Genomic DNA, 54241 nt, shown 5'->3' with positions numbered 1-54241 from the left:
ATACGGCTGGAGCGCGGTCGCGATCAGCTCGTTCGCCGAACGCCTGGGCGTGAAGTAGAACGAAGCCGTGTCGATGTGGTTGACGCCGAGCTCGATCGCGCGGCGCAGGACCGTGATCGCGTCCTCGCGGCTCTTGGGTCGCTCGTCCCAGGGCATCCCGGTCAGCCGCATCGCGCCGAGCCCGAGGCGGTTGACGGTGAGGTCGCCGAGCCGCCAGGTGTCGTGAAAGTTCGTCATGACCACCAGAGTCGTGAGGAGGCCGTCCGTAGTCAGAAAATGGCAACAAGCTGCCACGTGGTCGCGCGGCTGGGGCAGTATCGGTGTCATGCGGACGAGTGATGCGGTCACGGTCGTGCGCGGCGAGGAGGAGCTGTTCCGCCGCGTCGGGCATCTGTTCTCGACCGTGACCGACCTGGCGTGCGCGGCCAACGACCTCGCGACCTGGGTCGCCGCCCACGGAGCCGGCGAGCTCGCCGAGCGCCGGGCCGGCCAGGTCCGGATCCGCAAGATCTACCGCGCCGGGCTGCTGCTCGACGAGGGCGCCGCGCAGGAGCTCGCGAGGGTCCGCGACCGGCACGGAGCCCAGGTCCGGATCTCCACCGAGGACCTCAACGAGACGATCGTCCTGGACGGCAGGCTCGTCATCCTCGCCGGTGACCTCAGCGCCGGGCATCGCGGCTACAGCGTCATCACCCAGCCCGAAACCGTGCAGGGCGTGATGTCGCTGTTCGAGGCGGCCTGGCGATCGGCGACCGAACTCGCCGTCTTCGACGCGCAGGTGTCCGAGATCCGGCGGCTCGCGCCCGCGGTGCTGGACCTGCTCGGCAGCGGCGTCAAGGACGAAGCCGCCGCCCGGACCCTCGGCCTCGGCGTGCGGACCTACCGGCGCCGGGTGGCCGAACTGATGGCCGCCCTCGGCGCCGAGTCCCGCTTTCAGGCCGGAGTCCGGGCGCGCGAACTCGGCCTGGTCTAGGCCGTGTCCTGCAAGTCTTGTTCGCGGTCTTCGCGCCCAGGCGGTCCCTGACGGCACGGGCGGGCTCGGCCGAGTACGACCCGGTACGAGGCCGACCCGCCCGCACCGCCAGGAACCACCTGGATCACGAATCCCATCGAACAGACTTACAGGACACGGCCTAGGCCGCCCAATCCGGCAGCGGTTCGCAGGTGTCCCGCCAGGACGGCGGCAGGCCGTCGGCACCGACACGCGTCGCGACGATGCCGCCGACGATGGCGCAGGTGGTGTCCACGTCGCCACCGGCGGCCGCCGTGGTCCAGAAGGCCTTCTCGTAGTCGTCGAGGTGGCGGGCCGCCACCCACAGGGTGAAGGGCACCGTGTCGTGGGCGCCCGTGTGGCTGCCGTTGCCCAGTTCGTGGGCGGCGGTCGCGGCCGAGGGCTCGTCGGCCAGGCGGATGGCGGCTCGGACACCGTCGTGCACGCGGCCCGGCGGCACCCGCCGCAGCACCTGGTCGAGGAAGTCCTTCGGTGACGGCGGGTCCGGGGTGGCGGCCAGCGAGGCGGCGACCGCGATAGCGATCGCGCCCGCCACCCCGTCCGGATGGGTGTGGGTCACCTCGGCCGAAAGCGCGGCCTGGTGCGCTGCCTCGTCGGGCTCGCCGCCGAACCAGGCGCCGAGCGGCGCGACGCGCATCGCCGCGCCGTTGCCCCAGGAACCCTGCCCGTCGAACAGATCCGTGACGAGTTCACGCCACGAGCCGCCCTGGCGGACGAGACGCAGCAAGCGGTTCATGGACGGGCCGTAGCCGCGGTCGAAGTCGTGGTGCGTCGCGAAGCTCGCGGCGAGCAGGTCTTGGTCGATGTGGCCGGCCCGGTCGAGGACGGCGAAAACGGAACACGCCATCTCGGCGTCGTCGGTCCATTGCCACGGGCCGGGCGGCGGCTGCCGCCGTGCCCAGTGGTCGCGATTGGCGGGGACGAAGAACTGGGAACCCAGCGCGTCGCCGAGGGTCAAGCCGTACAGGGAGGTCAATGCGCGAGTGCGCCGATCGATGGTCATCGCGGCCCATTCTGGCAAAGCCCCGACCGGGTGAGCTTCGGCTGCTCCCGGCCGGTGCAGGGAGGGTAAGATCTCCCCTCCGGGGACGCCGTGGAAATCTTCCGGGAACCAACGCGCGGCCGGATGCGTCGGTGTACACGAACGGCGTCATCGCGTTTACGGAAACGGTGCGCACGCGTGGGTGGGAACTCATAGGGTGCGCGGTAGAGCAATATGGGTCAGGCAAGCACGGGCTGGAGGATCATTCATGACTCGCCGATTCGATCCAGAGCAGATCGCCGCGCTGGCCAAGAAGGTCGGCGGGCTCAAAGAGGGCTACACCGGCACGGGCAAGGACCTGGGCGACGGTGATCCCGGAGCGGCGTTCGGCGACCTGAAGAACGCGGCCAGCACGGGGACCACGATGAAGGGTTTCCACCGCGGTGTGAACGCCGAGCTGGCGGCCGCCGCGAAGCTCGTCGACGCCGCGTCGAACGCGCTGGCCAACGCCGCGCAGCGGATGCGCAACGACGAGGCCGCGGGTGTCGACACCCTCCGCGGCCACGCTCGCGAGCGGGACTGATCGGACTGAAGACGGGAACCAGGGGGATTTACCGATGACCACCGCGGAGCGGAATCCGAGCACGCTCGACGACCCGTCGCACGACCGCCCGAAGTCGCTGGACGCCATCGACAAGCACGCCCAGCAGACGCAGAAGCTCAACTCGGGCGCGGTCAACGACCAGGCCAGGAAGGTCGGCGGAGCCGCCACCCGGGCCAACGACCTCGGCGACGACCTCAAGGTCTTCCGTGACGACGTCCTGCGCCACTGGGAGGGCAAGGACGCCGACGCCGTCGCCGACCATCTCGAAAAGCTCGGCAAGGCCAGCTACAAGGTGAGTGACAAGGCCGAGGCGGCCAAGAACATCCTCCAGCGGGTCTCCGAGATCATGGACGAGGTCAAGAAGAAGGTCGCACAACTCGCCCAGGAAGCCAACGACAAGGACGCGGACAACCGCAAGCTGATCGATTCGGCCCGCCGCCGGAAGAACAGCTCCGAGGACGACAACGAGATCGCTGCGGCCGCGTCGGACATCGAGCGGCTCCGGACGCTCAACGAAAAAGACTCGAACGGCAAGAAGGACGAGATCGAGAAGGCGCTCGACGACGCCGAGAAGCAGATCGACGATCTCCTCAAGCCGCTCGGCCTGGAGATCGAAGGCGGTTTCCTCGAGCTGATCCCCGCCGACGACGGCCAGACCACGGCGTCGAGCGTCCACGCCAAGCCGGTCAACCAGCAGCTGAGCGGCACACCCAGCTACGGCGGTGGAGACGGCGGCGGTGGCGGAGGCGGCGGTGGTGGCGGCGGAGGAGGCGGAGGCGTGCCGGGCGACGGCAGGCCCGCCAAGCCGATCGACGCCCGAGGCGACAACCCGGCGAAGATCGCGGAGAAGTTCCTCGGCCGCAACGCCGGCGACCTCAAGGGCAGCGGTGAGCTCCCCGCCATGCAGTCGTGGGTGCCCAACAACGTCAACTGCGCGAACTTCGTCTCCGGCTGTCTCGAGGCGGCGGGCCTGATCGACAAGGGGCAGGCCAGTGCCTCGGTCGCGGGTCTGTCGGCCAACCTCGAAGCGGACGGCTGGCGGTCGGTGCCGCTCTCCGAGGCGAAGCCCGGCGACGTGGTGATCTCGAACAACGGCGGGCACGTCGTGCTGTACGCGGGCGATGGCCAGTTCATCGGCTCGAACAACGTCAACCCCGACGGTTCGCAGAAGATCAGCATGGGCGGCGGTGGCGGCCTCGTGAAGATCCTCACCCCGCCGACCTGATCCGACAGAACGCCGTAGCAGCACCGGGCAGGCGGACGCGATCGCTCGCGTCGCCGCCCGCCAGTGGGAGGTAGCTTGATGTACACCCCGTCCGCACGACCGTTTCCGGTGGCGCTGAATCCCGGCGACCCGGTCCGGGAAGCGGTGCTCCAGGCCGCCACCGCCCGGCTCGACGAGGAGTTCGGCGATCAGGTCCGGGTGGCCGTGGAACAGCTCGACCGGCTCGGTCCCTGGGTTTTCCTGCAGGGCACGATGCGTCCCGCCGAAGCCGGCCGTCCGTACTACGCCGGCACCATCTACGAGAACCGCCGGGCCGACGGCGTCATGTCCGACGTCTACGTCGCCCTGCTCAAGAAGAAGAGCGAAACGGGCGTCGACGACGACGCGCGGTCCTGGCGGGTGGCCAACTGCGCCATCGGCCCGACCGACGTCGCGTGGCTGACCTGGCCGGACGACTACGAAATCCCGCAGGAGCTGTTCGGGTTCTGACCACTCACGAGGCCTGTGTCCATTCCGGCAGGGTGCGGGCGACCTCGTCGGGCGAGGGCATCCGGGCGATCTCCTCGGCGATCGCCCGGGCGGCCTCGCGATGGGCGTTCCGCCCCAGCAGGGTCCGTGTGTGCGCGGCGACGGCTTCCGCGCTCAGCTCGCCGGGCTGAAGGCTCAGTGCGGCCCCCGCGGTGCACAGCGCTTCGGCGTTGGCGAAGTGGTCGGCTCCCTGGGGGAGGACCAGCTGCGGGACACCGGAGGCGAGCGCGCCGAGCGTCGTGCCGCTTCCGCCGTGGTGCACCACCGCGTCGACGTGCGACATCAAATCCGTTTGCGATATCCAGGCCCGCAGCGTGACGTTGCCCGGGACGGCGCCGAGTTCCTCCGGGCGGATCCGTCCCGAGGCGACGACCACGTGCGCGCCGAGCGTGGCCAGCCCCCGGATGGCCGTGGTGAGCACTTCCGGCGTGCCGAACGCGGTGCCGAGCGTCAGGTAGATCAACGGTCGCGCGGTCGTTTCGAGCCGCGCCGCCGGTTCGGAGAACGGAACGGGACGCAGTTCGACGCGTTCGGCCGTCGCGAGGAAGTCCTTGTCCTGCAAGGAAGGCGGGCAGATGTCGAGATGCGGCCGCTCGGGTCGCGTCGGCGGCTGAAGCCCGATCCCGTCGGGGAACATGCGGCCGAAACCGTGCCAGAGTCCCGGTATTCCGGCGCGTTCCGCGGCGACGGCCACCCCTGGTTGTCCCCATTCGTGCACGACGAGGTCGGGCCGTAGCCGTGCCAGCTCCGGTTCGAGGTCCTCGGCGTAGATCTCGTAGAACGCGTCCGCCGGCCGAAACGGTCGGAGGCCGTTCCTGAGCAGTGGCGGATGGACGTTCTCGCCGGCGGCGAAGAACACCTCGTGCCCGGCGTCCCTGGCGGCGATCGCGAGCGGGATCAGCGGATAGGTGTGGCCGACCGACGCAAGGCTGGCGAAGAGGACGCGCATAGTCGAGATGTTAACACCAGATGTTCTGAACATTTGAAAGCAGGCGACCGGGTGGCCCGGCCGCCTGCTGGTGGGTTCCCCTGGTCAGGAGCGGTAGATCTCCTTGACCGTGGCGATCTGGTCGGCGCCGTTCACGCTGATCAGCGCGAGCACCGGATTGCCTTCTCGCAGCTGCTCGATCAGCTGGTCCTGGCCGCACGGCAGGCTGCCGTAGCCCTCGTCGTCGATGGTGACCGACTCGGCGGGGCACAGGGTGGCCGCGCTGAGCACCTCGCCGCCCTTCTGCAGCGGGAGCCGGTAGGTCTTGCCGTCGACCGGGTCGTCCTGGCCGGTGATCAGCTGGAAGCGGACCATCCGCAGGTTGGCGTCGTATCCGGTGAACTGCACCCGCTGGGTGGAATTCGGGAACTTGCGGTTCTGCTCGACGGGCGCCTTCCCCGAGCCCGCGGGCCTGGTCTCCAGCTGCAGGGAGCTGTTCGGCACGCCGCAGACCACCTCGGTCCCGGATTCCGTCAGGCGGGCGCAGGTCCACTTGCCCTGGACGTCGAGCACCCGCTCGCCGGGGCCTTCGGCCTGCGGCAGTTTCTCGTAGTACTCGGTGATCACGTTGTACGCCTCGGTGCAGCCCGGGGTGGTGCCGTCCGTGGCGGCCACCGCGATCAGGTCCATCTTCGGCCGCCCGGGGGCGCCGACCTGGCCGCCGTGCTTGCTGCAGTTGACGTCCCCATTCGACGACTCTCCGGCGGCCGCCCCTTGGCCACCGCCCGGCTGAGCCTGTTCGACGGCAGCGTTCTTCACCGGAGAACCATTTCCAGTGACATTGTTCCCGGTGCACGCGGAAAGAAGTGCGGTGGCGGCGAGTGCGCCGCCCACAATGGCGGTCTTGACGGTCTTCTTCGCGGTGAATTTCATTTCAGCGCCCCTCTCGCATCCATTGTTGAAGCTTTGTCTCCGAAGACGCCGGAAGCGGAATGGGGTTGCGTCGAAATAGGGTCGCGGCGCAGGGCTGCCCGAAGGTCCGGACCGTCGTGTCCGCACGGGCACGACCGCGGCCGGCCACGCAACCCTTCCCGGCGGACCGGCCGGGAAGGGTCGCAGAGCGGGTTACGGGATGACGCGGTTGCGCAGGTTGTTCGGGTACGGGCCTTCGCCGTGGATGTTCAGCTCGTTGGCCACTTCGAAGCTGTAGTACGGGTGCGAGCTGAAGTAGCTGTCCAGATTGGTGCCGCCGAAGCAGATCAGATCCGCGCCGCCCGCCGCGTTGGGGCCGTTGCAGAGGCTCAAGGTCGGATAGCGGAAGGAATCGACCGGCCGGAAACCGGCGCCACCGGGACCGGGAACGGGCAGATGCCCGATCAGCCCGCCGGGGTCCCCCGGCCAGTTCGACTCGACGGGTTGCCGCCGCCCGTCGGCGAACAGCACGCCCTGGATGTTCCGTCCGGGCGGCTCGGTCTCCAGCACCGTGCCCGCGACGAGCGCGCCGAGGCTGAACCCGACGATGTACACCTTCGTTTCGAGGTCGCAGCCATAGGTGACATAGAGGTTGTAGAGCGCGGTCCGGAGATTGGCGACACCGGCGTCGACGTCGGCGTACAGATTGACGTCCCCCGCGCTGTTCGGATACGGAATGCGCACCGGGTCGGCGCCGCCCGGCGCGAGTTCCCGGTCGAGAAGCTTTTGCGCGCCGCCGTCCTGATATCCCGGGACGACGAACATGACGGGCCCGCACGGACCGTCCGGGCGGGCGGGTGCCGCCTGCGCCGCTCCCGCGCCGGCGATCGCGCCGGCCAGGGTGACGACGGACAGGACGGCGGTCGCGAGCAAACGCGCTCCGGTTCTTTTCATCGGTTTCTCCCCACTGTCGTATTGCCGCGCCGAACGTTAATGAGCGCGGATGAAATACCGATGAAATGCGGAGCCGTACCCACTGTCGGGTGAAGTTTCGGTGAGGGGTAGTTTTCCGTCATGACGAAAAAGCGTGGGATTTCGATGCCGGTACTGGCCGTACTGTTCGCGTGCTCGGCCATAGCCGGTTGTGGTGGTGATCCGCAGCCGGCCGCTCCCGCGGCAGGTCCGGGATCGAGCCAAGCGTCGGCCACGGGGTCGGCGTATCCGATGCCCGCGGGCTGGCCGTTGACCGAGTTCCCGCTGCCGCCGGGCGGTACGGCGCCCTCCCCGCGCGCGAATGACACCGTCGTGTCGTTCCGGATCGACGGCGTGGACACCGAGAGTGCGAAGAGTTTCTACGCGGAGACGTTGCCGAATCTCGGCTACGCCGACACCCACAACGCGAACCTCGCCATCGCCCGCTACGAAGGCAACGGGCTGAAGATCCTGGTGCAGGACGAACAGACCGGCTCGGCGCGCGTCACCATCACGAAATCGGACGGCTGACGGGGGAGCACCCGCGGCGCCACGGGTGTCCTGCCGGATCCGCGGGCTCAGGCCCTGGTGTTGACGCTGACCGGTCGCGAACCGGTCGGCGGGGTCCAGCCCTGCAGGGTGGAGCGGATGCTCACGCGGTTGGAGCAGTTGATCACCTGGTAGTGCAGGTGATAGTCGGTGGCCGCCCCGGTCTTGCCCGACCAGCCGATGATCCGGCCCTGCGGGACCCAGGTGCCCGCGTTGTAGATGGCCCGGTTCAGGTGGATGTATTGCGTGCAGGTGCCGTTGGAGTGCCGGATGATCACCTCGATGCCGTTCGACGAGTACGGCGACCAGCCCGAGACGAGGATCTGGCCGCCCTGTGCGGCGGACACCTCGTAGTTGGCCGGGAGTGCGATGTCCCAGGCGTACTCGTTGTAGGGGCCGGTGTGGGAGAAGGTGCCTTCCGGTCCCTGCGAGATGGTGTAGGCCTCACCCGCCGGGTACGGCATTTCGTAGTAGTAGTCCACGGCCGAAGCCGTGGCCGAGCCGGTGATCGTGAGGCCTGCCGCCGTCAGTACGGCGGCCGCCATCGTGATCAGCCTGCGCGGTAACGCTTTTCCGCTCATGGTGTCCCTCGCTTCCGTGCGTTCGACGCCCTGCCATCGGCCGGGCGTCCCTGACTAAACAGGCAGGCCGCGGCTCGGACAATGGTTTGTTCAGGGCTTGCGCGAAGGCGAGGAACGGGTTATCCGGTCAGCGACGGCCCGCGGCCAGGATGACGAGGAACTGGCCGCCGCCCGGCTCGACGGCGGCGGTCACCGGCAATCCCGGCACCAGCCGGGAGAAGCGGTCCACCAGCCAGTCGGCGGCCTCCTGCGCGTCCTGTTTCGTCGGGCAACGGGCCACCATTTCGCGGCCTCCCTTGCGTTCCAGCCGCCCGGCGACGGTGATCAGCGGCGCGGGCTCGACCACGTGCAGCCGGTCCGGCCAGGCGATGACCACCTTGACCGCGCCCTTGCGGGTGTTGCAGCCGCGGTGCGCGAGCCGCTCGGCGATCTTGGCCTTCCGGTCCGCGGTCCGGCTGTCGACGCTCGGGCCCCGCGGGTCGTTCACCGACATGTCCGGGTCGACCGGTTCGTCGCACACCCAGCATCGCCAGCCGTCGCGTTCGGCCACGTCGTCGAGAAGACTCACCCGGCCAACCTAGCCTGCTACACGGACGTGACGCCCGTGTAGGCCTCCTTGCGGGGACGTGAGCGATTGGGTTCAGTGTCCCCAATGTGGCATTGGGGACACTGAGCGTCTCCAATGCCACATTGGGGACACCTGGCACGGCTCCCATGGGCGACCCGATGTCCCAGGCGCCGGATGGAGCGGCGACCCTGGGGAGTGCCTTCCAAACCGGGCTTGAGACTCGACCGGACGCCGTTGATGAGGGATTTGGGACGTTCAACGTCCCAAATCCCTCATCAACGAGACCGAGTGTGGAGGGTTCCTGACCTTCACCGTCCCGATCCGCCATACTCGACCGCCGGTCACACCGTGGGTGAGTCCCTCAAGGAGGCCCTCACGGACCCGCCTACTTCGTGCAGTGGATCCCGGCTTCACCCCGGTACATCACGAAGCTGATCTTCACCGAGTACAGGTGGATGATCACGCACTGGTCCTGCGTGTACCCGTAGGCGGAAGCGTGGTCGTAGGCCTGCTGCAACGCCGTCCGCTTGGCCGAGGCCGACGTCTTCTCCACCGTGGTCCCGAGGAACGCCCGGGTCTCCTCGGCGCTCGCCGTCGACGGCGCGAGTGTCATGAGTCCCGCGAGGACCACGGCGGCCCCCGTGGCGCGGGCGATCGTTCTGTTCATGTTTTCCCCTCCTGGTTTCAGCGCTGGCAGTAGAGCCAGACGCGCGCGCTGTAGTAGTCGAAGTGCGACCGGATGTCGGAGCCTCGGACGTAACACTGCGAGTCCTGCCAGCCCGTGTTGCGCGCGTACAAGCGCGCGACCTTTTCCGCCGACGCGACGGCGGCCGACGGTCCCGGGCCGATGCCGGTGGCGTAGAAATCCCCGGTCTCCACGGCGAGCGCGGGCTGCGCCGACATGGTCACCGCGGCCACCACCAGAGCGGCCGCGGTCAGCATCTTCTTCATGGGAGATCCCCCTTCTGGTTGTCAGCCAGGATCGACCGACTCCCCTTGGTCATTCATCTCAGCTAACGTGGAAACCGTAGAGCGACGGCCTTCGGGCTGTCAACCCAGATGAACGAAGCGCCACAACTCATTCATTTCAGCTAACGGAGGTGAAGATGGCCGAACCACGGGCGACCACGCTCACCGACCGGATCGACCGCCTCTTCCAGGTGGTCCGGCGGGCAGGCGGCGAGCAGCACAGCCACGAGGAGGTGGCGCGGGCTTGCCGGGAGAGCACCGGCGAGTCGTTTTCCGCCGCCTACCTGTGGCAACTGCGGACCGGCCGCCGGGACAACCCGACCAAACGGCACCTCGAAGCGCTCGCGGCGTTCTTCCAGGTCCCGCCCGCGTACTTCTTCGACGACGAACAGGGGAGGGCCCTTGCCGAGGAGGTCGAATTGCTGGGAGCGTTGCGCAACAGCGCGGTGCGCGACCTGGCGTTGCGTGCGGTGACGCTGTCCGAGGAGGGGCTCGGCACCGTGACCGACATCGTCGAGGCGATCAAGCGGCGCGAGTCCAAGCGTGACCAGGGGGAGTAGCCATGCTGGGCAGGAAGAGTGCGCTCTGGCGCAGATGTGAGCGCATCGCCGGCGGTGTGCGGCTGCCGGAGCCGTTCGACGTCACCACGTTGTTCGGCGAGGTCGCGGCGATGCGGGGGCGGCCCATCGAACTGGTGCCGCTCGAGGCGCGGCCGGGGGCGCCGTGCGGGGTGCTCGCGGCCACCGATCGGGCGGACTACGTGTTCTACACGCGGGACACGTCCCCGTTGCACCAGCGGCACATCCTGCTGCACGAACTCGGTCACCTGCTCTGCGGGCACGTCGAAGGCGAGGTGCGGCCGGAGGCGATCGCGGAGATCGTCGCGCCCAGCCTGTCGGTGGACCTGGTCCGCCGCGTCCTCGGCCGCACCACCTACGCGCGGGAACAGGAGAAGGAAGCCGAACTCGTCGCTTCGCTGCTCATGCGCCGCGCCGCGCGTACCGGGCCGGAGAACGATCGGCTGCGCCACGCCCTCGGTTCATGATCAGCTACCTGTCCGCCGCGCTGCTGGCGCTGATCGGCCTCACCCGGCTGATGACGGTCCGCACCGGGCCGAGGTATCTGGCCACGTTCTTCCTCAGCATGGCGGTGGCCCTCGCCGTCTCGGCCGAGGGCACGGTCCGGCTGCTCGGCGACGAACTGCTCCCGCGGCTGGTCACCAACGCGCTGCAACTGCTCGCGATGCGCGCGTTGCTGCAACTGGTCCGCAGCACCCGGTCGCCGGAGAAGCCGACGCCGTTCTGGCCGATCGCGGTCTGCTGGACCCTGATGGTGGTGTGCTACCTGGACTTCGCGCCGCATCGGTCCGAGGCCGGCACATCTGAGTTCCAATGGCGCTTCAGCATCGTGGCGTATCAGGTGATCCTCACGACGTACGCGGTCACGTGCCTGGTGCTGTTCATCCGCACGCTCGTCCGCAGCGCCGCGGGCCGTCCACGAGGGGCGTTCCGGACGGGCTTGCGGATCCTGATCTGCGCCGCGGTGGTCACCATCGGCTGGGCGCTGTTCTCCGGGCTTCCCTCGCTGTGGCTGGAGATCACCGACCTCGCGGACCTCGACTTCCTGCCCCGCGCCCGCCTGGTCGGGCTCTGCGCGATGGTGTTGTGGGTCCTCGGCGGACTGTGCACCACCTGGGACGGCGCGCTCCGGCTGGCGCGCGCGTGGCGCAGGATCCGGGCCGTGACACCGTTGTGGAAGGAACTCGTCGCCGCCCACCCGCAGATCGCGCTGCCCGTGCGGCACGACCTCGAATTCACCTTGTACCGCAGGGTGATCGAGATCCGTGACGGCCTGCTCGCCTTGCGGGCACACGTCCCGCCTCAGCTCGGGGACTGGCTGCGCACCCCCGTCGACGAACCCACGCGCGCCGCCGCCGAACTCGCGGCGGCGCTGGTGATGCGGGAGGCCGGCCGGAGCTGGCCGAACCACCCGGCGGGGCCGCATCCCAGCGCACGGGACGAAAGTGCCTGGCTGAGCGCCGTTTCGTCCGCGTTCACGCGGTCCGGGGTCGTGCGGGAGGTACGCGAACGCGCGCTGGCGGAGGTCAAGGCCTCTTGAGCTCCAGCGTGGCGTTGTGCAGCGACGAGTACAGCGGGTCGGAAGTGAAGTCCGGCCCGGTTTCTTCGCCGAGGTAGACGTCGATGTGCCGGTCTCCGCCGAGCCCCGGGGTGAACTCGTCCATGATCCGCCAGGAGGCGGACCGCAGCCGGTCGCAGACACCCCGGTCGATCGCCGTGCCGTCCTCCGCGGTGCCGCAGCCGGTGATCCGCAGTTCGCGGCCCGCGGCGAGGACGGCCGGATCCGCGGCGGCGGAGACGAAGGGTTCCAGCGGACGGCCGTGGCTGTCGCGGGGCGCGTCGTCCAGCCAGAAACCGGTGTCGTGCGACCAGTTCAGGTACCGGCCGGCGTGGCGGCCGCTGACGATCCGGCCGGTGCCTTCGTCCTCGACGGCCTGCACGAAGTCTTCGGGATAGCTGCCCAGCGGGTCTTCGCCGCGTTCGCAGTCGAGCACCAGGCAGCCGGTGACCGGCACCGGGTCGTCGTGGTGATGCGACTCGACGGCGGTGTAGTACACGGTCACGTACCACCCGGCGGACGACTCCTTCCCGGCACCGTCGCGGTCGATGGTGGAGGCCGCGGCGAGGGCCAGCCCGGCGGCCGCCAGGACGAGAACGATCCTGTTCCGTTTCCGGCGGCGCCGGTGCCGGCCTTCCATCACACCCGCTCCAGTCGTTGGGTCGGTTCGGTTTCGGCCGGCGGATGCGGGACCGGCCGGGTCGGCTCGGCGGCGGCCAGCGCCGCCGCGGGAATCGGCTGGGTGACGCTCGGGTCGACCGTCACCGGCGGCGCGGTGGGCCGCGGCAGCGGGAGCCGCACGGGGGCCGCCATCGGAACCGGCATCGGCGGCGTCGGCGGCATCGGTGGCGTGGCTTGGCCGTCTTCGGCCAGCCGTTCGGTCTTCGCCCAGCCGTTGCGGCCGGACATCAGCCGGAACAGCGCGCGCCACGTCGCGATGATGCCCAGCGCCAGGAACCATGGATAGAGCAACCCGGCGAACAGGCACCGCAGGATGTTCTCGTCGCGGAGCCGGACCCAGTAGACCAAGCCCCAGAGCAGGCTCGGCAGCATGGCCAGCCCGACCAGCATCGCGGCCGACGTCGGCAGAGTGTCCACAGTGGCCACCAGGCCGCCGAGCGTGCTCCCGGTGACCAGCGCGATCGCGGACGCCGCGACCAGGCCGACCAGCAGCAGCGACATGGGCACGGTCAGCCACGGCGAGAGCAGGTAGATCAGGAAGTCGGTCAGGCCGAGACCGCTGACGAACCGCGACGTGGTCAGCTTGCGCAGGTGCCGGAAACATTGCAGGTTGCCCTGCGCCCACCGGGTTCGCTGACGCAGCAACCGTTTCACGTCGGTCAGGCCCTGCTGGGTGACCCACGCGGATTTCGTGTAGCGCACGCGGATCCCGGCAAGATGCAGGCGCAGACCGAGTTCCAGGTCTTCGACGAGACAGGCCGACCACGGTCCGGGATGGAACCGGGCGAGGACGGACAGCCGGGTGAACTGGCCGTTGCCGCCCAGGCCGACGCTGCCGACCAGATCGCGCAAGGATTGCGCGGAGTCCGCGATGGCGCCGAATTCCAGATCCTGCAATAGTGCCAACGTCTTGTGCCGGTTGTGGATGCGCACCCGGCACTGCACGGCGCCGACGTTCTTCTCCGCCATCAATTCGGCGATCTCGTCGAGCATCCCCTCACTGCACCGGCCGTCGCCGTCCACGATGCCGACGATCGTCTGCTCGACCGTGCCTTCCCGGCGAGCGATTTCGAGGATGTAGCGGTACGCCGTGTTGAGGCCTTCGCCCTTGCCTTGCCGGGCGATGGGCAGTTCGCGGCGCAGCACGTGCAGTCGCGGATCCCTGATACCGGCGAGGATATGCGGCGTCGCGTCGTCCGAGGCGTCGTCCACGACCACGACGCGGACCGGTGTGTACCGGGTCCCGGTGGCCAGCGCGTTGCGCACCGTGTTCGCGATGACGCGTTCCTCGTTCAGCGCCGGGATGACGATCCAGAACGGCACGGGATCCGGCGTCCGGCGTACACTGCGCGGCCGTTGCGGGGACCGCCAGGCGAACACCGCGAGGACGAGGTTCTGCAACGGCCACCAGATCAGCACGCCGACCATGATGGTGGCGATGACGGACAGGCTGGTTTCCATTTCGCTAATTCCCCCTTTCCGGCGCGGGTGCGATGCGCACGAGAATCGAGCGAATCGCGAAAAGCAACAGAATGAACGCGGCGAGTGACAAGAGCGGCCAGGCGCCCGCCCCTGCGGCGACCCCCAAGGTCGCGGTGGCGCCGACTGCCGGTCCGATTCGGATGACAGACATTTCTCCCCCAAAATGAGCGTGCTCAAACCCTTGTGTGTAAAGGATTGTGCGTGATGCGTCGGGCCCCCCGGCCGATCCCGCATCCTCGACTACGACGTGAAGAGTCACCTCGCGGTTCCCTCGATCGGGTGAGGAAATTCGACGGGAACCGGACAGAACCACTCTGCGTCGCATCGGGCACAGCGCACCGCACAAATGATCATGAGAAGTGCGCGGAATCGCGAAAAAATCATTCGAACCTTGGGGGAGTCATGGTTTGGAATCAACGCGAAAACGAAGCGACACGGCCGCGGGTGTGGCTCGTGATGGGTACCCGGCCGGAAGCGATCAAACTGGCGCCGGTCGCCGAAGCGATCGCCGAGGCAGGGCGGATGGAGCCCTGCCTGGTCGCCACCGGGCAGCATCCGACGATGGTCGACCAGGCGCTGGAGACGTTCGGCGTCCGCGCGGACGTCACGTTGCCGCTGCACCGCCGCGACGGCGGCCAGCCCGAACTGCTCGGCCAGATGCTGACCGGCCTGGACGCGCTGGCCGAACGTGAACCGCCCGCGGCGGTGGTGGTCCAGGGCGACACCACGACCACACTGGCCGGCACGCTCGCCGCGTTCTGGCGGCGGGTTCCGGTGGTGCACCTGGAAGCGGGCCTGCGTTCGTTCGATCTGGCCGCGCCCTTCCCGGAAGAGCTGAACCGGCGGCTGGTCACCCAGGCCGCCTCCTTGCATCTTCCGCCGACCTCGGCCGCGGCGGACAACCTGCTTCGTGAGCAGGTCCCCGCCGAGCGGATCTTGGTCACCGGCAACACATCGGTGGACGCGATCCGCGCGATCGCCGACCGCGGCGCGGTGGACTTCCAGGACGAGCGGGTCGCCGCGGCGGTGGAAGCGGCCGCCCGCGGCGAGCGGCTGGTGCTGGTCACCGCGCACCGCCGCGAGTCCTGGGGCGAACCCCTGCGCCAGGTGCTGCGCGCGGTCACCGAACTGGTCGCCCGCCATTCCGACGTGTCCGTGGTCCTGCCCGCGCATCCGAACCCGGCCGTACGCGAGCTGGTCGACGAGGAACTGGGCGGCCTGCCTCGCGTGGTGGTCACCGAGCCGCTGAGGTACGAGGAACTGGCCGGTGTGCTCGCGGCCGCCACGCTGGTGCTGTCCGACTCCGGCGGGATCCAGGAGGAGGCGCCCACGTTCGGGGTGCCGGTGCTGGTGTTGCGCGAGGTCACCGAACGGATGGAAGCGGTCCACGCGGGTTGTGCGCGGCTGGTCGGTACCGATCGCGAGCTGATCGTGCGGGCGGCGTCGGAACTGCTCACCGACCCGCGGGCGAGGGCGGCGATGATGGGCGAGGGCAATCCCTTCGGCGACGGAAGGGCCTCGTCACGCACCGAGCGCGCGCTGGCCAGGCTGCTCGGGCTGAGCGCCGAGCCGGTGGACGAGTTCGCCGCGGTGTCCGGGGGTGTGCTGGTATGACCCGGAAGCGCAAGGCGGACAGGCGACGGCGTACCCCGGCCGGGCTGCGGTTCGCGGTGCTGGCGGTCGTCGTCGCGACCGGTTTGGTACTGCTGGTCGTGTACACGCGCCCGGCGAGCGCGATCCTCGCTTCGCCCGCGGCGGCGCCGGTTTCGCTCGGCGACCGGCTGGCGATGAGCAGCGAAGCCGGCAGCCCCGGCCCCGGCGGGAACCGCGCCCACCGGACGCTGGTGGTCTACGACGCGGGTGAACGGGACGCGCCGAATCCGCCCGCCGACGCGGACGAAGCCGGTATGGCCGAAGCGTTCGCGATGCAGACCGCGAACCTGGTCTCGCGGGCGGGCGGCTGGACGATGCGTGCCGCGGCGGACTACCGGGCGGGCGAGATCGGCGGATACCAGGCGCTGGTCTACGTCGGTTCGATCAGCGACGCCGTGCTGCCCGCCGCACTGCTCGCGGACGTGGTGACCGCGAAGGTGCCGGTCGTCTGGCTGGGGGAGAACGTCGACCGCCTGGTGGCGCACGACCCGGGTGTCACGGCGCGCTGGGGCTGGACGCCGTCGGGGCGGACGCCGACCTCGCCCACCGAGGTCCGCTACAAGAACGTGTCGCTCGAACGCAATCCCGAGATCGGCTCGGTTCCTTTGGTGCGGCGGGAAAACCCGGCGGTCAACGAGGTGCTCGCGGACAGCGTCACGGCCGGCGAGCACACGCCGTGGGCGGTGCGCTCAGGGAACTTCACCTACGTCGCGGAGGCGCCGTTCTCCTACGTCAACGAGGGTGACCGGTACCTCGCCGCCGCCGACATCCTGCTCGGCACGCTCGCGCCGAAGACCGCGGAACGGCACCGTGCGCTCGTGCGGATCGAGGACATCGGCCCGCGCACCGACGCGGGCCAGATCCACCGGATCGCCGATCTCCTTGGAGGGCAAGGGATCCCGTTCTCGCTCGCGGTCTACCCGTATTACGCGGATCCGCACGGTGTGGCCAACGGCGGCAGGCCGACGTTCGCGCGGCTCGTGGACAGCCCGGCCTTGGTGGACGCGCTGCACCACGCGATCCGGCGCGGCGCGACGTTGATCATGCACGGCTACAGCCATCAGTTCGAGGAACTGGCGAACCCCTATGGCGGAGCGAGCGCGGCGGACTACGAGTTCTACACGGCGATCGTCGACAAGAACAACCACGTCGTGGAGACCGGCCCGGTCCCCGGCGATTCCGCGGAATGGTTCCGCGGGCGGATCGCCACCGGGCTCGGCGAGTTCCGCCGGGTCGGGCTGCCCGAGCCGGAAGTGTTCGAGTTCCCGCATTACGGTGGTTCCGCGGTGGACTACAAGGAGGTCGGCTCGCACTTCGCGGCGCGCTACGACCAGGGCAGCTATTTCGCGGGATACTGCCCGCGTGGTGCCTGCGGCTCGACCTCGACGGTGTCCTATCAGAACAAGTACGGTCAGTACTTTCCTTACCCGGTAAGGGATGTCTATGGCGCCGTGGTGATCCCCGAGAATCTGGACCACGTCGCTCCGGAGCCGTTCAACCAGCATCCGGCCCGGCTGCCCGCCGACCTGCTCGCCGACGGCGCGAAGTCCAAGGTGGTCCGCGACAACGTGGCCAGCTTCTTCTTCCACCCGTTCCTGCCGCTGGAACACCTGAACACGGTGGTGCTCGGGCTGCGGGCGCAAGGATACGAGTTCACCACGGCGAGCGAGGTCGCTCGCGGCTGATCACTCTGCGGCCGATCGCCCGGCAGTTTCGCCATCTCGGCGGGGACGGCGTCCTCATTGCCGGAATTGGTTTCACGTTATTTGCCGGTGATACAGACCTTGTCGTGGCGCAGAGGCATTGCCGAAAATCGGCAATGCCTCTGTCTCTCGTGGGGCCGGGAATTGTCGGTGGTGGGTCGTATGTTCGTGGGGTGGATACTCATTCCGCGCCTGTGGCGCTTTTGGAAGGCCTCACCGATCCCGAGGTGCTGGCTGCGGTGAACGATGCCGCGATTGTGTTGGACGACAAGGATTCCGTGGCGTTGGCGCAGGCCGCGTCGGCCGGGATCGCGCGCTTGGAGGCGGTGCGGTTCCGGGCGTTGGCGCAGTTGAACCGGCATCGTGAGGGCGTGCGGAGTGTGGCGCAGGAGGTCGCGCTTGAGTTGTCCCTTGTGGACAATCATGCGGGTGCGCTGGTCGCCGCCGCGGACGCGCTGACCACCCGGCTGCCCCGGACGTTGAATCTGATGGATGAGGGGAAGCTCGCCGGGTTCAGCGCGATGAAGGTCGCGACGGCCACCGCGTGGCTGTCCGACGAGGATGCTCAAGCGGTGGACGCGTTGTTGGAGGATCGGATCGGGGACAAGAACCCGGATCAGGTCCGGAAGGCAGCCAACCATGCGGCGAACACCATCGATCCCGAGGGCGCGGGTAAACGGGCTGAGCGGCATCGTGAGGGGCGGCGTCTGTCGTTGCGGCATGGTGAGACCGGGGTGGCGTCGATCGAGGTCGAGGATGGGCCGGTGGAGAAGGTCGCTGCTGCTTATCAGCGGATCGATCGTGAAGCGCGGGCTCTCAGGGCTGGTGGTGAGACTCGTACTCTTGACCAGTTGCGGGCGGATGTCGCGCTCGATCTGCTGCTCGGTGGCCAGGGCGGGGCGAGTGAACGCAGCGAAGTGTTCCTGTACACGGATCTGTTCACCTATCTCGGCCTGAATGACGATCCGGCGGAACTGGCCGGGCACGGCACGATCCCCGCCGCACTGGCCAGGCATATCGCCGCCGGTCAGAACACTGTGTTACGGCGGATCATCACCGACCCGCTCTCCGGGCAGGTTCTGGATCTGGGTCGGGACCGGTACCGGCCGACAGTGGGTTTGGCCGAGTTCGTGCGGGTGCGGGACCGTGAATGTCGAAGACCCGGCTGTCACCGCCCGGCGCAGGCGTGCGACCTCGATCATGCGGTGCCGTGGCAACACGGCGGGCACACCGCCGACACCGACCTCATCGACCTCTGCCGCCGAGATCACCGGTTGAAAGACGAACCCGGCTGGACCTACCACCTCGCATCCGATGGCACTCTGACGATCACCACGCCCACCGGGCAGCGCTACGACAGCACACCACCACCGCTTCACGGACCTCGCCCGGCAGTCGACGAGCCACCGCCGTTCTGAGTCCGTCGCCGGAAACGGCAACGGGGGGCTTCAGCGTTCCGACCCGTCGCCGGAAAGCGGCGGCAGGTGAGTTGTGCGTAACGGGGCTGGACCCAGTCGGAGCCGAGAAGTCCCGCTGTTCCGGCCTTCCGAACCCCGCCCGGCAGCCGACGAACCGCCACCGTTCTGAGTCCGTCGTCGAAAAGCGACGATGGGCTGGGCTTCAGCGTTCCGGCCCGTCGCCGGAAACGGCGGCAGGCGAGTTGTGCGTGACGGAGGCTGGACCTAGTCGGAGCCGACAAGTCCCGCTGTTCCGGTGCGTTGCCGAAATGCGGCGACGGGCGGTCATGCCCGGAGGGCTGTGCTTCCGCCTGAAACCGTCGATAAGGCTCACTGTTCCGACCCGTCGCCGGAAAACGGCGAGCTCCAGAACGGCACCCGCCGCCGCTCAGGCACCGGTGACGTAGATCCGGGCGATACTCCCGTCCGCCCAGGTCAAGCCGAGCCGATTCCCGGCGAAGTCGTAGACGACCGTGGCTTCGCCATTGGCACGGTTCACCCAGCTGTTGTGCGGAACGGCTCCATGCTCCCGCACGTAAGCATCGACGGACCCACGATGCCCGGCGAGGTCGAGCCCGGAGATCAGCCGGCCCGCGTCCGGGCAGACCCCGACATCGACACTGACCCTCGTCACCAGCCCGTCGAGCGCCTCGATGTAGACGCCGTCGGCGCTCGGCTCGTCGGGGACCAGCTCACTCCGCCGGACGGTCGAGCCGGGGAAGAGCCGCCGCAGTTCCGCGTAGGCCGGGGAGTCCTCAGGCTCGCCCAGTGTGGCGCACATCGTGACGATGACGCCGGTCAGCGGCGTCCCGGGCGCCGGAAGCGGATCGGTCTTCAGCGGTGCCGGGCGCGGATCGCGCCCGCCGAACCCGGCCACCCGGTCCCAGATCCAGTCGGCCATCGACTCGGCGACCGGCTCGTCGGGAACTCCGGGACGGCGTTTGACCAGCGCCCCGAACGCGACGGCGACCAGGTACGCGCCGTCGTCGTCGGTCATCACCTGTTCCCAGAGCTCGTTCTCCGGCCACTCCGGATGGCCCGCCTGGTCGGCGTCGATCGCGGCGTCCATGGCGATGATCTCCGCGGCCGACATCAGGCGGAACGGCTCGTCCAGGCCCCACAGCGCACCGGAGCCGGGCTGCTGGCCGTCGTGCCAGCTCACCATGTCCTCCGCGACCATGGAGCCGACCTTGTCGCCCTCGGCCAGGTCGCCGACCGAGATTCCCGGCCGCAGCGCGGCACTCAGGTCGGCGGGCAGCACGGCGTCCAAGGCCGCCAGCGCGGAAGCCAGGTCGATGCCGAGTTTCTGGTCGCGGAGCTGCCGCCACGCCAGCTCGATCGTCCCGGTGCCGCGGATGTCGTCCAGCGAAATGTCCTGGGCTTGGGCCTTGTCGACGATCCGCAGCATCTCCCGGGCGGACCCGACCAGGCTCTGCGCCAGGTCATCGGTCGGATCCTCGCGCAGCAGCCGCAGGCCGAGCTGTTCGGCGTCGTCGAACCGGTACTGCACCAGGTAGGACCAGCCGAGCATCATCGCGATCCAGGAGTCCGCCGCGTCGACACGGATGGCCTCCTCGGCAGCAGCGATGAACCGCTCGGGTGGGGCGAGGCTCTCCAGCAGGTACTCCGCACGCCTCCCCAGCGCCTTGGGGAGGGCGCCCGGAGCCGTCCGCGCGCACAATGCGACCGCCTCGTCGAGCTGGCGCCACCCGTCCTCGTGCTCACCGGAGAGTGCCTGGGCGGAGCCCAGCTTCATCCAGTCGTCCCAGTCCTCCTGGGTCTCGGCGAGCACGATATGCGCCCACCGCAGGGCCTCGGCGTGATCGTGCTCGGCAAACGCCAGACGCCGCAGCGAACGAGCCGCCCAGATGAACTGGCTGTCGCGGCGGGCGGTGATCCCGACGTACAGACGCCGGGCCTCGTCCGGGTCACCGCAGGACTCGCGGTGATAGGCGAGCACCATCGTCGCGCTGCTCCGCTCCGGCTGGGCCACGAGCACCTGCAGCGCCAGTTCGGGGATCTTGGGATGCGTCGGCTGGGCTTCGAGGAGTTCCCAGGCCAGGTCCAGGGTCCGTTCCACGGAATCGGTGTCGCTCATCGCATGCCTCGCTTGACCCGGTACGCCCGGAGCTGGTCGAAGGTGCCGTCGTCGACGCCGAACTCCAGCACCGGCGCCACCTGGTCGAACCAGGATGTCGTGGACGGGGTGATGCCGCGGACGGCGGCGAGCAGCGCGCCGGTCGTGACCGGTACCAGCTCGCCCTTGCTCATCGACTCGACCATCGCCTGCTGCAGCACGGTGGTCGTCAGGTGGCTGAGATCGGCACCGGAGAACCCCTCGGTCGCCGCCGCGACGGCCACGACGTCGACATCGTCGGCGGGCTTGCCGTCCAGCGTGCCCTGGACGATCGCCGCCCTGGCGACCGCGTCCGGTGGCAGCACCAGCACCGTCTTGTCGATCCGGCCCGGACGGCGCAGCGCGGAGTCGATGTCCCACGGCCGGTTGGTCGCGGCGAGGAAATAGACCCCGTCGTTCGCGCCCGCCACGCCGTCGAGCTCCTCCAGGAGCTGGGTGACGAGCATCCGCATCGCCTGCGAACCGCCGCCACCGGAGGTGCGCCGTCCGCCGAGCGCGTCGAACTCGTCGAAGAAGATCACGCACGGTGCCGCCGCGCGAGCGTGGCGGAACACGCTCTGGATCGCTTTCTCGCTCTCACCGATCCATTTGCTGAGCAGGTCCGCGAGGGTCACGTGGATGAAGGACGCGCCGAGATCGCCGGCGATCGCCCTGGCGATGAACGTCTTGCCGCAGCCGGGCGGGCCGTACATCAGCAGCGATCCGCCCGGTTTCTGCCCGAACGCCGCCGCCAATTCGGGATTGCGCAGCGGAGTCAGGAACGCGGTGTTCAGATGCTGCTTGACCTCGGCGAGCCCCACGACGTCGGCCAGCGTCACCGCCGGACGCTCGGTGTCCCACAGCGACTCCGAAGCGGTGGCGCTCACGGCGTGACGGTCCTCATCGGACGGGGCCGCCACGGCCTCGGCGGGCGGTGGGGCCGAGGTCCGCAACCGTGCCGCCATCAGCCGGGCGCGCAGCAGGCGGATCCGCGCCTGATCACCGCCGTGGGCCTCGAACGCCGTCAGTTCGGTGGCGGCGCGGTCCGGGTCCTGTTCCAGCAGCAGCGTGATGAAGTCCTCACGCAGCGCCAGATTACCGGGGTCGGCCTCCACTTCGCGGGCGATCACCTCGATGAAGCCGTCATCGCTCACCGCGCACCTCCTTCCGCGAATGGTCCAATGTCAGCTCAGAGACAATCATCCCGGCGATCGTGGCGGACAGGCGGTCCGGCGAAGATCCCTGTCAGGGGTGAATCGGGGACGGTCCCTGATGTGCGCCGGCCTCGCGCGATGGACCGTGATGGGGTGACAGCAAGGACAACGGAGTTACCCCGGTCTCTTGATCGTGGAATGTTCTTCGGTGGCAACGTTCCGATGGAAGGCGTGCTGAACGCGCTGGCCATGGAACCGTTCATCACCGGGGCGAAGCCGCATGCACGGGCCGCCGAAATCACCGAGGTCTCACCGGACGCGACACTGCTGCCCCCGGGCGTCACCGCGGATCTGACGTACGAACTGGACGGTCGGCACTCGCATCTCGCCTACGGTCCCGAGTGGACACTCGTCGCGATGCGCCGCCGCGCCGGTGCCGCGACCGTGTGCGTATGCGCCACTTCCGGAGACCTGGCGGAAGAGGTGCTCGCGGCCGCGGTCGGAACCGCGCGGACGGGGGTGCCCGGGGAATCGGCCGTACCGGTCGGATTCTGGCACGTGCAGGGGTGCGGTGGCGCCGGCGTGCGCGCGCCCAGGACGATGGACTTGCCGCCGTGGCAGGCGATCCGCGGCAACTACCCGCGCTCGGCGGTGACCGCGCTCGACACGCTCATGGCGGCGCGCCCGGAGCACATCACCGGCAGGCTGATCCTTCTCCACGGCCCCGCGGGCACCGGCAAGACGACCGCCGTGCGCGCGCTCGCGCACGAATGGCGGGATTGGTGCCAGGTCGACAACGTCCTCGACCCCGAGGTCCTGTTCGCCGATCCGGGCTACCTGACCTCGGTGGTGCTCGGTGAGGAGCGAGCGGACAAGCGGAAATGGCGTCTGCTGATCCTCGAAGACTGCGACGAACTCGTCGGCGCGGACGCGAAGCGCGACTCCGGGCAGGCCCTGTCCCGCCTGCTCAACCTGACCGACGGACTGCTCGGCCAGGGCCTGGACATCCTGGTGTGCCTGACCACGAACGAGAACGTCGCGCGGCTGCATCCGGCGGTGGTCCGGCCAGGCCGCTGCCTCGCGGAGATCGAGGTCTGCCCGCTGCCGCGAGACGAGGCGGCCACGTGGCTGGGCACGGAGAACGGCGCGGACATCGGCGCCGAGGGCGCCACGCTGGCCGAGCTGTATCGCCTGCGAGCCGCGGTCTAGCCGAGGGGTGGGTGGGATTCGGTCGTTCGGCCGGATCCCCGGGCGGCGGACTGTTAAGGTCCGCGCCATGCGGGTGTGGCTATGTGGGCTGGTCGTGGGCGTGGTTGCGCTGCTCGGCGCGTGTTCCGGGGGCGGGCAGGGGCGAGGCCAGGTGGTGCCCCCGGCGACGACTTCGCTGACGACCCCGACGACGGCTCCGGCGACGACCGGTCCGGTCACGACGGCCTCGCCGCAGACCCCGGCGACCACCACGACCCGGATCACCCCCGAGACCACACGGACCACCACTTACCGCGCCCCGACGACCGCGAAGCGCCCGACGACCCCGCGCCGCTCCACTCCTACCCGCAGACGCTGACGACCCCAGGCGCTTTCACGCGGATGAAAGCCGCGTGAAAGCCGCGTTCCTAACCTCTTCGAAGGGGCAGGGACGAGAGGGGATCGCGTGGGGTACGAAGTCGATCCAGCGAAGTTGCTGGACGTGAGTGACGAGCTCGGGACCATCGGTACGGGGCTTCGGTCGGTGAGCGGGCAGGTGGCGCACACCGTGGTGGCGCAGCCGGACTTCGGCGGCGACCGCTACCGGGAACACGGTGCCGCGTACGTCGCCGCGAACGGGGAACTGGCGAGTGCCGCCGTCCGGCTGGTCGGCGACATCGACGAGATCGCCAGCTTGCTGCGGGAGTCCGCCGGTGTCTACGGGGACACCGAGTCGGACTTCGCGTCACGGCTCGACGCCCTGCGTGACAGGGGCGAGTGATGGCCTGGTGGGACGAGGCCAAGGCGAGGTACCGGCCGGCGGGGGAGAACGGCCAGGTCAGCCCGACCGACGAGGAGATCAGGGCGATCCTCGACGACCCCGACGTCTCCGACGAGACGAAACGGGAGCTCATCGCCGCGTGGAGCTACGACTACGCGACGGGGTACATCTGGGGTGACGTCCTCATCCAGGAACGGACCGGGTACGACCCGGACACCGTGCCGGAAGAGGTCAAGGAGTACATCGAGGAGTACGACGCCCAAGAGTACGTGGACAACTACGCCGCGAACGCCATCAACAACGGCGCCTTGAGTCAGGCGGTCAACGACGCCGCGACCATCGCGACGTACGGCGAGGAGCATCCCGGTGGCCCGGGCGCGCTGCCCGGATCCGGCAACCCGAGCGCGGACATGCAGGCCGCGATCGACCAGGCGGAGCACGAGCGCAGGTACGCGGACGATCTGGACGAGCAGCGAGAGAACGCCCATCGGCTCCAGTCCTATGCGGACAACCTGAAGGCGACCGGCGGTTCCGGCGCCGCGAGCTCGAAGGAGATCTTCGACTCCGGCGAGGTCGGCCTGGACTTCTTCAAGCTGTTCTGGGGGAAGTACTGCCGATACCGAAGCGGGGGAGGCGGATCCAGGGCGGCCTCTCGTGGTTCGGGCGATGGCGGCACGTCCTTGACCGGAAACCCGTTCGCGGACAAGTGGGTCTTCAAGGCCCGGTACGGCGAGCAGCGTGAAGTGGAGTTCAAACGCATCCGCCTCCAGGCCGACCAGTACGTACAGGCGGCCGGCCGCCTCCAGCACCATGTCGACGAGCTGATCACGGCCCAGGGCGACTTGTTCGCCGAATGGGAGGGGGAGGCCGCGGACACCGCGTCGTCGCGCTACGACGACGCGGTGGACCGGGCCAGGGCCTTGATGAAGGAGCTCGACAACGCCGGCAAGGTGCTGACCGAGGTCCGCGGCGCATTGGAGCAGTTGTGCGTGACCAAGGCACAGACGGTGAACGGCCTGTTCTCGCCGGCCATCAACGGGATCGTGCCGGACATCGTCGACCGGCTGGTCACGGTCGCCAAGGGAGGGGCGAGCGACGAGGACATCCTTTATGTGGCCTCGCAGTTCGGCATTCCGGCCGACCAGGAGTGCCTGAACATCAGCGACGACGTCAAGGCCGAAGTCCGGCAGTCGGCGTCCGAGTGGTGCGACGGCAACCTGGTGCCGGTGGTGGAGACGAAGGTCGAGGCGTTCTGGGACGTCTGCGACGCCACCGATGAGGGGTTCGAGGAGATCCTCGGCGTGATGCGGGAAATGCTCGAACAGGGCGCGCGGGAAAGTGCCGGCGGGCGGCGGGAGGTGATGCCGCGATGACGGGGGAGGAGCGCATCGAGCGGATGCGCGCGCGGTTCGCCGACCGGATCGAGGGCAACCGGCACCGGATCGCGGCCAGGGCCGAGCGGTGCTACGCGGCGGAGAAGGCCGGCGCGGAGCGGTCCGCGGCCCTGACACAACGCTGGCACAAACGCGTCGCCGCGATCCGGCGCAGGGCGGAAGACCGTCGCAACGCCTTCGCGCCGCCGAGTTCACGGAGGCCCCGGCAGTTCGATTTCGAGCCGGACTGGGACGACGATCCGGGCCCTCGGCGGTCTGGGATGTCCCGATAGTGGCTTCGCGACCCGCGGAACCCGTTCAGCCGTGGCCCGAACGGCTGAGCTTCGCCCGGATTTCGGCGGCCTGAAGGACGTCGAGGTCGCGGTAGAAGTCGAGTACTCGCAGCCAGTGCCGGCGTGCCTCGTCGTGCTCGCCCCGTTCGGCGTGGACGTCGCCGATACCGGCGTGGGCGTGCGCCAGTTGCTCGCGGTGGCCCGCCTCGGCGGCCACGGCCAGCGCGTCGCCGTAACTGTGGAGGGCTTCGGCATGCCGTCCCGCGGCCGCGTGGGTGGCGCCGAGCGCGTTGAGCGTCTCGGTGATCACTTCCGTGTCACCGAGGGCGCGAGCGAGCATCGCCGCTTCCTCGTGGTGGCGCAAGGCCTGTTCGCCGTCGCCCCGGCGCCGGTGCACCACTCCCAGAACCCTCAGGCAGTCGGCTTCCTGCGTGCGGAAACTCGCGGCCCTGGCGAGGGCCAAACCGCGCTGAGCGTGGTCGAAGGCATCGTCGTCGTGTCCTCTGTGGAGATACATCTTGGCCAGGAGGTTGACCGCGTTGCATTCGATGTGTTCGTCGTGATTTTCCTGGCACAGGGCGAAAGCCACGTCGAGATGCCGCTTGGCTTCTTCGGGAAGGCCTAGGCTCAGCAGGTTCTGGGAATGGTTGATCCTGACCGCGCAGTGCAGATACCAGCTTTCGTCCGGGTCGGTCAGCGCGAGTGCTCGCTCGAATCTGCGACGGGCCTCCTCCAGCTCGCCCCTCTTCCCGTACACACAGCCGAGAAAGCTCAGCGTCGCGGCCTCGAACCCCTCGTCCCCGGTGCGCTGGAACGCGGCCATCGCCCACTCGAGATGGTCGATCGCTTCGCGGTCCCGGCCCCTGCGGGACATCGTGACACCGAGCGCGCGTCGCGCCTTCGCTTCCGCGCGTTCGTCTTCCAGCTCGCGGGCGGCGTCGACCGTACGAGTGTGCAGGGAATCGGCATCGTCGTAGAAGCCGCCGGTGTCGAGGTAACGCCACACGGTCTCCGACAGGTGGATCACGGACGCCGGTCCGCCGTGCCCGCAGACCTCCAGCAGGTTGGCCCGCTCGGCGTCGAGCCAGCGCCACGCGTGGTCGTAGGTCGAGAACACCGGTGCTTCCCCGTGGGGTGCGGGCGCTTTCGGCCTCGGGGCGTAATCGTCTCGCGCGATGACGTCCATCGCGGCCGAGGCCGTGAACAGGTAGTGGTCGAGCAGCCTGCTCGACGCCGCTTGGCGTTCGTCCGCGCTGTCGGTGGATTCGGCGAGTTCGGCGGCGTACGCCCGCAGCAGGTCGTGGGAACGGTAGCGGCCGTCGGGAGACTGATCGACGAGATGGGCCCGTCGCAGTACGTCCAACGCGCGGCGCGTCTCGCGCGGCCCGGTACCGGCGAGGGCCGCCGCGGCGTGGTCGTCCGTGTCGTGCCCGGGGTGCAGGCCGAGCAGCCGGAACATCCTGGCCGCCACCGCGTCCAGCTTCCGGTACGACCACGAGAACACGGCGCGCACGGCGGTCTGCGGATCGCCGTCGACGTCCAGCAGATCGAGAGCGTCCTGCTGACGGGAAAGCTCGTCGACGAATTCACCGAGACCGCGCGCGGGCCGTGACCGGATCAGCTCGGCGGCGATCCGCAGGGCCAGGGGCAGCCGGGCGCACCGTTCCACCAGCGCGGCGGCCGCTTCGGATTCGGCGTCCACCCGGTCGGTGAGCAGTTCGCGGAGCAGGACGCGGGCGTCCTCGCCCGGCAGCCGATCGAGATCGAGCCGGTGGGCGCCCTCGCGCGCGACGAGACCGGCCAGCGCGTCGCGGCTGGTCGCCACCACGAAACAGGACGGGCTACCGGGCAACAAGGGGCGCACCTGCTCGACCGTGCGGGCGTTGTCCAGCACGATCAACATCCGGCGCCGGGCGACGAGGGTGCGGAACCGCGCGGCGCGCTCGGCGAGGTCCTGCGGAATCGCCGCACCGTCCAAATCCAGCGCGCGCAGGAAGCCCGCCAGCGCGTCTTCCGGCGAGACCGGCTGGTCGGGGCCGTAGCCACGCAGATCGACGTACAGCTGGCCGTCGGGGAACCGGTCCCGCACCCGGTGTGCCCAGCGCACGGCCAGCGCCGTCTTGCCCACTCCGGCGGTTCCGGCGACAGCCGAGACCACCGCGGTCTCCCCGGTGGCGAGGAGGCCGTCGAGTTCCGCGAGTTCGGCGTCCCTGCCCACGAAACCGCGCACATCCACCGGCAGCTGAGCGGGAACGCTCGCGAGCGGGGCCTTCTCGTCCGGCCCCAGCGACTCGCCCGCGAGCATGCGCTGATGCAGTTCACGCAACTCGGGCCCCGGGTCCACGCCGAGTTCTTCGACGAGCGTGTCCCGTGCCGTGCGATACGCCTGCAACGCTTCGGCCTGTTGCCCGGCGCGGTAGAGGGCGGTCATGAGCAGGCCGTGCAGCCGCTCGCGAACCGGATACCGGCGCACCAGCTCCGTCAGTTCGCCGATGATCGCCGCGTTCAGCCCGCAGGCGAGTTCGGCCTGGTAGAGCGTCTCCAGCGCGACCGACCTGAGCTCGGCGAGCCGCTGCGCCCAGTCGGCGAGCAGCGGGACGTCCACGTCGCGGAACGGGTCGCCCTGCCACAGGCCCAACGCCCCGCGCAGGACGTCGACCGTCCTTTGCGGATCCTCGTCCGCGACTTCGCGCGCTTCCTCGAACAGCGAGGCGAACCGCTCCGAGTCCAGCTCACCCGGCAGCACCCGCAGCCGGTAGCCAGCCTCGCCGAACGACAGCCGCTCCGGCTCCGCGAGCAGCCCCCGGAGCCGATGAACGTGGAGCTGCAGCCTCTGCGCGTGCCGAGGGTCTCGCCGGTCGCCCCACAACGCGCCGGTCAGCACGTCCACGGGCACCGGCTGGTTCGCCCGCGCGAGCAGCACCCCGAGCAGGATGCCCTGCAGCCGTCCCGCCGGCGCCTCGTCCCGCCCGTCGCGTCGGACCCGCAGCGGCCCCAGCACCTGAAACTCCACCGCACCCTCCCCGCAGGCCGATCACCGTCACCAGTGTGGCGCACGGGCGCGGGCGAGGGCGGACCTACCCGTCGCGCCAGTGCCGCAGGGTTCCCATTTTGTATTCGCGGATACCGTCCCAGGCGAAGAAGATCACCGTTTTGAATCCGACGTATCCTTCGGGCCAATCGAAGTCGCACACCTTGGTGGTTCCACCACCCGAATGGTTGTAACACGTCCAAAGCCGCGGGGTTCCGTTGACGGTCATCTGCACCCGGGCCATGACCGGATTCCCGTCGGCACAGTGGTCTCGCACCGTGACGCGGTCCCCGTTCAGCGTGACCCACGCGTCACCCACGGATTTGCGTTCACCCCAGCAGTTCATCGAGGTGGCCATGCTGACAGGTCCGACATCGATGCTGTCGGCGCCCGCCGCCGCGGCACTGGCGTTCGTGGCGAAAACCTGCGACAAAAGAATCAGCGCTGTCGCCGCGACCGGCGTGACAAGGCGCGAAAAACGGGCCATGGTGTTCCCTTCCAATTCGGAAATCGCTTGCCCGACGGTAGATCGCGCCCGGCACTGGGCACAGGGGTCATTCGAACCACCGTTCGTGACCGCGAGATCCGGGCCCGCTACGGTTACCGTGCGGGGCCGACCTTCCAGGGGGACGAATGAGCGAGACGTTGGACGAGACCGTCGCGGGCATCATGGCCGGGGTCAGCACGACGATCGCCGAAGACGACAGTATGTTCGCGGGCAACAACACCGAGCACTACATGAGCGTCTCCAGGGACGCCTTGCGTGCGGTGCTCGCCGCGTTGCAGGTCACGGGGCGGCCGGTACCGAAGCGGGTCTTGGACTTCGGGTGTGGTTACGGCCGGGTGATGCGTTCGCTGCGGGCCGCTTTCCCGGCGGCGGAGCTGATCGGGTGCGACATGGACCAGGCGGCGCTGGCCGGTTGCGCGGAGGCGTTCGGCGCGCGGGCGGTGATCGGCGCCCCGGATGTCGACGACATCGAGCAGGTGACCGAAGTGGACCTGCTGTGGTGCGGTTCGGTGCTGACTCATCTCGATGCCCCGAACTGGGGTCCGCTGCTGCGCTACTTCTCGCGCGCGCTGGCTCCCGGCGGCGTCGCGGTGGTCACCACGCACGGCCGCCGGGTGGCGATGCGCGCCGAGGCGGGCGAGGACTACGGGCTGGACGCTCGTGCCACCGACCGCGTGCTCGCCGCGTACAAGGCGTGCGGGTTCGGCTACAACGACTACGCGGGCAACGACGGTTACGGCATCTCGCTCAGCTCGCCCGGCTGGGCGGTGCAGCGCGCGCTGGAGGCACCCGGCCTGCGTCTCGCCGGGTACGACGAGGCGGCGTGGGATCGCCATCAGGACGTGATGGTGCTGGTGAAGGACGCCGACGAGCTCCTGAAGTCCGACCTGTAAACCCCTACCCCGTATCAGCTGTCCGTGAAGGCCTCCTTGAGTGGGCCCGTTTTGCTTGCCCGCTGGTGTCGGTGAGCGAGGCAAGTTTCGCGCGGTGCTCAGAGCCTCCAATGTGGCATTGGGGGCCCTGAGCGTCTCCAATGCCACATTGGGCGCATGGCCGGGTCCGTGAAGGTCTCCTTGAGGGCTCGTTTGCTTACCCGCTGGTGTGGGTCGAGCCTGAGGGGTTCGGGACGTCGAACGTCCTGGCTCCTCCACGCTTGGATTCGTTGATGAAGGATTTGGGACAGTGAACGTCCCAATTCCTTCATCGACAACGCTCGCACCGGTCCGGAACGAAGCGAATCCTGCCCACGCACGGGTCAGACGCAGATCAACGAATCATGGACTTTGCCGCGCTCGCACCCTGTGTTATACCCTACGGGGGTAAAGTAACTCGAACCGAAGGGTGAAGGCGGATGGACACCACCGTGTACACGGTCAAGGGCATGACCTGCTCGGGCTGCATGAACAAGGTGACGACGGCGGTGAACGGTGTGGCCGGGGTCAGCGACGTGGACGCGGACATCGCGACCGGCGAAGTGACCGTCGTGAGTGAGGGGCCGGTCGACGCGCAGCTGGTGCGGTCCGCGGTCGAAGAGGCGGGCTACGAGGTGGTCGGCTGAAGGCGATGGCCGACAACGAAGGTGAGCCGGCCGTCGTCATCAAGGTCGTGGACAACGGGCCGTATCAGGTGAAGGGGCCTGTCCGGCTGGTCGATCACGACAACAACGAATACGAGGTCAGCGGCCGCACGCACTTGCTGTGCCGGTGCGGGAATTCGGCGAAGAAGCCGTTCTGCGACGGAGCCCATGTCCGGACCGGGTTCACGGCGACCAGGGCGGAATGAGAAGCGGGCGGGGGACGTGAGGTCACCCGCCCGCTCTTTTGTGCCGAAGGGTCAGGAGCGCACCAGGCGCGCGATCGCTTCGGAGGCTTCCCGGATCTTCCTGTCCGCCTCGGGGCCACCCTTCGCGGCGGCTTCGACGACGCAGCCCGCCAGGTGCCGCTCGAGGAGTTCGAGCGAGAACGATTGCAAGGCGCGGGTCGCCGCGGAGACCTGGGTGAGGACGTCGATGCAGTACTTGTCCTCCTCGACCATCTTCTGCAGCCCCCGGATCTGCCCCTCGACGCGTCGCAGGCGTTTGAGCTGACGCTCCTTGTCGTCGCCGTGATCGGCCACGCTCACTCCTCGAGTCGGGATTCGCGGACGTCCCAATCATGCCCGCCCGGGGGTGGCGCGTCGAAGGCGGCTGTCGTGCGAGTGGGTGGTGACATACGCCACGGGGGTATGCCTGTTGCCCTACCCCCCTAGGGTATGTAGAGTTCTCGTCAGGAGGTCGAGATGCACGGATACACGCAAGGCAAGGACGAATACCTGACCCGGCTGCGGCGGATCGAAGGACAGATCCGGGGCCTGCAGCGAATGGTCGAAGAGGACAAGTACTGCATCGACATCCTCACGCAGGTGTCCGCGGCCACGAAGGCGTTGCAGTCGGTGTCGCTGGGGTTGGTGGACGAGCACCTCAGGCACTGCGTGTCCGACGCCATCGCCAAGGGCGGCGACGAGGCCGACGAGAAGATCAAAGAGGCGACCGACGTCATCGCCCGCCTCGTCCGTTCCTGAAGCACCACAACGAATTCCAAGGAGAAGAGAAATGAGCGAGACCACCTACACCGTCACCGGCATGACCTGCGACCACTGCGTCCGCTCCGTCACCGAAGAGATCGGCAAGATCGACGGCGTCACCGGCGTCCGCGTGGATCTGCCCACCGGCGCGGTGACCGTGACCGGCTCCCAAGAGCCCGCGGTCGCGGATGTGCGCGCCGCCGTCGAAGAAGCCGGATACGGGCTGACCGCCTGATCCGCGGTTCGCTCCCGATCGCGGGCCAAGGCCCGCACTAAGGACTTCACGATGAACACAGTTGCGAAGCTCTCCGCCTACGGTGTGGCGCTTGCCCTGGTCGCCGGTGGCGCCTGGGCCGCAGGCACCGCTGTCGGTCCTTTCGCCGGCGCGGCCGGCCTTCCCGGCGGCGAGGACGCCGGGCATGGGGACGCTCACAGCGGCACCGTCGCGGAGGCGGCGCCGACCGACGAGCCCGGCGGGCTCGCGTCGTCCAGGGGCGGCTACACCCTCACGCCCACCACCACGACGCTCACGCCGGGGACGAACCAGCCCTTCTCCTTCAGGATTCTCGGCCCCGACGGCGCACCGGTCACGGCGTACGACGTCGAACACGAAAAGCGGATGCACCTGATCGTCGTCCGCCGCGACACGGCGGGCTTCCAGCACGTGCATCCCGAACTCGCGCCCGACGGCGTGTGGAGTGTCCCGCTGGCCCTGCCCGAGGCGGGCAGCTACCGCGTCTTCGCGGATTTCAAGCCGACGGGCGGCTCGGCCTCGACCCTCGGTGTCGACGTCGCCGCGGCGGGGGAGTTCAAGCCCGTCGAGCACCAGCCCTCGCGTGTCGCGAACGTCGACGGCTACCAGGTCCGCCTGGACGGCGAGCTCGCGCCGGGCAAATCGTCGAAGGTGACCTTGACGGTGACCAAGGACGGCCGTGACGTGACCGATCTGCAGCCGTACCTGGGTGCCTACGGGCATTTGGTGGCGTTGCGCGGTGGCGATCTCGCCTACCTGCACGTCCACCCGGACGGCGAGCCCGGAGACGGCCGCACGAAACCCGGCCCCACGGTGACCTTCTTCGCCGAAGTCCCCTCGGCCGGGACGTACCGGCTGTTCCTCGACTTCCAGCACCAGGGCAAGGTCCGCACCGCCGAGTTCACCGTCGTCACCGCGGGCACACCCGCCCCGGCCGCTTCGACGCCCCAGAACCAGACCCCACCCCCGGCGGCCGGCGACGGCCACGGCGGACACGGCTGACCGCGCCGGAAAGGAGTGACCACGATGACTTCCGATCTGGACCAGGCCACCACGGCCGAGGTCGAACTCGCGATCACCGGGATGACCTGCGCGTCGTGCGCGATGCGCATCGAGAAGAAGCTGAACAAGCTGGACGGCGTCACCGCCACGGTCAACTACGCCACGGAGAAGGCGAAAGTCACCTACAGCGGGGACATCGAACCCCAGCGGCTGATCGAGCAGGTGGAGGCGGCCGGTTACGCGGCCGCCCTGCCCGCTCCGCCGAAGCGGGAGCAGCCCGACGGGCCCGCCGAGGAGGCCGACCCGATCGCGCCGTTGCGGCAGCGGCTGATCGGTTCCGCGGTCCTGTCGGTACCGGTGATCCTGCTGGCGATGGTGCCGGCGTTCCAGTTCACCTACTGGCAGTGGATCTCGCTGACGCTGGCCGCGCCGGTGCTGGTGTGGGCGGCGTGGCCGTTCCACAAGGCGGCGTGGGCGAATCTGCGCCACGGCGCGGCCACCATGGACACCCTGATCTCGATGGGCACGCTCGCCGCGTTCGTCTGGTCGCTGTACGCGTTGCTGTTCGGCAGCGCGGGGACCCCGGGGATGACGCACGCTTTCGAACTGACCGTCGAGCGGATGGCCGGGGACGGCAACATCTATCTCGAGGTCGCCGCCGGGGTGACGACGTTCATCCTCGCCGGACGGTACTTCGAGGCGCGGTCCAAGCGCCGGGCCGGTGCCGCGCTGCGCGCGTTGCTGGAGCTGGGCGCGAAGGACGTCGCCGTGCTCCGTGACGGCAAGGAAGAGCGGATCCCGGTCGACCGGCTCGTCGTCGGGGACCGGTTCGTGGTCCGGCCGGGGGAGAAGATCGCCACCGACGGCGTGATCGCCGAAGGCAGCTCCGCCGTCGACGCGAGCATGCTGACCGGTGAGAGCGTCCCCGTCGAGGTCGGGCCCGGCGACGCCGTGGTCGGCGCGACGGTCAACGCGGGCGGGCGGCTCGTCGTCCGTGCGACGCGGGTCGGCGCGGACACGCAGCTGGCGCAGATGGCGAAACTGGTGGAGGACGCGCAGACCGGCAAGGCGCAGGTCCAGCGGCTGGCCGACCGGGTTTCGGGTGTGTTCGTGCCGATCGTGATCGCGCTCGCCGTCGGCACGCTGATGTTCTGGCTCGGGGCCGGTGGTTCGGTCGCGGCGGCGTTCACCGCGGCGGTGGCCGTGCTGATCATCGCCTGCCCGTGCGCGCTGGGGCTGGCGACGCCGACGGCGCTGCTGGTGGGCACCGGACGGGGCGCACAGCTCGGGATCCTGATCAAGGGCCCGGAAGTGCTGGAGTCCACGCGCTCGGTCGACACGGTCGTCCTCGACAAGACCGGCACCGTGACCACCGGACAGATGTCGCTGGTGGCGGTCCACGTCGCCGAAGGCGTCGACGAGGAGACGACGCTGCGCTTGGCCGGTGCGCTGGAGAACGCGTCGGAGCACCCGATCGCGCAGGCCATCGCCCGTGCGGCACGGGAGCGGGTGGGCGAGCTGCCCGCCGTCGAGGAGTTCACCAACGTCGAAGGCCTTGGCGTGCAAGGGATCGTCGACGGAAAGGCGGTGCTGGCCGGACGCAGCGCGCTACTGGAGGAGTGGGCGCACCACCTGCCGTCGGACCTCGCGGAGAAGAAGGCGACTGAAGAGAAGGACGGCCGCACCGCGATCGCCGTCGGCTGGGACGGGAAGGCTCGCGCCGTCCTCGTCGTCGCCGACACGGTGAAGCCGACCTCCGCCGAAGCCATCACGCAGCTGCGGGCGCTCGGCCTGACCCCGGTCCTGCTCACCGGTGACAACGAGGCCGTGGCCCGCGCGGTGGCCGCGGAGGTCGGGATCACCGAGGTGATCGCGGAGGTCCTGCCCAAGGACAAGGTCGACGTGGTCAAACGGCTGCAGGGCGAGGGCAAGGTGGTCGCGATGGTGGGCGACGGTGTCAACGACGCGGCCGCGCTCGCGCAGGCCGATCTCGGCCTGGCCATGGGCACCGGCACGGACGTCGCCATCGAGGCGTCGGATCTCACCCTCGTCCGCGGTGACCTGCGGGCGGCGGTGGACGCGATCCGGCTCTCGCGGCGGACGCTGCGCACCATCAAGGGCAACCTGTTCTGGGCCTTCGCCTACAACGTCGCGGCGCTGCCACTGGCCGCGGCCGGGCTGCTCAACCCGATGATCGCCGGCGCCGCGATGGCGTTCAGCTCGGTCTTCGTGGTGACGAACAGCCTGCGGCTCAAGGGATTCCGCAGCACGGCGAGCCTCCGCTGACGTTGCGAAAGCCACTTTCGCAACCTTCAGCGTTGCGAAAGTGGCTTTCGCAACCGGCTCACCGTCGATCAGAACGCTGTGACGACAAAGGACCGCCCCCGGTGCGGAAGCACCAGGGGCGGCCTTTGTCCATCGTGAATCAGTGGTGGTAAGCGTGCACGACCGCGTGTCCGGCGCCGCGGCCGATGAGCCACTTGTTGACCGGCGTGGTGAGCAGGAAGGCGACGAACAGGGCGAAGGCGAGCGCGCCCCAGAACAGCCCGCTGGCGAGACCGGCCTCCATCGCGCCGGGGACGACGAGCATCACGCCGTTGTCGATGATCTCCATGACGATGATCGAGACGGTGTCGGCGGCGAGCGCGACCTTGAGGGCCTGCTTGAAACCGACACCCGCGCGCAGGACACCGCGCATCGTCAGGGCGTAGCCGAAGACGAACGCCAGCGCGACGGCGAGCACGATGGTGGCGAGGTTGCCCCAGCCCAGCGCGGTGCCGATCACCATGCCGAGCACTTCGCCGATGGCGCAGCCGGTGAGGCAGTGCAGGGTGGCCGACGCCGCCATACCCCAGGAGACCTTGCCCGGCCGGTGGTCTTCATGGCCCGCATGTCCACTGTGGTCACCGTGGTGCTGGTGCTCGTGGTGCGAGTGGTCGTGCTCAGCCGACATGATCGTGTTTCTCCTTTGTGGACTGCTCGGCAGGCGCGGGTTCGAGTCCTGCGACGAGATTGAACGAACCGGTGAGCAGGTTGAGGGCCACCAGCCCCACCGTGTCGGCGATGTGCTGGTCGCTCCAGCCGTGTCGCCGCAATTCGGCAGTGCGAGTGAGATCTTCTCGCCGAGCGCCCGGGTCAAGCGACTTGAGACGCTGCACGGCTCCTCCTCGTCTGTCGGTCGCCGGAACCTTATACCTGTAAGGGGTAACTGTCGACCTACTTGCTGCCGCGCAACGGTTTGCCATCAGGGAGCGGCTGTGACCACCGCTACATTAATACCCCCTAGGGGTACTTGTGCTCCAGTGTGCGATCGGTCTACCTTCAACTCCGCAATACCCCCTAGGGGTAACAAGATCCTGAAAGGACGGTCGTCATGGCGGAGACAACCCCGGACCCACGACGGTGGTGGGCACTGGGACTCATCGCGTTGGCCCAGTTCATGGTCATCATGGACACCTCGATCATCGGCGTCGCCCTCCCGGCGATGCAGCAGGACCTCGGGTTCTCCCCGGGTGACCTGTCGTGGGTGTTCAACGCCTATGTCATCGCGCTCGCCGGGCTGCTCCTGCTCGGCGGACGTCTCTCGGACCTGTTCGGCGCGCGGAGGATGTTCACCGCCGGCTGGGTCGTCACCCTCGGCGGTTCCGTGGTCGCCGCGGTCGCGGGCACCGCCTGGGTCGAACTGCTCGGCCGGGTGCTGCAAGGCGCCGGAGCGGCACTGATCGCGCCGTCCGCGCTGACCCTGCTGATGATGCTGTTCGGCGCGCGTCCTCGCGAACTGACCAAGGCGCTCGCGCTCTACGGTGCGGCGGCTCCCGCGGGCGGCACCGCAGGCGTGTTCCTCGGCGGCGTGATCACCGAATGGTTGTCGTGGCCGTGGATCTTCTGGCTCTACGTCCCGATCTCACTGGTCGCGATCGTGGCGACCGGCAAGCTGATGCCGTCCGCCCCGGCCCGGCGTGGCTCGGTCGACATCGCCGGCGCCATCGCGGCGACCGCGGGCCTCGGCTTGACCGTGTTCGGCGTCGTCCGCGCACCGGAAGCGGGCTGGGCCTCGGCGGGTACGTGGGGCGCGCTGGCCGGCGGTATCGCCCTGCTCGTGGTGTTCGTCGCGATCCAGCGGAAGCGCGAAGTCCCGTTGGTGCGGCTGGGTATCTTCCGGACGCCGAACCTCGGCGGCGCGAACCTGGCGCAGTTCCTGCTCGGCGCGGCGTGGATCCCGATGTGGTACTTCCTCAATCTGTACCTGCAGCAGGTCCTTGGCTACGGCGCGTTCGCCAGTGGCGCGGCGCTGCTGCCGATGACGGTGCTGATCGTCGTGCTGATGGTCGCGGTCGCGCCGAAGCTGATCGGCCGGTTCGGGCCGAAGAAGATGATCATCGGTGGGCTGTGGGCGCTGGCCGCGGGCCTGGTGTGGCTGTCCTTCGTCAGTCCGACGGGGAACTTCGTCGTGGATGTCCTGCCCGCGTCGCTGGTCGCGGCCCTGGGTCAGGCGCTGGCGTTCATCCCGTCACTCGGCACCGCGATCTCCAGCGCGAAACCGGAGGAAGGCGGCCTCGCGTCCGGGATCGTGAACACCTCGTACCAGATCGGGTCGGCGCTCGGCCTGGCCGCGATGACCGCGGTCGCCGTGTCGGCCGGTGCGGGGCGGGTCGGCGACCCGGTCGCGCTGACCGGCGGCTACTCGGCCGCGTTCCTCGGCGCCGCCGGGATCGCGATCGCCGGTGGCTTCCTGGCCATGGCGACGCTGCGCACTCCCAGTGAGGTCAGCGGAGGTGAACCGGCGGTCCGGCGATGACCGGCTGTATCCCCGTGTGGAGGGCGAGACCGATCCCGGTCCGCCCTCCACACGGCGTTTCAGGCAGGGGGCTCCTCCTGGAGCGCACGGACCTCGACCCGGCTCCGCAACGCACGCGAGGCCTGCTTGGTCCATTCGATCGCGACGTCGTCGTTTTCGGCCTCGATGATCCAAAAGCCGCCCAGGTACTCCTTGGCCTCGACGAACGGACCCGGGGTGAGGACGGGGCTGTCGCCGGAGTAGTCCACCGTGGTCGCGGTCGACGGCGGCTGCAGACCACCGGCGGTCACGAACGCGCCCGCCTCCTCGAGGGCGGTGTTGAACGCGCCGACCTCGGCCATGATCTTTTGCAGCTCGGCGGGGTCCATGTCCGCCATCGTCGGCTCTTCGGCGGCGTCGTGGGGGAGGCTCAGGAAGTACTTCGTCATGGTCGTCTCCTCGTCGTCGGTGCTGTGCCGCAAAGCTATGCGGGAGACCCCGGTCGGCGAATCAGTCATCGTGACCGGTATCCGGGGACCGGATGATGCCTGCCAGCTCGGCACGACCGGTGACGCCGAGTTTCGGATACGCCTTGTAGAGGTGGTGGCCGACGGTCCGCGGGCTGAGGAAGAGCTGCGCGGCGATCTCCTTGTTCGTGTGACCGGTGGCGGCCAGCCGGACGACCTGAAGCTCCTGCGGGGTCAACAGGGTGAGCGGGCCGCTGCGCCGGGGCTCGTCGCCCCGCTCGCCGAAAGCGGCCAGCTCGCCGCGAGCGCGTTCGGCCCAGAGCTCCGCGCCGAGGTCCTCGAACGCGGACACCGCCGCCGCGAGATGGGCGCGGGCCTCGGTCCGGCGGCGCTGACGACGCAACCACTCGCCGTAGACCAGCTCGGTGCGGGCGTGCTCGTACGGACCGCCGTGCCGCTCCTGGATCCGCAGCGCTTCGGTGTACAGCGCGTCGGCGTCTTCCGCCAGGAGGGCCTGGCAACGCAACGCGAGTCCGGTGGCGACCGGGCGGTCGACGTGCCCGGCCCAGTGCAGGAAGGCCGCCAACGGTTCGCGGGCGCGATCCGGCTCGCCAGTGCGCACGGCGGCCTCCACCAGATCCGGCACCACGCGCATCAGGAGATCGCGGCTCGCGGGTCCCTGGAACACCTTCTCGAGCCGGTCGGCCGCTTCCTTGAACCGCCGGGCGGAAAGGTCGAGCACGCCGAGACCCCAGTCCGCGATCTCGGCGTTGACCCGGTGCCGGGCCCGGGCTCGCGGGAGCACCTCCTTCGGCGAGCGCCCGGCAGCGCGGCTCGTCGCCCGAGACGGCGTGCAACCACACCTCGATCGACCGGTGCGCCAGGCGCTCGGTCGTGTTCCCGAGTTCGGCGGCCACGGACGCGCCTTCCGCCACACACGCGCGGGCGTCCGCGAACTCACCGCGGAACAGCCGCGCGACGGCGAGCACGTTCAGGGTGTACGGGACCCAGCCCAACGCCCCGGTGGCCCGCACCTCGGCCAGCATGTCCTCGGTCCCGGCGACGACGCCGTCGTCGTCCGCGATCATGAGCCCGCCGAACCCGGCCGTGACGCGATGCATCAGGTCGTTCCCGCCGCCGCCCGTGGTGGTGTAGAGGTCGCGCATCGGGCCGACGGCCGCTTCCGGGCGCCCGGCGAAGAGCTCGGCCCAGCCGAAAAGGGCGGTGACGACGGGTGCCCAATGCTCCGGTGGGGTGAACCCGCGCATCAGCTCCGTCGCACGCCGCAGCAGGTCGTGCGCCGCTCCGTGCCGGGCGGCGTGCACGGCCTCGAAGAAGTTGAGCGCGGCGCGCTCCGGATCGGTGTCGCGCACCAGCTCCGCGGCTCCGATCGCCAGCTCCGCGTCGGCCCGAGGGGAGGTGCGTTCGTACTCCACGGCACCACGTGTGTAGATGGCGTCGGCCCGGATGCCGGGCTCGGTGGTGAGCGAGAGCGCTTCGGCAGCCAGCCGGGCGGCGCGGTCGGCCTTGCCCGCGTCGAACGCGGCCTGGCTGGCGCGGGCGATACGCCGGGCCTTCAGTTCGCGGTCGGCGCTGAGCCGGCCGGCGCGGTCGTAGGCGACGGACACCGCCATCGCGCCGCCTCGGTGCCAGGCCCGCTCCGCCGCGCGTTCGAGTTCGGCGGCCACCGTCTCGTCAGGGCTCGTGGTGGCGGCGGCGAGATGCCACGCGCGGCGGTCCGCGTCGGCCTCCAGCGCGTCGGCGTACGCGCGATGTACTTCGATCCGCCGGTGCAGCGGCGCGTCCTGGTAGGCGGCCGCCCGGACCAGCGGATGGCGGAACGTGATCCGGCTGCCGATCCGGAGCAGCCGGTCGCGTTCGGCGGGCGCCAGGTCGCCGGGGACGCCACCGAGCGCTTCGATCACCCGCAGGATCGTCGCGAGCGGCGCCGCCGTGTCCGCCGCCGCTGCCAGAAGCTCGCGTTGGGTGGGTTCGGGAAGCTCGACGATCTGGCGGCGGAACGTTTCCTGAACGCGGCGGGTCACCGGCAACGGACCGACCTGCTCGGCCGGATCGGGCTCGTCGACGTCGCGTGCGGCGAGCCGCGACGATCCGAGTTCGATGATCGCCAGCGGATTGCCGCCGGACTCCGCGAGGACCCGGGCCCGCACCGGTTCGACGAGATCCGGCGCGTGGTCGTCCAGCAACCGGGCGGCATCGGGCGCTCCGAGGCCCGACAGATCCACGACCTCGATGCCGGCCATCTCGAACGGCGCCGACGTCTCGCGCACCGCGAACAGCATCGCGATCCGGTCGGCCACGAAACGCCGGGCCGCGAACAGCAGCGCCTCCACGGAACCCTGGTCGAGCCATTGCAGGTCGTCGACGACGCACAGCAGCGGGGCGTCCTCGGCCAGATCGGCGAGCAACGACAGGGTGCCGGCGGAGATCAGGAACCGGTTGGCCTCGTCTCCTTCGGCCAGGCCGAAAGCACACCGCAGTGCCGTGGCTTGAGGAGCGGGCAGGGCGTCCAACCGAGCCAAATGCGGGAACAGGAGTTGGTGCAGACCGCCATACGCCAGCTCGGAATCGGACTCGACCCCCGCCCCGCGGACCACGCGCACGCCCTCGGCTTCGGCGATCGACACCGCGTGGTCGACAAGGACCGATTTCCCGATGCCCGCCGCGCCCCGCAACGCCAGCACGCCGCTTCGCCCGTCGCTCGCGTTCGCCAGGAGACCGTGCACCCGCGCCAGCTCGACGTCCCTTCCCACCAGCGACATGCGGTCACCCTAGAGGGGCGGTCCGGTCGAGCGGCGCCGAATCTTTCAAGTCGAGCTGTGGACAGGAGTACCGCGGACATGTTGGGCTGAGACCGGGCCGAACCTGACGTGGTCGGCTTTTTTCTGCCCCTGCGACGTCGAGGAGCGGCGCCCTGAGCCTGTCGGAGTACCTCCGGGAGAACTGGATCGACGTCGTGAACGACGCGATCCTGCACGTGGATCTCACTCTGGCGGCGATGGCGCTGGCCGTGCTGATCGGGATGACGATCGGCCTGCTCACCTACCGGCGGCGGTGGCTCGGCGCGATGGCGACCACGACGACGGCGGCGTTCCTGACCATTCCGTCGATCGCGCTGCTGGGCATCCTGATCGGCCCGTTCGGGCTGGGGCTGACGAATGTCCTGTGCGCGCTGGTGCTCTACGCGCTTTTGCCGATCACGCGCAACACGATCGTCGGGCTGAGTGGTGTCGATCCGGCCGTGGTGGACGCGGCGCGCGGGATGGGATTCGGCCGCGCGCGGCTGCTGTTCCGCGTGCGCCTGCCGCTCGCCTGGCCGGTGATCCTTTCCGGTATCCGGGTCTCCACGCAGATCACGATCGGTATCGCGGCCATCGGCGCGTACGTCAAAGGTCCCGGCCTCGGCAACGAGATCTTCGACGGGCTCGGCCGGTTCGGTTCGGTCAACTCGCTGAACCAGGTCCTCACCGGAACGCTCGGGATCATGGTGCTGGCGTTGCTGTTCGACCTGGCCTTCGTGCTGGCCGGGAAGCTGACCACACGACGACGTCCCCGTGTCCGCGGAACGGCGGCCCCGGTGACTTCGGGGGCGGCGGCCGGAATGGGCGGCGAGACGATCGAGCTGCGGGGCGTCGGCAAGCACTACCCCGGACGAGCGGTACCGGCGGTCGAAAACCTGACGATGCGCATCCCCGCGGGCGAAATCGTCGTGCTGACCGGTCCGTCGGGATGCGGCAAGACGACGACCATGCGGATGATCAACCGGCTCGTCGAGCCGACTTCGGGCGCCGTCACGATCGGCGGCACCGACGTGTCGGCGCTCGACGTCGACGAACATCGGCGCAACACCGGCTACGTCATCCAGCAGATCGGGCTCTTCCCGCACCTGCGCGTGGACGCCAACATCGGCGTCGTGCCGCGGATGCTCGGCTGGACCCGGCGACGCGTCGCCGACCGCGTGCGCGAGTTGCTCGACGTCGTCGGCCTGACCCGCGAGCACGGTATCCGGTACCCGCGTGAGCTTTCCGGCGGTCAGCAGCAGCGCGTCGGGGTGGCGCGGGCGATGGCCGCGGACCCGCCGGTCCTGTTGATGGACGAGCCGTTCGGCTCCACCGACCCGATCACGCGCGCCCGGCTGCAGGACGAATTCCTTCGCCTGCAACGGGAAGTGCGCAAGACGATCGTGTTCGTCACGCACGATTTCGACGAGGCGCTGAAGGTCGGCGACCGGATCGCCGTGCTGCGGCCGCGGTCGGTGATCGCTCAATACGACACGCCCCAGGCGATCCTCGCCGCGCCGGCGGACGACTACGTCGCGAGTTTCGCCGGCTCGAAGCGGAACCTGAAGCGGCTCGCGCTGATCCGGGTGGCCGACCTGGACCTCCGGCAGGAAGAAGGGCCGGACGGTCTTCCGCCGGTCCGGCCCGACGCCACCTTGCGGGACGTGCTCGACGTGATGGTGCGGACCGGCAGCACCGCCGTCGTGATCACCGAAGGCGTCACCGCGCCGCCGCTGGGGGTGTGCGACGTGTCCATTCTGGTCGCGGCGCTGAGGTCCACCGACAAGGCGCCCGCGGTCCCGGATGTGGAGGAGGTGCCTCGGCCGGACACCACGGTGCCCGCGCGGCCTCGTCGGCGCCGGCTCGGGCTGCTGATACGCCCGGTTCTGCTGACGTTCGCGTTGCTGGCGCTCTTCATGATCGTGCGCGCGCATCCGATCGACTCGATCGAACAGCGTTTCCTCAACGCCGGCGCGATCTTCACCGAACTGGGCGAGCACCTGCGGCTCACCCTGATCTCGACGGCGTGCACGATCGCCATCGCCCTCCCGCTCGGCGTCCTGCTCACCCGCGCCGGTGCCCGCTGGGCCCGGCCCATCGGGCTGGGTCTGGGCAACCTCGGCCAGGCGATCCCGTCGATCGGCCTCGTCGTACTGCTCGCGCTCTGGATGGGCACGGGCACCGCGACCGCGGTGACGGCGCTCGTCGTCTACGCGACTTTGCCGGTGCTGCGCAACACGATCGTCGGGCTCGACGGCGTCGATCCGACCCTTGTCGACGCCGCGCGGGGGATGGGCATGGGCAAGACGGCCATCCTGTGCCGGATCGAACTGCCGCTGGCCGTCCCGGTGATTCTCGCCGGGATCCGGACCGCGCTGGTGCTCACCGTCGCGAGCGCGACGCTGGCGACGTTCATCGACGGCGGCGGTCTCGGCGGCGGGCTCGTCGCCGGGATCGGGCTGGACCGGCCGATCCTGAGCCTGACCTTCGGCATCATCGTCGCCGCACTGGCGCTTTTCGCCGACTGGCTGGGGCTGGTCGCCGAGGAGGTCCTGCGTCCGCGCGGAATGTAGCTCGACCGACTTCAAGGAGGACTCACCCATGCGGATGCTCCGGCGCACGACCGCCGCCGTACTCGCGCTCGTCGCGTCAGCGTCGCTCGCGGCGGGCTGCACCATCGGTAAGGAAGAGACCGGTGCCCAAGTGGGCGCGGGATCCATCAAGAAGATCGACGCGCTGAACGGCGCCCAGATCCGCGTCAGTTCCAAGGAGTTCGACGAGCAGCTGCTCCTCGGCCAGATCGCCATCGTCGCCCTGCAGGCGGCCGGGGCGAGCCCGGAGGACAAGACCAACATCACCGGTTCGAGCAACGTCCGACAGGCGCTGACCAGCGGCGCGGTCGACCTGTACTGGGAATACACCGGCACCGCCTGGATCAGCTACCTCAACCAGACCAAGCCGATCAGCGACCCGCAGGCGCAGTACGACGCGGTCAAACAGGCCGACGCCGCCAACGGCGTCACCTGGTGGGCACGCTCGCCGGCCAACGACACCTACGCCCTCGCCGGAAACCCGGCGACACTGACCCGGACCGGCGTGAAGACGCTGTCCGACTACGCGGCCCTGGTGAACCGGGACCCGGCCGCGGCCTCGACCTGTATGGGCCCGGAGTTCAAGAGCCGGGACGACGGGTTCCCAGGCCTGGCGAAGGCCTACGGGTTCAGCCTGCCCGACCCGCAGGTGCACCTGCTCAACGACGCCGTCGTCTACCCGAGCATCGGCAAGGGGGACCCGTGCGGCTTCGGCTCGGTCGCCTCCACCGACGGTCGCGTGGCCGCGCAGCACCTGACCGTGCTCGAGGACGACAAGCACTTCTTCCCGACGTACAACCCGGCCATCACGATCGCCACTCCGCTCGCCCGGAAATACCCGCAGCTGGAGCAGGTCTTCACGCCGATCGCCGCGAAGCTCGACACCGCGACGCTCACCGACCTGAACAAGAAGGTCAGTGTCGATGGGCAGAAAGCGGCTACGGTCGCCCGCGACTGGCTCAAGTCGGCGGGCTTCATCAGCTGAGTCGTTTGCGTGGTCGGCGAACGAAAAACCCTCCCTGGTCAGCGGAAGTACGAGCTCGGTGACCGGTTCGGCATCAACCTCGGCTGGTCCCTCGCGCGAGTCAGCGACCACCTGGGCGTCAACCACACCACGGTGCTGAACAAGCTGCGCGAACGAGGCATCCCCACCCGAGACCCGTTGTGCAGCGGTGTCGACGCGAACGGCTTCGGACGGGTCACCGTCGTGCAGGCCGTCACCGTGGTCATGGGCGTCGTCGTCGGCTGCTGATCTTCGCCAGCGTGGTCACGCTCGCACTGAACGTGGCAGAGCCCCTTGTCGCGAGCGAATTCGGTAAGGCGGCGTTCGACGCGGTAGGGCCGCTCCTGTTGATCGGATGGTCCGAGGTCCGCCCCGGCCTGTTGCGGCTGGATTCGCGGTGGTCACCAGTCGCCACCACGAACCGGTGCGTTCACCGGATCTTCTCGGGGATCTCTTCGAGCGTCCGCGGCAACCGGATCGCCAGCGCGGGCTTCTTCGGCGGACAGCGGCGAATTCTCCTTCACCGTGTGCTCGACGAGGTTCACTCGCTGCTCGTAACGGGACAAGCACTTCGTCCCGAAGGACCGATGTCACCGCCGGGCGCGGCCGGACGGGTCGTACGCCCGCTTGCCGGGCGCAGCAGACCGGCGATGCGGAAAGCGTTCGGTCTCGTCTCCGGAAGCGGGGGCCGGGGTGCACACGGGCTGGTGGAACAAGCTCCCGTACCGGCTGTCCTGGGGTGTGGTGAGCGTTCCGGGGCTGGGTTGCTCCGCGATGGACCTACTACGCCGTCGACCACAGCCCGTCCTACCCGTGGAACTCCGCGACCTGGGAGATCAGCGAAGCCCTGCTGCCACAACTGCGGACAGTCCTTTCCAGACGGTCCACTTGGGACGGAGAGGCCGCAACGACCCGCCCGCCTCCGCGGCACGCTGCCGTCGCCCTGCGGACCCGGCCGAAGCGGCGGTCGCGCTGGTCGTCGACGGCCGTGGCCCCACCCTCGGTGTGGCGGCCCTGCTGCTCCAACAGCTCGTCGTCTCGGCCGAACACGAAGGCGTGCGGATGCTCGTCGCCGACACCGACGCGGAAAACGCGAAAATGCTCGGCGTTTTCGCGGCGCTGGACATTCCGTTCCGACCGGGACCGCAGCGTGAACAGCCCGTTGCCGCGGAACGAAACGCCCCTCCCCCGGAGTAGAATGGACATTGTCCGAGAGCATTTCGCACGCCGGCGATCAAGCCCGCGTCGTTCTCGGCCCCCAAGTCCGGCCGGTGCCCTCCGGCCGGGGACGGGAGCACCGGCATGAAGTCGGTCCCGCACACCACCCACGCCATGCGCTTCGCGCAAGCGGCCGACGAACTCCGCCACCACGCGCCGCGGCTGCGGCTGAAGCCGGAAGCACCCACCACGGGGTGGGTCGACGGCGCCTGGTGGCCCCGTTCCCTGGACCTGACCGTCGAACTGCCGTCGCTGCTCCCGGCACTGACCGCCCGGCTGGGCCGGATCGAACGGGTCACCTACCACCTCGCGGCCTGGCCACCCACCCCGCGCCGGCTGCGTTCCGGGGACGAGCACGGCGACGTCCGCCTCGAAGGCTTCCGGTCGCCGCACACCGCCACCCTGACCGTGATCGGGCTCGGCGCACGCCGCCGGCTGACGCTGCTGGTGATCCCGCCGGACGCCGATCCGGACCTCGCGCACCACGCGCTGCTGACCGCGACGCGCCGGGGCAACGCCGACACTGTCGATACCTTGCTCGCCGCCCTCGACGAGGACACGGCGGTGCAGCGCTGGGAGGTCGAAGGCGGCCGGATCCCCGCCCGGCCGGAACCGGTGGACGCGTAGCCGTCCTCAGTTCGCTTCGCCGCCGGATCCGGGCGGCGTGGCGTCGAGGCGGGCGTGCTGCCCCCGGGCCGCCGGCCGAACTGGTACGACCCGGGTCGTTTCTGGAGCGGCGACCACCTCGAGCTGGCGGGCGGTGCCACCCTGGGTGACGAGGTCGCCGTGCGCTTGCCGGGGGTGACCTCAGTCCATTGTGGACCTCACCGTGGGACCTCGGTCGGCAGGCGGGGATCGCGGTGCAGCAGTTCGAGCGCGTCAGTGTCGGCGACCGCCGGGAACTTCCGGTAGCTGTTGCGGACGGCGTGCAGCCAGGGCAGCGGGCGCAGGCAGACGAACTGGTCGACCTCGCGGGCGAGCCGGTCGAGGACGGGCGCCTGAGCGACCGGGACCGCGAGCACGATCCGGCGCACCTGGCGGGCGCGCAGGACGCGGATCGCCGTGTGCGCGGTCGTGCCGGTGGCGGCACCGTCGTCGGCGAGTACCACTGTGCGGCCGGCGATCGGCACCGGCGCGACGTCGCGCCGGTAGACGGCGACCTGCCGGGCCAAGCCGTCCCGTGCCCGGCCGGCGAGCCGGGTGAGCCCGTCCGCCGAGATGTCGAACCGGCGGATGGCGCCGTGGTCCCAGGCGACCAGGCCGCCCTCCCCGACGGCACCGAGCAGCACCGGCGGCGGTCCGGCGGCCTCGATCCGTGAGGTGAGCAGGATGTCCAGCGGCGCCCCGAGGACGTCGGCGATCTCGGCGGCGACCACGAGCCCGCCCTCGGACAAGCCGAGGACCACGGCGCGGTCGCCGCGCAGCGGGCGCAGGCGGAGGGCCAGTCGTTCGCCCGCCTCCCGGCGATCACGGAACCGCATGGGCAACTCCTGCCGTCGGGAGCCGGTCGGCCGTCTCGCAGCATGACCGCGCCGCGTCCGCGGGCGCGAGGGCCGTTGGTCACCACCAGCGGACCGTTCGGCACCTTTCGCTCGACAGTCCACAAAGGATTCAGTGCGGGCGGCTCACCGTCGACGGCGCCAGCACGAGCGCGGGCGCGAGGGTGCGGTCGGCCAGGGCGCGGGCCACGTCGCTGAGCCGGCGGTTGTTCCGCCGCGCGTAGCCGCGCAAGGCCGTGAACGCCGCGTCCATGCTCAGCTGCCCGCTGACGGCGAGCACGCCCTTGGCCTGCTCGATGATCACCCGGCTGTTCAACGCGGTCTGCAGCTGCTCGGAGAGGATCTCGCCCTGCCGGAAGGCCCGTTCGTGGAGGATCCCGATGGTCGCGGTGTCGGCCAGTCCCTGCGCCAGTGCGACGTCGTCGGCCGACAGCTCACCGGGGGAGTGACCGAAGAGATTCAGCGCCCCGATCGTCTGCCGGCGCAGCCGCAGGGGCACCGCGTGCACCGACGCGAACCCGTCCCTGGCCGCCTCGGCCGCGAACCGCGGCCACCGCCCCGCCGCCGCGGCGATGTCGGCCACCAGGACCGGGGTGCTGGTGGTGAAGCACTCGATGCACGGGCCTTCGTCGATGTCGAGCTGGAACAGCTCGAGCAGCCGCGCCTGTTCGGTGGACGAGGCCAGCACCTGCAGCCCGCCCCGCTCGTCGGCCAGCGTCAGCCCGGCCGCCGCGACGTCGAGCAGTTCCACGCACTGCACCACCAGCGTATGCAGCAAATCCGCGACGTCGTAGTCGTCGACCAGCGTGTCCGCCAGCGCGACGAACGCCTGGGTCACCTGTCGTTCACGGTCGGGCATGCCCACCATCTCCTGAATCCTCAGCCGCCTTCATGGTGCTCCTCACCGGAACTCCTCGTCCAATCGCAGCCGCCTGGCGACGATGTCGGCCGCGACCTCCAGCAGGGAACGCCCGTGGCCGAACGCGTAGGCCCGCAGCCGCGCCAACGCGGCCGAGGCGGGCAGGTCCAGGTGCGCGATCAGCATCCCGGTGGCCTGGTGCACCTCCCGGAACCGCATCCCCGCGCCGTCCATCCACTGCCCGTCGCCGTCGAGCCAGCGTTCGCCTCCGTCCGGTAGCCCCGACAGGGCGAGTGCCGCGATGTCGGCCACCTGCAATGCCGTCGACAGGTCGGTGGCGTCGAGCGAGCCCGGCGTCGACCGGTAGGTGTCGAGGGTCGCCACCCACACCGCCCCGATCTGCACCGGGAACGTGAACAACGCGGCCACCGGCTGCGCCGCGGCCTCCGCGGCGAACACCGGCCACGCCGGCGGCGGCCCGGCGGCCAGATCCGGCACCAGGACCGGCCCGCCCGCGGCCTGAGCCTCGAAACACGGACCTTCACCGAGGGAAAACTGCAGCTCCGCCAGCGCCGTGCTCACCGCGTCACTGGCGTAGACGATCTCGCGGTTCCCGGTACCGGCCACCACCGACACCGCCGCGCCGTCCACCGGCAGCAAGCGCACACACGCCCGGCACACGCGGCCGACGACGTCGACCCCGCTGCCGGTTCCGTCCTCGCCCAGCGCGGCCAGCACGCTCGCGCGCAGGTTCTCGACCTCAGCCACCGCGCACCCACCACCGGCGAGCGCCGCGTTCCCGCATCGGGTTCCCTCCGGGTCGGTGTTCGAGAGCGCCCCACCAACGCGGACGCCACCGGGCCCGGATCAGCACCGCTACCGCGGCTGCGTCCACCGAGCGTACCTGCCCGGCCACCAGGGCACCCGGCGAGCGGCGACGCTTCACGTGGTCAGGGCCGGCCCGGGTGCGCCGCCGGCGGCGCACCCGGGCCGGCGAGAATGTCCTCGGCGCTGGTCGTGGTGTCCGGCGCCACCACGACCAGGATCAGGCGCCGCTGCTGCGTGCCGACGAGCGCGAGGGTGTCCGCCTGGTCGCGCACCGCCGCGAGCACGCCGGGGAACTCGACCCCGGCGTCGCGGGAGCGCGGCCACCACGCGCCGTCGACGTACCCGCCGGCGGCGGCCGGTTTCAGCTGCAGGCGGACCTCGTCACCAACGGCGGTCATGACCGGCTCCCGTGCTGCCGGTCCGGGGTCTCGGTGAACAGGCCGCGCTCGAGCTTGCCGAACCCGCGGGGTGCCGCGAAGTAGCCGGGGTTGAGCTTGCGTGCCAGGCGTTCCGGCTTGGGCCAGCGGACGTCGGTGGCCCAGCCGAGCTTCTCGAACAGCCAGATGAAGCGCGCGGACATGTCGAGCTGGCCGCGGCGGACGCCGTGGCGGGCGCCGGTGGGGTCGGCGTGGTGGGAGTTGTGCCACGACTCACCCATGGAGGCGATGGCCAGGGGCCAGAAGTTCGCCGACTTGTCGCGGGCGGCGTAGGGCCGGTCACCGATCATGTGGCACAGGGAGTTCACCGACCAGGTGACGTGGTGCAGCACGGCCACCCGGACGAGGCTCGCCCAGAAGAACGCGGTCAGCGCGCCCCACCAGGACATCGTCACCAGCCCGCCGATCACGGCCGGGGCCAGCAAGGTGACCACGGTCAACGCCGGGAACCAGCGGTCGATCCGGGCGATGTCGCGATCGGCGAGCAGGTCGGGGGCGAACCGCTGCGCGTTGGTCTTCTCCCGGTCGAACAGCCAGCCCATGTGGGCGTGCCAGAAACCCTTCGCGAGCGCGGCGGCCGAAGTGCCGTAACGCCACGGGGAATGCGGATCACCCTCGCGGTCGGCGAAGGCGTGGTGACGGCGGTGGTCGGCGACCCAGCCGATCACCGGACCCTGCATGGCCATGCTGCCGGTGACGGCGAGCGCGATCCGCAGGCCGCGGTTCGCCTTGAACGCGCCGTGGGTGAAGTAGCGGTGGAAGCCGATGGTCACACCCAGGCCGGTCAGGAAGTAGAACCCGATGGTCAGGGCGACGTCGGTCCAGCCGAGGCCCCAGCCCCACGCGAAGGGGACCGCCGCGGCCAGTGCCAGCAGCGGAACGACGGCGAACAGCTTGACCAGGAAGGTTTCGGTGCCGGACTTTTCGCCCGCGAGCATCGGCTCCACGGTGTTGGGTGGCCGTTGCAGCGTTTGTGTCATGTCGATCGCTCTTTCCGTGACGTATCTGGCCGCCAGGGTCCGGGGCGATCAAATTCCGGGTAGCCCGCTGACGGCGGTCTAAACCGGGAGATGGTGGAGGTTGCCGGAACGTTCTCACGCTGAGAGCTCGCTGCATGTGCGAGAGCAACCAATTCCCCTAACGAACGGGCCTCCGGAATGGTTCCTCTTCGAAGGCGGATGGGCCCCGGGCCCATCCGGCACGCCGGTCGGAGGCCCTCTAGCGTGGCGGTCATGGAACACCCCGAACCCGACGCCCGAACGCTCGAGCGCGCCCTCGGCGCGTATGTGCGGGCGGTGGCGGCCGCGGTCGGTGTCCCGGACGAAAGCACCACGGTGGAGATCAGCGACACCGCCACCGCCTACCTCGGGCTGCCGCGGCGATGGCCCGGCCGGCCCGGTCACGACGTCATGCTGGTCTGGAACGAACGCCGGGGGTGGTCCCTCGCGGTGGAAACCGACCCCGGCGCGGCCCCGATCGTCCTCGCGCACCACGGCGACGACGTCGTACCCGCCCCGGACGCGGTGGCGCGGTTCGTCGCCGACACCGCCGTCGGGCGTCCCCCCGGCCATGCGCCTGCCGAACCGCCCGCCGCGGTGCCCCGCCGGGTGCTGGCCGAGCGGCTGCGGCCCTACCTCGGCGACACCCCGGACGGCTGCCGCGGCCCGGCTCCCGGGTGCTCCACCGGCCCGCGGGGGCACCCGCCCGGCGGTATGCTCGGGGAACAGCGCGCCCGGACCCCGCTCTCACCCGGCCGGCCTCGTGCCCGGCCACCGCCAGGAGCAGGATCTTCATGAATTCCCCCTCACCACAGCGCGCTGATCCGCCGGACGGCCCCGGGTCTTCTCCGGTGCCGTACGGGCTCCGCGTCGCCGCCGCGGTCTCGTGGCGCCTGCTGGTCGTGGCGGTGGCCCTGACCGTCCTCGGCTTCGTGGCCACCCGGCTGGCCTCGGTGGTCGTCCCGGTCGCGGTGGCACTGCTGCTCGCCGGGCTGTTCTCGCCCGCTGTCACCTGGCTCGCGGCCAGGAAGGTCCCGCGCGCACTGGCCACCGCGATCGTGCTGATCGTGGGCATCGCGCTGGCCGGCGGGGTCGTGACGTTCGTCGTCATCACCGTCACCGTGGGCATGCCCGCGCTGATCGACCAGATCACCGTGAGCCTGACCGACCTGCACACCTGGCTGCGGACCGGCCCGCCGCACCTGAGCCAGGGCCAGCTCGACCAGCTGCTCGGCAACTTGACCGCCATGCTCGGCCGGAACAAGTCCGTGATCGCCTCGGGCGCCCTCACGACCGCGGTCACCGTCGGGGAACTGCTCGCCGAGGCCCTGCTCACGGTGTTCTGCCTGATCTTCTTCCTCGCCCAGGGAAACACGATCTGGGCGTTCCTCATCCGGGGTGTGCCCGCCCGCCTGCGGGAGCGCGTCGACGCCGCCGGGCGCAGCGGGTTCACCACGCTGGCGCACTACATCCGCGGTACCGCCGCCGTCGCGTTCGCCGACGCCGCCGGCATCGGCCTCGGCCTGGTGATCCTCGGGGTCCCCTTGGCGGCTCCGCTGAGCACGCTGGTCTTCCTCGGCGCGTTCGTCCCCGTCATCGGCTCGGTGATCGCCGGCGGGATCGCCGTCCTCGTGGCCCTGGTGGCCAACGGCGTCTGGACGGCCGTCATCGTGCTCGCCGTCGTCGTCGGCGTCATGCAGGTGGAAAGCCATGTCCTGCAACCACTGCTGCTCGGCCGGGCCGTCCGGCTGCACCCCCTGGCCGTCGTCCTCGCCCTCGCCATCGGGCTCGTCACCGCCGGGATCGTCGGCGCGTTGCTCGCCGTGCCCCTGCTCGCCGTCTTCAACTCGGGCGTGCGCAGCCTGACCACCCGGCCGGAGAACCGCTCGCCTGCGGGAGCCGCTCCTCCTGCCGAGCCGGAAGACCGCGCCCCGGACCCCGGCGACCGATGACGTGCACGCCGCCGGGCCTGTGGTGGTCTGGTGAGGACAGTCAGGAGCCGGCGGCTCGGCCTGGTGCCGGACGGAGTCCCCGCCCTTGCGCAGCCGGGGCGATGCCCGTCCGCCGAGCCTCCCTTCGGGCACCGGGCGATGAGGTGGTGGCCCATCAGCAGCAGTGCTCGCCACGCCCGGTGTCGTTCACCAACCAACGCAGCGGAAAGAGCCGTCCGCCCGGTCGAAATCCGGCAAGGTCTCCTCGACTTCGCCGTCGTCCGGTCCGCTCTGGACACCGCGACCGGGGCCGAGACGAACGCCAGCTGAATAGCGTCGGCGGCCGCGCCGGCCGCCAGGCCGCGCAACCCGGCAGCTCTGTCCGGAGCTCGTCGAGGCCGGTGTGGACGACGGTGGCGGTTTCGATCCGGAAGCGCAGGAACTCCGCCATCACCGCGGATTCACCGTCGAGCAGTTCCAGGACGCGGGACGCCGCGAGCGCCACCGCGCCGGTCACGGGGTCGGCGAGGACGAATTCCTCCTCCACACCAAAGGTGAGTGCGTCACCCTCCAGCCGCAAGAGTCGCGCGTCCACGGCCCGGCTCCGTCCCTCGGCCGGACTGCCAATCCTCACGCCGGTCCGGCTCCGCCGGAGGCGCGAAACGCCATGGCCATGACGAAGCGGTGGGCAGCGGTGCCATCGACCTGACCCCGGGAGCTGACGGACTTCGCCGTCCGCACCTTCGGTACCTACAGCAAGTGGCAACATCCCGCCGGCCCGCGTGCCGAGACGCCGGTGAGGGCTTAAGCTGTGGGTACCGCGCAGGGAGGGCCGAGACCACGCGCTCGCGACGATCACCGATCGACAGCTGGCCGTCTTCCGCGCCGCGGAGGTCAGCATAGGAGCTGATCGTGAACCAGTCCGAACTTGGCTATGGCCTCAGACCACGCCTGGGCACCTCTGTTTCCCGGCCGCTGCTGCGGCTCACGTCGATGCGCCACGGAGACGTCCTCGTGCTCACCGCGGCCGGCGCACTCGACCTGTCCACCACCCCCGCCCTGAGTGAATCGCTGGCCGACGCCATCGCTCAGCGGCCAGTGGCGCTCGTCGTGGACCTCGCTCCGACCACGTTCCTCGCCTGCGCCGGCCTGCACGCTCACGGCCGCGGATGTCGTCGGCAGCGTGCGGGCCGCCTTCACCCGGGACCGGCGTGGCATCCGGGTCCTGACCGCCGACGAGGACCTGAGGAAGGCGCTGGAAGCCGCGGGTATCGCCTGCTGCGTCCCAGCCGGGACGGGCCGGTGACCGGGGCGGGGGACCACCGCCTCGTCGAACCTCCGCGGGTCCGCAGCGCCGAGGCCAGCGACGTGGATCGCATCCTCGACATGGTGTACGTCCTCGCGCGCCGCACCGGCCGGTCGCCCGGTGCCGCCGCTCGGCTGTGCACCCGCCTGGTCCCCGAACTTGTGGTCTCGTCCGCCGGCGCTCCGGATTCCCACGGTCACCGCCTGGCCACGGCGCGGCATGGCCGGGTCGCCGTGGCGACCGCCCTGCGGGCCCGCAGCCGTCGGTGTGACCCGGCGGTGTTCGACGACGCCCTGGCCGACGCCGTGGTGCGGGACGAACTG

At 69.9% G+C, this 54241-nt stretch carries 59 protein-coding genes and 1 pseudogene (2 of these 60 only partly in view); 32 read left to right on the top strand and 28 right to left on the bottom strand.

Annotated features, from left to right (window positions below; translation table 11 throughout):
* Positions 1 to 237 carry the beginning of an oxidoreductase gene (locus tag ACSMFO_RS15630; RefSeq protein ID WP_436459152.1) on the bottom strand. It extends 651 nt beyond the left edge of the window, so 237 of the gene's 888 nt are visible here — the first part of the coding sequence; the start codon lies at positions 235 to 237; its stop codon lies beyond the left edge, outside the window.
* An 88-nt stretch (positions 238 to 325) separates the two neighbouring features.
* Here ACSMFO_RS15630 and ACSMFO_RS15625 point away from each other — a divergent pair, with 88 nt between their 5' ends.
* Entirely contained in the window at positions 326 to 973 is a 648-nt protein-coding gene (locus tag ACSMFO_RS15625; protein ID WP_436459151.1) for a DNA-binding response regulator, read from the top strand.
* 160 nt (positions 974 to 1133) lie between these two features.
* Here ACSMFO_RS15625 and ACSMFO_RS15620 read toward each other — a convergent pair whose 3' ends face one another.
* Positions 1134 to 2015, bottom strand: coding sequence for an ADP-ribosylglycohydrolase family protein (locus tag ACSMFO_RS15620; protein ID WP_436459149.1), 882 nt, complete (start codon positions 2013 to 2015; stop codon positions 1134 to 1136).
* A gap of 247 nt (positions 2016 to 2262) precedes the next feature.
* Between ACSMFO_RS15620 and ACSMFO_RS15615 the strand changes: the two genes are divergently transcribed.
* From ACSMFO_RS15615 to ACSMFO_RS15605, 3 genes are all read left to right on the top strand, one after another.
* Positions 2263 to 2577 carry a hypothetical protein gene (locus ACSMFO_RS15615; protein ID WP_038518188.1) on the top strand — a complete coding sequence of 105 codons (315 nt, stop codon included), beginning with the start codon at positions 2263 to 2265 and terminating at the stop codon, positions 2575 to 2577.
* 34 nt (positions 2578 to 2611) lie between these two features.
* The gene (locus ACSMFO_RS15610) at positions 2612 to 3823 is read left to right on the top strand and encodes a peptidoglycan-binding protein (protein ID WP_436459147.1); all 1212 of its coding nucleotides are present in this window, start codon (positions 2612 to 2614) and stop codon (positions 3821 to 3823) included.
* Between the two features lie 78 nt (positions 3824 to 3901).
* Positions 3902 to 4312 (top strand): hypothetical protein, encoded by a 411-nt coding sequence (locus ACSMFO_RS15605; RefSeq protein WP_360134156.1) that lies wholly within the window; start codon positions 3902 to 3904, stop codon positions 4310 to 4312.
* 4 nt (positions 4313 to 4316) lie between these two features.
* On the opposite strand, the gene ACSMFO_RS15600 is transcribed toward ACSMFO_RS15605, so the two are convergent.
* The 3 genes from ACSMFO_RS15600 to ACSMFO_RS15590 form a co-directional block, all read right to left on the bottom strand.
* The gene (locus ACSMFO_RS15600; protein ID WP_436459145.1) at positions 4317 to 5300 is read right to left on the bottom strand and encodes a glycosyltransferase; all 984 of its coding nucleotides are present in this window, start codon (positions 5298 to 5300) and stop codon (positions 4317 to 4319) included.
* A gap of 84 nt (positions 5301 to 5384) precedes the next feature.
* Positions 5385 to 6212, bottom strand: coding sequence for a hypothetical protein (locus ACSMFO_RS15595; protein WP_436459143.1), 828 nt, complete (start codon positions 6210 to 6212; stop codon positions 5385 to 5387).
* 192 nt (positions 6213 to 6404) lie between these two features.
* A complete protein-coding gene (locus ACSMFO_RS15590) occupies positions 6405 to 7145 on the bottom strand; it encodes a hypothetical protein (RefSeq protein WP_436459141.1) in 741 nt (246 codons plus the stop codon).
* 120 nt (positions 7146 to 7265) lie between these two features.
* On the opposite strand from ACSMFO_RS15590, the gene ACSMFO_RS15585 reads away from it, so the two are divergent.
* Entirely contained in the window at positions 7266 to 7694 is a 429-nt protein-coding gene (locus tag ACSMFO_RS15585) for a hypothetical protein (RefSeq protein WP_436459139.1), read from the top strand.
* A 47-nt stretch (positions 7695 to 7741) separates the two neighbouring features.
* Here ACSMFO_RS15585 and ACSMFO_RS15580 read toward each other — a convergent pair whose 3' ends face one another.
* The 4 genes from ACSMFO_RS15580 to ACSMFO_RS15565 form a co-directional block, all read right to left on the bottom strand.
* Positions 7742 to 8293, bottom strand: coding sequence for a M23 family metallopeptidase (locus tag ACSMFO_RS15580; protein ID WP_436459137.1), 552 nt, complete (start codon positions 8291 to 8293; stop codon positions 7742 to 7744).
* A 127-nt stretch (positions 8294 to 8420) separates the two neighbouring features.
* Positions 8421 to 8861: a hypothetical protein gene (locus ACSMFO_RS15575; protein ID WP_037346462.1), complete on the bottom strand. Its 441-nt coding sequence runs from the start codon at positions 8859 to 8861 to the stop codon at positions 8421 to 8423.
* A 385-nt stretch (positions 8862 to 9246) separates the two neighbouring features.
* Positions 9247 to 9528, bottom strand: coding sequence for a hypothetical protein (locus ACSMFO_RS15570; protein ID WP_037346464.1), 282 nt, complete (start codon positions 9526 to 9528; stop codon positions 9247 to 9249).
* 17 nt (positions 9529 to 9545) lie between these two features.
* Complete coding sequence (locus ACSMFO_RS15565) at positions 9546 to 9812, bottom strand: hypothetical protein (protein WP_038518165.1); 267 nt, start codon at positions 9810 to 9812, stop codon at positions 9546 to 9548.
* A 155-nt stretch (positions 9813 to 9967) separates the two neighbouring features.
* Here ACSMFO_RS15565 and ACSMFO_RS15560 point away from each other — a divergent pair, with 155 nt between their 5' ends.
* The 3 genes from ACSMFO_RS15560 to ACSMFO_RS15550 are packed head-to-tail and all read left to right on the top strand — an operon-like array spanning position 9968 to position 11948.
* Positions 9968 to 10390, top strand: coding sequence for an XRE family transcriptional regulator (locus ACSMFO_RS15560; RefSeq protein WP_436459134.1), 423 nt, complete (start codon positions 9968 to 9970; stop codon positions 10388 to 10390).
* Between the two features lie 2 nt (positions 10391 to 10392).
* The gene (locus ACSMFO_RS15555) at positions 10393 to 10875 is read left to right on the top strand and encodes an ImmA/IrrE family metallo-endopeptidase (RefSeq protein ID WP_073847821.1); all 483 of its coding nucleotides are present in this window, start codon (positions 10393 to 10395) and stop codon (positions 10873 to 10875) included.
* Positions 10872 to 11948 (top strand): MAB_1171c family putative transporter, encoded by a 1077-nt coding sequence (locus tag ACSMFO_RS15550; RefSeq protein WP_436459131.1) that lies wholly within the window; start codon positions 10872 to 10874, stop codon positions 11946 to 11948. Before ACSMFO_RS15555 ends, ACSMFO_RS15550 begins: the two co-directional genes overlap by 4 nt.
* Here the strand turns inward: ACSMFO_RS15550 and ACSMFO_RS15545 are convergent.
* Complete coding sequence (locus ACSMFO_RS15545; protein WP_436459130.1) at positions 11935 to 12606, bottom strand: hypothetical protein; 672 nt, start codon at positions 12604 to 12606, stop codon at positions 11935 to 11937. The two genes, ACSMFO_RS15550 and ACSMFO_RS15545, sit on opposite strands and share 14 nt — an antisense overlap.
* Positions 12606 to 14108 carry a glycosyltransferase family 2 protein gene (locus ACSMFO_RS15540; protein WP_436459128.1) on the bottom strand — a complete coding sequence of 501 codons (1503 nt, stop codon included), beginning with the start codon at positions 14106 to 14108 and terminating at the stop codon, positions 12606 to 12608. The genes ACSMFO_RS15545 and ACSMFO_RS15540 overlap by 1 nt, the downstream gene beginning before the upstream one ends.
* A 477-nt stretch (positions 14109 to 14585) precedes the next feature.
* Here ACSMFO_RS15540 and wecB point away from each other — a divergent pair, with 477 nt between their 5' ends.
* The 3 genes from wecB (at position 14586) to ACSMFO_RS15525 (ending at position 18903) form a co-directional block, all read left to right on the top strand.
* A complete protein-coding gene (wecB, locus tag ACSMFO_RS15535) occupies positions 14586 to 15743 on the top strand; it encodes a non-hydrolyzing UDP-N-acetylglucosamine 2-epimerase (RefSeq protein ID WP_436459126.1) in 1158 nt (385 codons plus the stop codon).
* Positions 15740 to 17467 (top strand): DUF2334 domain-containing protein, encoded by a 1728-nt coding sequence (locus tag ACSMFO_RS15530; protein ID WP_436459124.1) that lies wholly within the window; start codon positions 15740 to 15742, stop codon positions 17465 to 17467. Before wecB ends, ACSMFO_RS15530 begins: the two co-directional genes overlap by 4 nt.
* A 212-nt stretch (positions 17468 to 17679) precedes the next feature.
* Positions 17680 to 18903: a DUF222 domain-containing protein gene (locus ACSMFO_RS15525; protein ID WP_436459122.1), complete on the top strand. Its 1224-nt coding sequence runs from the start codon at positions 17680 to 17682 to the stop codon at positions 18901 to 18903.
* A 427-nt stretch (positions 18904 to 19330) separates the two neighbouring features.
* Here the strand turns inward: ACSMFO_RS15525 and ACSMFO_RS15520 are convergent, their stop codons facing one another.
* A complete protein-coding gene (locus ACSMFO_RS15520; RefSeq protein ID WP_436459120.1) occupies positions 19331 to 21040 on the bottom strand; it encodes a tetratricopeptide repeat protein in 1710 nt (569 codons plus the stop codon).
* Positions 21037 to 22212: an ATP-binding protein gene (locus ACSMFO_RS15515; protein WP_436459119.1), complete on the bottom strand. Its 1176-nt coding sequence runs from the start codon at positions 22210 to 22212 to the stop codon at positions 21037 to 21039. The genes ACSMFO_RS15520 and ACSMFO_RS15515 overlap by 4 nt, the downstream gene beginning before the upstream one ends.
* A gap of 222 nt (positions 22213 to 22434) precedes the next feature.
* Between ACSMFO_RS15515 and ACSMFO_RS15510 the strand changes: the two genes are divergently transcribed.
* The 5 genes from ACSMFO_RS15510 (at position 22435) to ACSMFO_RS15490 (ending at position 25847) form a co-directional block, all read left to right on the top strand.
* The gene (locus tag ACSMFO_RS15510; RefSeq protein ID WP_436459118.1) at positions 22435 to 23421 is read left to right on the top strand and encodes a DUF5925 domain-containing protein; all 987 of its coding nucleotides are present in this window, start codon (positions 22435 to 22437) and stop codon (positions 23419 to 23421) included.
* A 67-nt stretch (positions 23422 to 23488) separates the two neighbouring features.
* Positions 23489 to 23779 carry a hypothetical protein gene (locus ACSMFO_RS15505; protein ID WP_436459117.1) on the top strand — a complete coding sequence of 97 codons (291 nt, stop codon included), beginning with the start codon at positions 23489 to 23491 and terminating at the stop codon, positions 23777 to 23779.
* 87 nt (positions 23780 to 23866) lie between these two features.
* Complete coding sequence (locus ACSMFO_RS15500) at positions 23867 to 24181, top strand: WXG100 family type VII secretion target (RefSeq protein ID WP_436459116.1); 315 nt, start codon at positions 23867 to 23869, stop codon at positions 24179 to 24181.
* Complete coding sequence (locus ACSMFO_RS15495; protein WP_436459115.1) at positions 24181 to 25554, top strand: WXG100 family type VII secretion target; 1374 nt, start codon at positions 24181 to 24183, stop codon at positions 25552 to 25554. The genes ACSMFO_RS15500 and ACSMFO_RS15495 overlap by 1 nt, the downstream gene beginning before the upstream one ends.
* Positions 25551 to 25847, top strand: a complete 297-nt coding sequence (locus ACSMFO_RS15490; protein WP_436459114.1) for a hypothetical protein — start codon at positions 25551 to 25553, stop codon at positions 25845 to 25847. The genes ACSMFO_RS15495 and ACSMFO_RS15490 overlap by 4 nt, the downstream gene beginning before the upstream one ends.
* A 25-nt stretch (positions 25848 to 25872) precedes the next feature.
* Here ACSMFO_RS15490 and ACSMFO_RS15485 read toward each other — a convergent pair whose 3' ends face one another.
* On the bottom strand, positions 25873 to 28860 hold the full coding sequence (locus ACSMFO_RS15485) for a BTAD domain-containing putative transcriptional regulator (RefSeq protein WP_436459113.1): 2988 nt from the start codon (positions 28858 to 28860) through the stop codon (positions 25873 to 25875).
* A 64-nt stretch (positions 28861 to 28924) separates the two neighbouring features.
* Positions 28925 to 29365 carry a hypothetical protein gene (locus ACSMFO_RS15480; protein WP_436459112.1) on the bottom strand — a complete coding sequence of 147 codons (441 nt, stop codon included), beginning with the start codon at positions 29363 to 29365 and terminating at the stop codon, positions 28925 to 28927.
* A 146-nt stretch (positions 29366 to 29511) separates the two neighbouring features.
* Between ACSMFO_RS15480 and ACSMFO_RS15475 the strand changes: the two genes are divergently transcribed.
* From ACSMFO_RS15475 to ACSMFO_RS15465, 3 genes are all read left to right on the top strand, one after another.
* Positions 29512 to 30279 (top strand): class I SAM-dependent methyltransferase, encoded by a 768-nt coding sequence (locus tag ACSMFO_RS15475; protein WP_436459111.1) that lies wholly within the window; start codon positions 29512 to 29514, stop codon positions 30277 to 30279.
* 458 nt (positions 30280 to 30737) lie between these two features.
* Positions 30738 to 30944, top strand: coding sequence for a heavy-metal-associated domain-containing protein (locus ACSMFO_RS15470; RefSeq protein ID WP_038518125.1), 207 nt, complete (start codon positions 30738 to 30740; stop codon positions 30942 to 30944).
* 5 nt (positions 30945 to 30949) lie between these two features.
* The gene (locus ACSMFO_RS15465; protein WP_436459110.1) at positions 30950 to 31168 is read left to right on the top strand and encodes a CDGSH iron-sulfur domain-containing protein; all 219 of its coding nucleotides are present in this window, start codon (positions 30950 to 30952) and stop codon (positions 31166 to 31168) included.
* A 51-nt stretch (positions 31169 to 31219) separates the two neighbouring features.
* Here the strand turns inward: ACSMFO_RS15465 and ACSMFO_RS15460 are convergent, their stop codons facing one another.
* Positions 31220 to 31501, bottom strand: coding sequence for a metal-sensitive transcriptional regulator (locus ACSMFO_RS15460; RefSeq protein ID WP_436459109.1), 282 nt, complete (start codon positions 31499 to 31501; stop codon positions 31220 to 31222).
* A 162-nt stretch (positions 31502 to 31663) separates the two neighbouring features.
* Between ACSMFO_RS15460 and ACSMFO_RS15455 the strand changes: the two genes are divergently transcribed.
* The 4 genes from ACSMFO_RS15455 to ACSMFO_RS15440 are packed head-to-tail and all read left to right on the top strand — an operon-like array spanning position 31664 to position 35489.
* On the top strand, positions 31664 to 31945 hold the full coding sequence (locus ACSMFO_RS15455) for a metal-sensitive transcriptional regulator (protein WP_436459108.1): 282 nt from the start codon (positions 31664 to 31666) through the stop codon (positions 31943 to 31945).
* 31 nt (positions 31946 to 31976) lie between these two features.
* On the top strand, positions 31977 to 32183 hold the full coding sequence (locus ACSMFO_RS15450) for a heavy-metal-associated domain-containing protein (protein ID WP_436459107.1): 207 nt from the start codon (positions 31977 to 31979) through the stop codon (positions 32181 to 32183).
* Between the two features lie 51 nt (positions 32184 to 32234).
* Complete coding sequence (locus tag ACSMFO_RS15445) at positions 32235 to 33203, top strand: hypothetical protein (RefSeq protein WP_436459106.1); 969 nt, start codon at positions 32235 to 32237, stop codon at positions 33201 to 33203.
* A 24-nt stretch (positions 33204 to 33227) separates the two neighbouring features.
* Positions 33228 to 35489 carry a heavy metal translocating P-type ATPase gene (locus ACSMFO_RS15440; protein ID WP_436459105.1) on the top strand — a complete coding sequence of 754 codons (2262 nt, stop codon included), beginning with the start codon at positions 33228 to 33230 and terminating at the stop codon, positions 35487 to 35489.
* A gap of 139 nt (positions 35490 to 35628) precedes the next feature.
* Here ACSMFO_RS15440 and ACSMFO_RS15435 read toward each other — a convergent pair whose 3' ends face one another.
* On the bottom strand, positions 35629 to 36156 hold the full coding sequence (locus ACSMFO_RS15435) for a DUF4396 domain-containing protein (protein ID WP_038518116.1): 528 nt from the start codon (positions 36154 to 36156) through the stop codon (positions 35629 to 35631).
* The gene (locus ACSMFO_RS15430; protein ID WP_436459104.1) at positions 36146 to 36361 is read right to left on the bottom strand and encodes a hypothetical protein; all 216 of its coding nucleotides are present in this window, start codon (positions 36359 to 36361) and stop codon (positions 36146 to 36148) included. Before ACSMFO_RS15430 ends, ACSMFO_RS15435 begins: the two co-directional genes overlap by 11 nt.
* A gap of 215 nt (positions 36362 to 36576) precedes the next feature.
* On the opposite strand from ACSMFO_RS15430, the gene ACSMFO_RS15425 reads away from it, so the two are divergent.
* Complete coding sequence (locus tag ACSMFO_RS15425; RefSeq protein ID WP_436459103.1) at positions 36577 to 38001, top strand: MFS transporter; 1425 nt, start codon at positions 36577 to 36579, stop codon at positions 37999 to 38001.
* Between the two features lie 59 nt (positions 38002 to 38060).
* Here ACSMFO_RS15425 and ACSMFO_RS15420 read toward each other — a convergent pair whose 3' ends face one another.
* The 3 genes and pseudogenes from ACSMFO_RS15420 to ACSMFO_RS15410 all read right to left on the bottom strand — a co-directional run.
* Positions 38061 to 38429: a YciI family protein gene (locus ACSMFO_RS15420; protein ID WP_038524230.1), complete on the bottom strand. Its 369-nt coding sequence runs from the start codon at positions 38427 to 38429 to the stop codon at positions 38061 to 38063.
* Positions 38430 to 38490: 61 nt separating this feature from the next.
* The gene (locus ACSMFO_RS15415) at positions 38491 to 39252 is read right to left on the bottom strand and encodes a helix-turn-helix transcriptional regulator (RefSeq protein WP_436459102.1); all 762 of its coding nucleotides are present in this window, start codon (positions 39250 to 39252) and stop codon (positions 38491 to 38493) included.
* A gap of 1582 nt (positions 39253 to 40834) precedes the next feature.
* Positions 40835 to 41230: pseudogene (locus ACSMFO_RS15410) on the bottom strand (AAA family ATPase); the annotation flags it as partial.
* Positions 41231 to 41424: 194 nt separating this feature from the next.
* Between ACSMFO_RS15410 and ACSMFO_RS15405 the strand changes: the two are divergent.
* Genes ACSMFO_RS15405 through ACSMFO_RS15395 form a run of 3 tightly spaced genes read left to right on the top strand, consistent with a single transcriptional unit; the run spans position 41425 to position 45091 of the window.
* Positions 41425 to 43821, top strand: coding sequence for an ABC transporter permease subunit (locus ACSMFO_RS15405; protein ID WP_436459101.1), 2397 nt, complete (start codon positions 41425 to 41427; stop codon positions 43819 to 43821).
* 28 nt (positions 43822 to 43849) lie between these two features.
* On the top strand, positions 43850 to 44824 hold the full coding sequence (locus tag ACSMFO_RS15400) for a glycine betaine ABC transporter substrate-binding protein (protein WP_038518103.1): 975 nt from the start codon (positions 43850 to 43852) through the stop codon (positions 44822 to 44824).
* 9 nt (positions 44825 to 44833) lie between these two features.
* Entirely contained in the window at positions 44834 to 45091 is a 258-nt protein-coding gene (locus ACSMFO_RS15395; protein WP_436459100.1) for a hypothetical protein, read from the top strand.
* Between the two features lie 152 nt (positions 45092 to 45243).
* On the opposite strand, the gene ACSMFO_RS15390 is transcribed toward ACSMFO_RS15395, so the two are convergent.
* Positions 45244 to 45408 carry a DUF6307 family protein gene (locus ACSMFO_RS15390; protein ID WP_267284104.1) on the bottom strand — a complete coding sequence of 55 codons (165 nt, stop codon included), beginning with the start codon at positions 45406 to 45408 and terminating at the stop codon, positions 45244 to 45246.
* Positions 45409 to 45730: 322 nt separating this feature from the next.
* Between ACSMFO_RS15390 and ACSMFO_RS15385 the strand changes: the two genes are divergently transcribed.
* Positions 45731 to 46039: a hypothetical protein gene (locus tag ACSMFO_RS15385; protein ID WP_436459099.1), complete on the top strand. Its 309-nt coding sequence runs from the start codon at positions 45731 to 45733 to the stop codon at positions 46037 to 46039.
* Positions 46040 to 46144: 105 nt separating this feature from the next.
* Positions 46145 to 46687: a DUF5994 family protein gene (locus ACSMFO_RS15380; RefSeq protein WP_228694650.1), complete on the top strand. Its 543-nt coding sequence runs from the start codon at positions 46145 to 46147 to the stop codon at positions 46685 to 46687.
* A 197-nt stretch (positions 46688 to 46884) separates the two neighbouring features.
* Here ACSMFO_RS15380 and ACSMFO_RS15375 read toward each other — a convergent pair whose 3' ends face one another.
* From ACSMFO_RS15375 to ACSMFO_RS15355, 5 genes are all read right to left on the bottom strand, one after another.
* Complete coding sequence (locus ACSMFO_RS15375) at positions 46885 to 47541, bottom strand: phosphoribosyltransferase (protein WP_436459098.1); 657 nt, start codon at positions 47539 to 47541, stop codon at positions 46885 to 46887.
* A 130-nt stretch (positions 47542 to 47671) separates the two neighbouring features.
* Positions 47672 to 48418 (bottom strand): GAF and ANTAR domain-containing protein, encoded by a 747-nt coding sequence (locus ACSMFO_RS15370; protein ID WP_038524221.1) that lies wholly within the window; start codon positions 48416 to 48418, stop codon positions 47672 to 47674.
* Positions 48419 to 48460: 42 nt separating this feature from the next.
* Complete coding sequence (locus ACSMFO_RS15365) at positions 48461 to 49186, bottom strand: GAF domain-containing protein (protein WP_436459097.1); 726 nt, start codon at positions 49184 to 49186, stop codon at positions 48461 to 48463.
* A 182-nt stretch (positions 49187 to 49368) separates the two neighbouring features.
* Positions 49369 to 49644, bottom strand: a complete 276-nt coding sequence (locus ACSMFO_RS15360; RefSeq protein ID WP_038518092.1) for a DUF5994 family protein — start codon at positions 49642 to 49644, stop codon at positions 49369 to 49371.
* Positions 49641 to 50663 (bottom strand): acyl-CoA desaturase, encoded by a 1023-nt coding sequence (locus tag ACSMFO_RS15355; protein ID WP_174492057.1) that lies wholly within the window; start codon positions 50661 to 50663, stop codon positions 49641 to 49643. The genes ACSMFO_RS15360 and ACSMFO_RS15355 overlap by 4 nt, the downstream gene beginning before the upstream one ends.
* 252 nt (positions 50664 to 50915) lie before the next feature.
* Between ACSMFO_RS15355 and ACSMFO_RS15350 the strand changes: the two genes are divergently transcribed.
* Both ACSMFO_RS15350 and ACSMFO_RS15345 read left to right on the top strand, forming a co-directional pair.
* The gene (locus ACSMFO_RS15350) at positions 50916 to 51479 is read left to right on the top strand and encodes a DUF6292 family protein (protein WP_228694648.1); all 564 of its coding nucleotides are present in this window, start codon (positions 50916 to 50918) and stop codon (positions 51477 to 51479) included.
* Positions 51476 to 52633, top strand: coding sequence for an AI-2E family transporter (locus tag ACSMFO_RS15345; protein ID WP_051972655.1), 1158 nt, complete (start codon positions 51476 to 51478; stop codon positions 52631 to 52633). Before ACSMFO_RS15350 ends, ACSMFO_RS15345 begins: the two co-directional genes overlap by 4 nt.
* A gap of 154 nt (positions 52634 to 52787) precedes the next feature.
* Here ACSMFO_RS15345 and ACSMFO_RS15340 read toward each other — a convergent pair whose 3' ends face one another.
* Entirely contained in the window at positions 52788 to 53207 is a 420-nt protein-coding gene (locus ACSMFO_RS15340; protein WP_038518085.1) for a hypothetical protein, read from the bottom strand.
* A 317-nt stretch (positions 53208 to 53524) separates the two neighbouring features.
* On the opposite strand from ACSMFO_RS15340, the gene ACSMFO_RS15335 reads away from it, so the two are divergent.
* Positions 53525 to 54241: the 5' portion of an STAS domain-containing protein gene (locus ACSMFO_RS15335; RefSeq protein ID WP_436459096.1), read on the top strand. Its footprint extends 174 nt past the window's final position; the window shows 717 of its 891 coding nt (coding positions 1-717); it begins with the start codon at positions 53525 to 53527; the stop codon falls past the right edge of the window.

Source organism: Amycolatopsis sp. w19, from assembly GCF_051373225.1.
Lineage (GTDB): Bacteria > Actinomycetota > Actinomycetes > Mycobacteriales > Pseudonocardiaceae > Amycolatopsis > Amycolatopsis japonica.
This window is presented reverse-complemented; position numbering and strand designations above follow the sequence as displayed.

Coding starts and splice junctions, on each gene's coding strand:
- ACSMFO_RS15510 (WP_436459118.1), top strand. CDS start 22,435: ATGGAAGGCGTGCTGAACGCGCTGGCCATGGAACCGTTCATCACCGGG.
- ACSMFO_RS15435 (WP_038518116.1), bottom strand. CDS start 36,156: ATGTCGGCTGAGCACGACCACTCGCACCACGAGCACCAGCACCACGGT.
- ACSMFO_RS15465 (WP_436459110.1), top strand. CDS start 30,950: ATGGCCGACAACGAAGGTGAGCCGGCCGTCGTCATCAAGGTCGTGGAC.
- ACSMFO_RS15370 (WP_038524221.1), bottom strand. CDS start 48,418: ATGCCCGACCGTGAACGACAGGTGACCCAGGCGTTCGTCGCGCTGGCG.
- ACSMFO_RS15450 (WP_436459107.1), top strand. CDS start 31,977: ATGAGCGAGACCACCTACACCGTCACCGGCATGACCTGCGACCACTGC.
- ACSMFO_RS15580 (WP_436459137.1), bottom strand. CDS start 8,293: ATGAGCGGAAAAGCGTTACCGCGCAGGCTGATCACGATGGCGGCCGCC.
- ACSMFO_RS15625 (WP_436459151.1), top strand. CDS start 326: ATGCGGACGAGTGATGCGGTCACGGTCGTGCGCGGCGAGGAGGAGCTG.
- ACSMFO_RS15380 (WP_228694650.1), top strand. CDS start 46,145: ATGAAGTCGGTCCCGCACACCACCCACGCCATGCGCTTCGCGCAAGCG.
- ACSMFO_RS15615 (WP_038518188.1), top strand. CDS start 2,263: ATGACTCGCCGATTCGATCCAGAGCAGATCGCCGCGCTGGCCAAGAAG.
- wecB (WP_436459126.1), top strand. CDS start 14,586: ATGGGTACCCGGCCGGAAGCGATCAAACTGGCGCCGGTCGCCGAAGCG.
- ACSMFO_RS15560 (WP_436459134.1), top strand. CDS start 9,968: ATGGCCGAACCACGGGCGACCACGCTCACCGACCGGATCGACCGCCTC.
- ACSMFO_RS15585 (WP_436459139.1), top strand. CDS start 7,266: ATGACGAAAAAGCGTGGGATTTCGATGCCGGTACTGGCCGTACTGTTC.
- ACSMFO_RS15605 (WP_360134156.1), top strand. CDS start 3,902: ATGTACACCCCGTCCGCACGACCGTTTCCGGTGGCGCTGAATCCCGGC.
- ACSMFO_RS15455 (WP_436459108.1), top strand. CDS start 31,664: ATGCACGGATACACGCAAGGCAAGGACGAATACCTGACCCGGCTGCGG.
- ACSMFO_RS15420 (WP_038524230.1), bottom strand. CDS start 38,429: ATGACGAAGTACTTCCTGAGCCTCCCCCACGACGCCGCCGAAGAGCCG.
- ACSMFO_RS15520 (WP_436459120.1), bottom strand. CDS start 21,040: ATGAGCGACACCGATTCCGTGGAACGGACCCTGGACCTGGCCTGGGAA.
- ACSMFO_RS15590 (WP_436459141.1), bottom strand. CDS start 7,145: ATGAAAAGAACCGGAGCGCGTTTGCTCGCGACCGCCGTCCTGTCCGTC.
- ACSMFO_RS15425 (WP_436459103.1), top strand. CDS start 36,577: ATGGCGGAGACAACCCCGGACCCACGACGGTGGTGGGCACTGGGACTC.
- ACSMFO_RS15355 (WP_174492057.1), bottom strand. CDS start 50,663: ATGACACAAACGCTGCAACGGCCACCCAACACCGTGGAGCCGATGCTC.
- ACSMFO_RS15350 (WP_228694648.1), top strand. CDS start 50,916: ATGGAACACCCCGAACCCGACGCCCGAACGCTCGAGCGCGCCCTCGGC.
- ACSMFO_RS15375 (WP_436459098.1), bottom strand. CDS start 47,541: ATGCGGTTCCGTGATCGCCGGGAGGCGGGCGAACGACTGGCCCTCCGC.
- ACSMFO_RS15595 (WP_436459143.1), bottom strand. CDS start 6,212: ATGAAATTCACCGCGAAGAAGACCGTCAAGACCGCCATTGTGGGCGGC.
- ACSMFO_RS15540 (WP_436459128.1), bottom strand. CDS start 14,108: ATGGAAACCAGCCTGTCCGTCATCGCCACCATCATGGTCGGCGTGCTG.
- ACSMFO_RS15345 (WP_051972655.1), top strand. CDS start 51,476: ATGAATTCCCCCTCACCACAGCGCGCTGATCCGCCGGACGGCCCCGGG.
- ACSMFO_RS15480 (WP_436459112.1), bottom strand. CDS start 29,365: ATGGCCCGTTTTTCGCGCCTTGTCACGCCGGTCGCGGCGACAGCGCTG.
- ACSMFO_RS15620 (WP_436459149.1), bottom strand. CDS start 2,015: ATGACCATCGATCGGCGCACTCGCGCATTGACCTCCCTGTACGGCTTG.
- ACSMFO_RS15555 (WP_073847821.1), top strand. CDS start 10,393: ATGCTGGGCAGGAAGAGTGCGCTCTGGCGCAGATGTGAGCGCATCGCC.
- ACSMFO_RS15440 (WP_436459105.1), top strand. CDS start 33,228: ATGACTTCCGATCTGGACCAGGCCACCACGGCCGAGGTCGAACTCGCG.
- ACSMFO_RS15470 (WP_038518125.1), top strand. CDS start 30,738: ATGGACACCACCGTGTACACGGTCAAGGGCATGACCTGCTCGGGCTGC.
- ACSMFO_RS15495 (WP_436459115.1), top strand. CDS start 24,181: ATGGCCTGGTGGGACGAGGCCAAGGCGAGGTACCGGCCGGCGGGGGAG.
- ACSMFO_RS15550 (WP_436459131.1), top strand. CDS start 10,872: ATGATCAGCTACCTGTCCGCCGCGCTGCTGGCGCTGATCGGCCTCACC.
- ACSMFO_RS15610 (WP_436459147.1), top strand. CDS start 2,612: ATGACCACCGCGGAGCGGAATCCGAGCACGCTCGACGACCCGTCGCAC.
- ACSMFO_RS15565 (WP_038518165.1), bottom strand. CDS start 9,812: ATGAAGAAGATGCTGACCGCGGCCGCTCTGGTGGTGGCCGCGGTGACC.
- ACSMFO_RS15570 (WP_037346464.1), bottom strand. CDS start 9,528: ATGAACAGAACGATCGCCCGCGCCACGGGGGCCGCCGTGGTCCTCGCG.
- ACSMFO_RS15400 (WP_038518103.1), top strand. CDS start 43,850: ATGCGGATGCTCCGGCGCACGACCGCCGCCGTACTCGCGCTCGTCGCG.
- ACSMFO_RS15530 (WP_436459124.1), top strand. CDS start 15,740: ATGACCCGGAAGCGCAAGGCGGACAGGCGACGGCGTACCCCGGCCGGG.
- ACSMFO_RS15600 (WP_436459145.1), bottom strand. CDS start 5,300: ATGCGCGTCCTCTTCGCCAGCCTTGCGTCGGTCGGCCACACCTATCCG.
- ACSMFO_RS15505 (WP_436459117.1), top strand. CDS start 23,489: ATGCGGGTGTGGCTATGTGGGCTGGTCGTGGGCGTGGTTGCGCTGCTC.
- ACSMFO_RS15490 (WP_436459114.1), top strand. CDS start 25,551: ATGACGGGGGAGGAGCGCATCGAGCGGATGCGCGCGCGGTTCGCCGAC.
- ACSMFO_RS15360 (WP_038518092.1), bottom strand. CDS start 49,644: ATGACCGCCGTTGGTGACGAGGTCCGCCTGCAGCTGAAACCGGCCGCC.
- ACSMFO_RS15445 (WP_436459106.1), top strand. CDS start 32,235: ATGAACACAGTTGCGAAGCTCTCCGCCTACGGTGTGGCGCTTGCCCTG.
- ACSMFO_RS15545 (WP_436459130.1), bottom strand. CDS start 12,606: ATGGAAGGCCGGCACCGGCGCCGCCGGAAACGGAACAGGATCGTTCTC.
- ACSMFO_RS15475 (WP_436459111.1), top strand. CDS start 29,512: ATGAGCGAGACGTTGGACGAGACCGTCGCGGGCATCATGGCCGGGGTC.